This window comes from Streptomyces sp. DSM 106670, assembly GCF_055792845.1.
On record NZ_CM147704.1, the window covers coordinates 2,217,757 to 2,274,207 of the forward strand.

Annotated in this window: 50 protein-coding genes and 3 tRNA genes (2 of these 53 cut by a window edge); 23 read left to right on the forward strand and 30 right to left on the reverse strand. The window is 71.8% G+C overall.

The annotated features are described in order from the left end of the window. The 3 genes in view from efeB to ACSMXR_RS09785 are tightly spaced (at most 45 nt apart) and all read left to right on the forward strand, a layout consistent with a single transcriptional unit that may run on beyond the window. A protein-coding gene (efeB, locus tag ACSMXR_RS09775; RefSeq protein ID WP_381855759.1) for an iron uptake transporter deferrochelatase/peroxidase subunit crosses the window boundary here: on the forward strand, positions 1-3 show its final stretch. Its footprint begins 1,257 nt before the window's first position; the window shows 3 of its 1,260 coding nt (coding positions 1,258-1,260); its start codon lies beyond the left edge, outside the window; the stop codon is at positions 1-3. A 45-nt stretch (positions 4-48) separates the two neighbouring features. Next, positions 49-888, forward strand: a complete 840-nt coding sequence (gene efeU / locus ACSMXR_RS09780; RefSeq protein ID WP_376188466.1) for an iron uptake transporter permease EfeU — start codon at positions 49-51, stop codon at positions 886-888. Next, the gene (locus ACSMXR_RS09785; protein WP_473171647.1) at positions 888-1,493 is read left to right on the forward strand and encodes a hypothetical protein; all 606 of its coding nucleotides are present in this window, start codon (positions 888-890) and stop codon (positions 1,491-1,493) included. Before efeU ends, ACSMXR_RS09785 begins: the two co-directional genes overlap by 1 nt. A 53-nt stretch (positions 1,494-1,546) precedes the next feature. Here ACSMXR_RS09785 and ACSMXR_RS09790 read toward each other — a convergent pair whose 3' ends face one another. From ACSMXR_RS09790 to ACSMXR_RS09820, 7 genes are all read right to left on the reverse strand, one after another. Further along, positions 1,547-2,596: an ABC transporter ATP-binding protein gene (locus ACSMXR_RS09790; protein ID WP_473171648.1), complete on the reverse strand. Its 1,050-nt coding sequence runs from the start codon at positions 2,594-2,596 to the stop codon at positions 1,547-1,549. After that, entirely contained in the window at positions 2,593-4,083 is a 1,491-nt protein-coding gene (locus ACSMXR_RS09795) for an ABC transporter permease (RefSeq protein WP_473171649.1), read from the reverse strand. The genes ACSMXR_RS09790 and ACSMXR_RS09795 overlap by 4 nt, the downstream gene beginning before the upstream one ends. 143 nt (positions 4,084-4,226) lie before the next feature. Continuing rightward, a complete protein-coding gene (locus ACSMXR_RS09800; RefSeq protein WP_473171650.1) occupies positions 4,227-5,279 on the reverse strand; it encodes an iron ABC transporter substrate-binding protein in 1,053 nt (350 codons plus the stop codon). 142 nt (positions 5,280-5,421) lie between these two features. Then, entirely contained in the window at positions 5,422-6,930 is a 1,509-nt protein-coding gene (locus tag ACSMXR_RS09805) for an ABC transporter ATP-binding protein (protein ID WP_473171651.1), read from the reverse strand. Continuing rightward, positions 6,927-7,772: an ABC transporter permease gene (locus ACSMXR_RS09810; RefSeq protein WP_473171652.1), complete on the reverse strand. Its 846-nt coding sequence runs from the start codon at positions 7,770-7,772 to the stop codon at positions 6,927-6,929. The genes ACSMXR_RS09805 and ACSMXR_RS09810 overlap by 4 nt, the downstream gene beginning before the upstream one ends. After that, on the reverse strand, positions 7,769-8,659 hold the full coding sequence (locus ACSMXR_RS09815) for an ABC transporter permease (protein WP_381797570.1): 891 nt from the start codon (positions 8,657-8,659) through the stop codon (positions 7,769-7,771). Before ACSMXR_RS09815 ends, ACSMXR_RS09810 begins: the two co-directional genes overlap by 4 nt. A 44-nt stretch (positions 8,660-8,703) precedes the next feature. Beyond that, the gene (locus tag ACSMXR_RS09820) at positions 8,704-10,263 is read right to left on the reverse strand and encodes an ABC transporter substrate-binding protein (protein ID WP_381797543.1); all 1,560 of its coding nucleotides are present in this window, start codon (positions 10,261-10,263) and stop codon (positions 8,704-8,706) included. Positions 10,264-10,642: 379 nt separating this feature from the next. Between ACSMXR_RS09820 and ACSMXR_RS09825 the strand changes: the two genes are divergently transcribed. The 5 genes from ACSMXR_RS09825 to ACSMXR_RS09845 are packed head-to-tail and all read left to right on the forward strand — an operon-like array spanning position 10,643 to position 16,482. Continuing rightward, a complete protein-coding gene (locus ACSMXR_RS09825) occupies positions 10,643-11,629 on the forward strand; it encodes a TauD/TfdA family dioxygenase (protein WP_473171653.1) in 987 nt (328 codons plus the stop codon). A 23-nt stretch (positions 11,630-11,652) separates the two neighbouring features. Then, the gene (locus tag ACSMXR_RS09830; protein WP_381797539.1) at positions 11,653-12,642 is read left to right on the forward strand and encodes an ornithine cyclodeaminase family protein; all 990 of its coding nucleotides are present in this window, start codon (positions 11,653-11,655) and stop codon (positions 12,640-12,642) included. Between the two features lie 32 nt (positions 12,643-12,674). Next, entirely contained in the window at positions 12,675-14,006 is a 1,332-nt protein-coding gene (locus tag ACSMXR_RS09835) for a Y4yA family PLP-dependent enzyme (RefSeq protein WP_473171654.1), read from the forward strand. 47 nt (positions 14,007-14,053) lie between these two features. Continuing rightward, positions 14,054-15,085 (forward strand): cysteine synthase family protein, encoded by a 1,032-nt coding sequence (locus tag ACSMXR_RS09840; protein WP_381797535.1) that lies wholly within the window; start codon positions 14,054-14,056, stop codon positions 15,083-15,085. A 2-nt stretch (positions 15,086-15,087) separates the two neighbouring features. Next, the gene (locus tag ACSMXR_RS09845; RefSeq protein ID WP_473171655.1) at positions 15,088-16,482 is read left to right on the forward strand and encodes an MATE family efflux transporter; all 1,395 of its coding nucleotides are present in this window, start codon (positions 15,088-15,090) and stop codon (positions 16,480-16,482) included. 15 nt (positions 16,483-16,497) lie between these two features. On the opposite strand, the gene ACSMXR_RS09850 is transcribed toward ACSMXR_RS09845, so the two are convergent. The 5 genes from ACSMXR_RS09850 to ACSMXR_RS09870 form a co-directional block, all read right to left on the reverse strand. Continuing rightward, a complete protein-coding gene (locus ACSMXR_RS09850) occupies positions 16,498-17,499 on the reverse strand; it encodes a M56 family metallopeptidase (RefSeq protein WP_381797530.1) in 1,002 nt (333 codons plus the stop codon). Further along, positions 17,496-17,879, reverse strand: a complete 384-nt coding sequence (locus tag ACSMXR_RS09855; RefSeq protein ID WP_376188452.1) for a BlaI/MecI/CopY family transcriptional regulator — start codon at positions 17,877-17,879, stop codon at positions 17,496-17,498. Before ACSMXR_RS09855 ends, ACSMXR_RS09850 begins: the two co-directional genes overlap by 4 nt. A 126-nt stretch (positions 17,880-18,005) precedes the next feature. After that, positions 18,006-18,079: transfer RNA gene (locus tag ACSMXR_RS09860), tRNA-Ile, on the reverse strand. Positions 18,080-18,314: 235 nt separating this feature from the next. After that, positions 18,315-18,387, reverse strand: a tRNA-Asn gene (locus ACSMXR_RS09865). Positions 18,388-18,392: 5 nt separating this feature from the next. Continuing rightward, positions 18,393-18,465, reverse strand: a tRNA-Asn gene (locus ACSMXR_RS09870). Between the two features lie 182 nt (positions 18,466-18,647). On the opposite strand from ACSMXR_RS09870, the gene ACSMXR_RS09875 reads away from it, so the two are divergent. The 4 genes from ACSMXR_RS09875 (at position 18,648) to ACSMXR_RS09890 (ending at position 24,313) form a co-directional block, all read left to right on the forward strand. Continuing rightward, on the forward strand, positions 18,648-18,956 hold the full coding sequence (locus ACSMXR_RS09875; RefSeq protein ID WP_103510213.1) for a hypothetical protein: 309 nt from the start codon (positions 18,648-18,650) through the stop codon (positions 18,954-18,956). Between the two features lie 67 nt (positions 18,957-19,023). Further along, positions 19,024-20,475 (forward strand): FGGY family carbohydrate kinase, encoded by a 1,452-nt coding sequence (locus tag ACSMXR_RS09880; protein ID WP_381908295.1) that lies wholly within the window; start codon positions 19,024-19,026, stop codon positions 20,473-20,475. 176 nt (positions 20,476-20,651) lie between these two features. Further along, positions 20,652-22,385 (forward strand): ABC transporter ATP-binding protein, encoded by a 1,734-nt coding sequence (locus tag ACSMXR_RS09885; protein ID WP_137233292.1) that lies wholly within the window; start codon positions 20,652-20,654, stop codon positions 22,383-22,385. Continuing rightward, on the forward strand, positions 22,385-24,313 hold the full coding sequence (locus ACSMXR_RS09890; protein ID WP_137233293.1) for an ABC transporter ATP-binding protein: 1,929 nt from the start codon (positions 22,385-22,387) through the stop codon (positions 24,311-24,313). Before ACSMXR_RS09885 ends, ACSMXR_RS09890 begins: the two co-directional genes overlap by 1 nt. A gap of 18 nt (positions 24,314-24,331) precedes the next feature. Here ACSMXR_RS09890 and ACSMXR_RS09895 read toward each other — a convergent pair whose 3' ends face one another. From ACSMXR_RS09895 to ACSMXR_RS09915, 5 genes are all read right to left on the reverse strand, one after another. Further along, positions 24,332-25,423: an RNA polymerase sigma factor gene (locus ACSMXR_RS09895; protein WP_137233294.1), complete on the reverse strand. Its 1,092-nt coding sequence runs from the start codon at positions 25,421-25,423 to the stop codon at positions 24,332-24,334. 205 nt (positions 25,424-25,628) lie between these two features. After that, the gene (gene dnaG, locus ACSMXR_RS09900; RefSeq protein ID WP_137233295.1) at positions 25,629-27,551 is read right to left on the reverse strand and encodes a DNA primase; all 1,923 of its coding nucleotides are present in this window, start codon (positions 27,549-27,551) and stop codon (positions 25,629-25,631) included. Positions 27,552-27,644: 93 nt separating this feature from the next. Further along, the gene (locus ACSMXR_RS09905) at positions 27,645-28,904 is read right to left on the reverse strand and encodes an NAD(P)/FAD-dependent oxidoreductase (RefSeq protein WP_137233296.1); all 1,260 of its coding nucleotides are present in this window, start codon (positions 28,902-28,904) and stop codon (positions 27,645-27,647) included. 138 nt (positions 28,905-29,042) lie between these two features. Next, a complete protein-coding gene (locus ACSMXR_RS09910) occupies positions 29,043-30,401 on the reverse strand; it encodes a deoxyguanosinetriphosphate triphosphohydrolase (RefSeq protein WP_137233297.1) in 1,359 nt (452 codons plus the stop codon). 54 nt (positions 30,402-30,455) lie between these two features. After that, positions 30,456-31,364 (reverse strand): sirohydrochlorin chelatase, encoded by a 909-nt coding sequence (locus ACSMXR_RS09915; protein ID WP_473171656.1) that lies wholly within the window; start codon positions 31,362-31,364, stop codon positions 30,456-30,458. Positions 31,365-31,707: 343 nt separating this feature from the next. Between ACSMXR_RS09915 and ACSMXR_RS09920 the strand changes: the two genes are divergently transcribed. Continuing rightward, positions 31,708-32,436 carry a SanA/YdcF family protein gene (locus ACSMXR_RS09920; protein WP_473172366.1) on the forward strand — a complete coding sequence of 243 codons (729 nt, stop codon included), beginning with the start codon at positions 31,708-31,710 and terminating at the stop codon, positions 32,434-32,436. Here ACSMXR_RS09920 and ACSMXR_RS09925 read toward each other — a convergent pair. The 3 genes from ACSMXR_RS09925 to ACSMXR_RS09935 all read right to left on the reverse strand — a co-directional run bounded on the left by ACSMXR_RS09925 (position 32,433) and on the right by ACSMXR_RS09935 (position 34,002). Further along, positions 32,433-32,936, reverse strand: a complete 504-nt coding sequence (locus ACSMXR_RS09925; RefSeq protein ID WP_381797520.1) for a gamma-glutamylcyclotransferase family protein — start codon at positions 32,934-32,936, stop codon at positions 32,433-32,435. The genes ACSMXR_RS09920 and ACSMXR_RS09925 overlap by 4 nt on opposite strands. Beyond that, positions 32,933-33,274 (reverse strand): divalent-cation tolerance protein CutA, encoded by a 342-nt coding sequence (cutA, locus tag ACSMXR_RS09930; RefSeq protein WP_030078048.1) that lies wholly within the window; start codon positions 33,272-33,274, stop codon positions 32,933-32,935. Before cutA ends, ACSMXR_RS09925 begins: the two co-directional genes overlap by 4 nt. Positions 33,275-33,366: 92 nt before the next feature. Then, positions 33,367-34,002 (reverse strand): NADPH-dependent FMN reductase, encoded by a 636-nt coding sequence (locus ACSMXR_RS09935; RefSeq protein WP_473171657.1) that lies wholly within the window; start codon positions 34,000-34,002, stop codon positions 33,367-33,369. Between the two features lie 137 nt (positions 34,003-34,139). Between ACSMXR_RS09935 and ACSMXR_RS09940 the strand changes: the two genes are divergently transcribed. From ACSMXR_RS09940 to ACSMXR_RS09955, 4 genes are all read left to right on the forward strand, one after another. Next, positions 34,140-34,943 carry an aminotransferase class IV family protein gene (locus ACSMXR_RS09940; RefSeq protein ID WP_376188448.1) on the forward strand — a complete coding sequence of 268 codons (804 nt, stop codon included), beginning with the start codon at positions 34,140-34,142 and terminating at the stop codon, positions 34,941-34,943. Positions 34,944-35,000: 57 nt separating this feature from the next. Next, positions 35,001-35,468 (forward strand): DUF5990 family protein, encoded by a 468-nt coding sequence (locus ACSMXR_RS09945; RefSeq protein ID WP_137233302.1) that lies wholly within the window; start codon positions 35,001-35,003, stop codon positions 35,466-35,468. Between the two features lie 374 nt (positions 35,469-35,842). Next, entirely contained in the window at positions 35,843-36,388 is a 546-nt protein-coding gene (locus ACSMXR_RS09950) for a hypothetical protein (protein WP_137233303.1), read from the forward strand. An 82-nt stretch (positions 36,389-36,470) separates the two neighbouring features. Next, on the forward strand, positions 36,471-37,103 hold the full coding sequence (locus ACSMXR_RS09955; protein WP_030078040.1) for a class F sortase: 633 nt from the start codon (positions 36,471-36,473) through the stop codon (positions 37,101-37,103). A 19-nt stretch (positions 37,104-37,122) separates the two neighbouring features. Here the strand turns inward: ACSMXR_RS09955 and ACSMXR_RS09960 are convergent, their stop codons facing one another. Continuing rightward, positions 37,123-37,914, reverse strand: coding sequence for a TSUP family transporter (locus ACSMXR_RS09960; protein WP_137233304.1), 792 nt, complete (start codon positions 37,912-37,914; stop codon positions 37,123-37,125). 167 nt (positions 37,915-38,081) lie between these two features. On the opposite strand from ACSMXR_RS09960, the gene nirB reads away from it, so the two are divergent. The 3 genes from nirB to ACSMXR_RS09975 all read left to right on the forward strand — a co-directional run bounded on the left by nirB (position 38,082) and on the right by ACSMXR_RS09975 (position 42,383). Further along, the gene (gene nirB, locus ACSMXR_RS09965) at positions 38,082-40,706 is read left to right on the forward strand and encodes a nitrite reductase large subunit NirB (protein WP_473171658.1); all 2,625 of its coding nucleotides are present in this window, start codon (positions 38,082-38,084) and stop codon (positions 40,704-40,706) included. Next, positions 40,706-41,065: a nitrite reductase small subunit NirD gene (nirD, locus tag ACSMXR_RS09970; RefSeq protein WP_137233306.1), complete on the forward strand. Its 360-nt coding sequence runs from the start codon at positions 40,706-40,708 to the stop codon at positions 41,063-41,065. Before nirB ends, nirD begins: the two co-directional genes overlap by 1 nt. A gap of 151 nt (positions 41,066-41,216) precedes the next feature. Then, positions 41,217-42,383 carry an alkaline phosphatase PhoX gene (locus tag ACSMXR_RS09975; RefSeq protein ID WP_364891106.1) on the forward strand — a complete coding sequence of 389 codons (1,167 nt, stop codon included), beginning with the start codon at positions 41,217-41,219 and terminating at the stop codon, positions 42,381-42,383. Positions 42,384-42,449: 66 nt separating this feature from the next. Here ACSMXR_RS09975 and ACSMXR_RS09980 read toward each other — a convergent pair whose 3' ends face one another. The 8 genes from ACSMXR_RS09980 to ACSMXR_RS10015 all read right to left on the reverse strand — a co-directional run bounded on the left by ACSMXR_RS09980 (position 42,450) and on the right by ACSMXR_RS10015 (position 52,605). Further along, positions 42,450-42,860, reverse strand: a complete 411-nt coding sequence (locus ACSMXR_RS09980) for a VOC family protein (protein WP_137233308.1) — start codon at positions 42,858-42,860, stop codon at positions 42,450-42,452. A 133-nt stretch (positions 42,861-42,993) separates the two neighbouring features. Continuing rightward, the gene (locus ACSMXR_RS09985) at positions 42,994-44,031 is read right to left on the reverse strand and encodes an ArsR/SmtB family transcription factor (protein ID WP_473171659.1); all 1,038 of its coding nucleotides are present in this window, start codon (positions 44,029-44,031) and stop codon (positions 42,994-42,996) included. Positions 44,032-44,688: 657 nt separating this feature from the next. Then, a complete protein-coding gene (ppdK, locus tag ACSMXR_RS09990) occupies positions 44,689-47,400 on the reverse strand; it encodes a pyruvate, phosphate dikinase (protein ID WP_218527604.1) in 2,712 nt (903 codons plus the stop codon). A 340-nt stretch (positions 47,401-47,740) separates the two neighbouring features. Further along, entirely contained in the window at positions 47,741-48,433 is a 693-nt protein-coding gene (locus tag ACSMXR_RS09995) for an HAD family hydrolase (RefSeq protein ID WP_473171660.1), read from the reverse strand. Next, on the reverse strand, positions 48,430-49,605 hold the full coding sequence (locus ACSMXR_RS10000) for an ABC transporter ATP-binding protein (RefSeq protein ID WP_364891112.1): 1,176 nt from the start codon (positions 49,603-49,605) through the stop codon (positions 48,430-48,432). The genes ACSMXR_RS09995 and ACSMXR_RS10000 overlap by 4 nt, the downstream gene beginning before the upstream one ends. A gap of 5 nt (positions 49,606-49,610) precedes the next feature. Next, the gene (locus ACSMXR_RS10005; RefSeq protein WP_218527602.1) at positions 49,611-50,525 is read right to left on the reverse strand and encodes an ABC transporter permease; all 915 of its coding nucleotides are present in this window, start codon (positions 50,523-50,525) and stop codon (positions 49,611-49,613) included. Continuing rightward, positions 50,513-51,427, reverse strand: coding sequence for an ABC transporter permease (locus ACSMXR_RS10010; protein WP_030622108.1), 915 nt, complete (start codon positions 51,425-51,427; stop codon positions 50,513-50,515). The genes ACSMXR_RS10005 and ACSMXR_RS10010 overlap by 13 nt, the downstream gene beginning before the upstream one ends. After that, on the reverse strand, positions 51,427-52,605 hold the full coding sequence (locus ACSMXR_RS10015) for an ABC transporter substrate-binding protein (protein ID WP_137233313.1): 1,179 nt from the start codon (positions 52,603-52,605) through the stop codon (positions 51,427-51,429). The genes ACSMXR_RS10010 and ACSMXR_RS10015 overlap by 1 nt, the downstream gene beginning before the upstream one ends. A gap of 267 nt (positions 52,606-52,872) precedes the next feature. Between ACSMXR_RS10015 and ACSMXR_RS10020 the strand changes: the two genes are divergently transcribed. Next, the gene (locus ACSMXR_RS10020; protein WP_218527601.1) at positions 52,873-53,628 is read left to right on the forward strand and encodes a GntR family transcriptional regulator; all 756 of its coding nucleotides are present in this window, start codon (positions 52,873-52,875) and stop codon (positions 53,626-53,628) included. 14 nt (positions 53,629-53,642) lie between these two features. Here ACSMXR_RS10020 and dusB read toward each other — a convergent pair whose 3' ends face one another. After that, positions 53,643-54,791, reverse strand: a complete 1,149-nt coding sequence (dusB, locus tag ACSMXR_RS10025) for a tRNA dihydrouridine synthase DusB (protein WP_030622103.1) — start codon at positions 54,789-54,791, stop codon at positions 53,643-53,645. 207 nt (positions 54,792-54,998) lie between these two features. Here dusB and ACSMXR_RS10030 point away from each other — a divergent pair, with 207 nt between their 5' ends. Then, the gene (locus tag ACSMXR_RS10030; protein WP_473171661.1) at positions 54,999-55,631 is read left to right on the forward strand and encodes a hypothetical protein; all 633 of its coding nucleotides are present in this window, start codon (positions 54,999-55,001) and stop codon (positions 55,629-55,631) included. Continuing rightward, positions 55,621-56,451: the 5' portion of an aromatic prenyltransferase gene (locus tag ACSMXR_RS10035; RefSeq protein ID WP_473171662.1), read on the forward strand. It continues 150 nt past the right edge of the window; only the first 831 of its 981 coding nucleotides appear in the window; its start codon is at positions 55,621-55,623; its stop codon lies beyond the right edge, outside the window. The genes ACSMXR_RS10030 and ACSMXR_RS10035 overlap by 11 nt, the downstream gene beginning before the upstream one ends.

Consider the following 56,451-nt stretch of genomic DNA (forward strand, 5'->3'; position numbering starts at 1 on the left):
TGATGCGCACCATCGCGCCCCACTGTTCAACCGGAGAAAGGAACCGGCGTGTTCGGCAACTACCTGATCGGGCTGCGTGAGGGCCTGGAGGCGAGCCTGGTCGTCTGCATCCTCATCGCCTATCTCGTCAAGACCGGCAACAAGAGCCGACTGGCGCCCGTGTGGACCGGCGTAGCCATCGCCGTCGCCCTCTCGCTCGCCTTCGGCGCGCTGTTGCAGTTCGGATCCTCCACCCTGACCTTCCAGGCGCAGGAGATCCTCGGCGGCGTCCTGTCCATCCTCTCGGTGGGCCTGGTCACATGGATGGTCTTCTGGATGCGACGCACCGCCCGCCACCTCACGAGCGAGCTCCAGGGAAAGCTCGACGCCGCACTCGCGCTCGGCACCGGCGCGCTGGTCGTCACGGCGTTCTTCGCCGTCGGCCGCGAGGGGCTGGAAACCTCGCTGTTCATCTGGACCGCCGTGCAGGCCAGCGGCGACGGAGTCCGCCCGCTGGCCGGGGCGCTCCTCGGGCTGGCCACCTCGGTGGTGCTGGGCTGGCTGTTCTACCAAGGCACCTTGCGCATCAACCTCGCGAAGTTCTTCCGCTGGACCGGCGCCATGCTCGTCCTGGTCGCCGCCGGCGTCCTGGCCTACGGCGTCCATGACCTTCAGGAGGGCGACGTCCTGCCCGGCCTGCGCAACCTCGCCTTCGACATCAGCGGCACGGTCCCGCCCGACTCCTGGTACGGGACCCTGCTGAAGGGCGTCTTCAACTTCCAGCCCGACCCGACGGTTCTCCAGGTCGTCGTCTGGCTGCTCTACCTCGTCCCGGTGCTGGCGCTCTTCCTCGCCCCCGAACGCGGCCGCCAGGTCACTCGTCCCCGGCGAACCGCCCCGGAAGGGTGATGATGGATCAGGGCAGGAGGCCGAGCGCCGAATCGGTCAGGGCCGCTCTGCCACAGGCCGAGCAGGTACTGGAGTGGCTGGCCGCCCGGGACCGGGTCGAGGGGACCCTCCAGGAATCTCTGGGCGCGCTGCCGAGCGAACGGGAGACGCGTCTCGCCCGGATGGGCGACGTCCTCCAGGCGACCGCGCAGGGACTCGCGCCGGAGGCCGCCGCGATCTGGGCCGGAGTGCCTGAACACATGCTCCGGCACTGGCTGGTGAACGATGCGGACTTCGCCGCGGCCGTCCTGGCGGCTACCGCTCTCGCCGCCGCGAACGGACTGGGTCCCGGCGAGCCGAGGACTCCCGCGATGATCCGTGTCGTGGTCCTGGCCCTCGCCAGGGGTGAGTCGTTCGAGGCAGCGTCAGAAGTCGTAGGGCTCAGCCCCTACAAGCTCCGCAAGTTGTGGCACGCATCGCCCGGCCTGGTCGCTCTGGTGGACGCGGCGCGGCGCGTACGTCCGAGGAAGCCGCGGGCGTACGCGCCTTCGCCCCACCGGCCCAGCGGTGCGGGGCGCAAGCCCTCTTCCGGTAAGTACCGTCTCGTGCAGCGCGACGACGGGTAAGGGTGTCCTGCCGGGTACGGGGGACGTTGTTCACCGTGCTCTCGCGAGGATGTTCACGCGTCGTCCGCGTGCCATGTCGCCCGGCCGGAGACCATGACAGCGACCACGTCACCCGGCCTCTCCGTGGCCAGGCCGAGGGCGCGTGCCGACACCGTCTCCTCCATGCCGGGCACGGATATTCCGATCGTGCTGTGGTGCCCGTGGAACTCGACGGACCGAACGGTCGCCGTGCTGCCTCCGGAGTCTCCGACCGGCTGTGACAGGGCGACTTGCTCCGGTCTGATGATGGCGAACCCCCTTCCGCTCACGGCCGGTGCGTGGAGCGGAACGTTCCCCAGGACCGTCGCCGCGGTAGTCCCCCGCGCCGTGCCGGGGAGCAGGACGGCGTCACCGACGAAGGAGGCCGTCCAGAGGTCCGTGGGCCTGCGGTAGACGTCCTGCGGTGTTCCGCACTGCACGATGTGCCCGTCGCGCATGACGGCGACCAGATCGGCGCCGGAGAGTGCTTCTTCCTGGTCGTGCGTGACCAGGACCCCCGTAGCGCCGGCGGCGGCGAGAGCGGCGCGTACGTCAGCGCGGATCCCGGCTCGCAGCGAACTGTCCAGCGCGTTGAACGGCTCGTCGAGCAGGACGACCGCAGGGCGCGGGGCGAGTGCCCGCGCCAGAGCGATGCGCTGTTGCTGACCACCGGAGAGCTCGTGCGGCATCCGGTCCCCGTAGCCCGCCAGACCTACCAGCTCCAGCAGTTCCTCGACCCGCTTGCGCCGCGATGCCGAGGGGCCGCGAGACAGCCCGAAGGCGACGTTGCGGGCGGTGGTCAGATGCGGGAAGAGGGCGCCTTCCTGAGGAACGATGCCGACGCGCCGCTTTTCGGGTGGCACGTGAAGGCCGGCGCCGGTCACGGCCCGGGAGCGGATGTACACGCTGCCGGAGTCGGGACGCAGGAATCCCGCCACCATGCGCAGCATCGTGGTCTTCCCGCAGCCTGAGGGCCCCAGCACGGCGGCCAGGCAGCCTCCGGGCACGGTGAGGTCGAGTCCGTCGAGCACCGGCCGGTTCGAGTCGTACGAGGAGGTCAGCCCCTCGATGCGCAGGTCGGTCATGTGCGGTGCCTTCCGAGCAGGTAGGAGGGGACGGCGGCGATGGCGATCAGCACGGCGGCATACGGCGCGGCGGCGGCGTAGGAGGCGGTTGACCTCTCGGTCCACAGCCGCGTGGCGAGGGTGTCCATGCCGGTGGGACGGAGCAGCAGGGTCGCGGGCAGTTCCTTCATACCGACGACGAACGTGAGAGCGGCGCCCGCGGCGATTCCCGGCGCGGCCAAGGGAACCGTGACGCGGCGCAGTACGGCGAGCGGGCCATGCCCCAGGGACCGGGCCACATCTTCCAGGACGGGCGGGGCCTGAAGCACCGCCGCCCGCGTGCTCGCCACCGCGACGGGGAGGAAGAGGACGGTGTACGCCGCGACCAGCAGGGGCAGTTCCTGGTAGAGCGGGTACGCGTACCGTACGGCGATGAAGACCATGGCGAGGGCGACCGTGATGCCGGGGACGGCGTGGCCCGCGTAGGCGGCCTGTTCGAGGAGACGGGCACTGCGCGTGCGATGGCGCGCCGCGAGTACCCCGACCGGCAGGGCCAGTGCGACGGTCGCCGCAGCGCCGAGGGTGGCGACCAGGACGGTGTTGCCGGTCGTGTCCAGGAGCAGACCGGGTTCCCAGGTCCGTGAGTTGCCCACCGTCAGCCAGTACACCAGGGTGCCGACCGGGAAGCCGACGCCGCCGGCGGCGACCGCCGCGGACCACACGAGTGCGGGCCGGCGCCATGGTCCGAGGCTGACGCGGTGGGCGGGACGAGGTGCTCCGCTTCCGGTGCTGAAGTGCACCCCCCGGCCTCGGGTCCGCGCTTCGGCGGCCACCAGAAGGATGGTGATCGCCACGAGCACGACGCCGAGGGCGGCTGCCGGTGTCCGGTCGAAACTTGCCTTGTACGACGTGTGGACAGCACGGGTGAACGTCTCGTAGCGCATGATCGAGACCGCGCCGAAGTCGGAGAGCACGTACAGCGCGACGAGCAGGGACCCACCTGCGGCGGCAGGCCGCAGCTGGGGCAGCGTGACCCGCCGGAACACGGTGAGAGGGCCGTGGCCCAGCGAGCGCGCCACCTCTTCCTGTGCCGGGTCCGTCCGGCGCAGCGCCGCTGTGACCGGGAGATACACATAGGGGTAGCTCACCAGCGTGAGAACGAGGGCGGCGCCGGTGAACCCGGCCAGCTCGTCACGTGCCGAGATCCAGGCGAAACCGGCCACGTAGCTCGGTACCGCCAACGGCAGGGTCGCCAGTACGGACCACCACCGCGCGCCGGGGAGGGCGGTGCGGCTCGTCAGCCACGCGAGCGAGACGCCGATGACGAGGCTCGCGATCACAACCGCCGTGGCCAACCCGACACTTCGCAGGAGCAGTTCCGCGACACGGTCACCCGAGATGACGTCCCAGGCGAAGGCCGGGCCGCGCTCCAGTGCCCGTACGGCGAGGTAGCCGAGTGGCAGAAGAGCGACGACCGCGGCGACGGAGGCGGCGGCCAGGAGCAGCATCGGAGGCCGCCGCCTCCGGGCACTGCGCCGGCGTGCCCGGAGGCTCCGGGTGGACGGCTCGGCGGCGCCGTCCACCCGGGAACCGAAGGGGGTGAACAGAACCCGGCGCCTGGACGCCCGGGAGCCGGGTGCTTTCATCCGGGTCAGACCATCCCGGCTTCCTGGAGCATCTCCAGGGTCACGTCGAGGGATTCGAGCTTGCTGAGGTCGACTTCCGGAGTGCCGATCGAGTCGAGCGTCGGCAGCTCGTCCTTGCTGGACACGCCGGCGGCGAGGGGGTACTCGTGCGTCTCGTCGGCGAAGTAGGTCTGCGCCTGTTCGGACAGCAGGAACTCCACGGCCTTCCGGGCCGTCGCGTCGGCGCCGGTGTTCTTGAGGATGCCGACCCCGGCGACGTTCACCAGGGCACCCGGGTCGCCCTTGGCGGGGAAGCTGAGCCTGGCCTTGAGCTTGTCCTCGCCCACCTCGGCGGCCTTCTCGTACCAGTAGTAGTGGTTGATGAGACCGAGTTCCGCCTTGCCGGTGTCCACGGCGTCGAGCACAGCGCCGTTCTTCTCGAACACCTGGGGCTCGTTGGCCTTGAAGTCCTTGAGCCATGCGCGGGTGGCGTCGTCGCCCCGCATGACCCTCATGCCCGTGACGAACGCCTGGAACGAGGCGTTCGTGGGGGCGTAGCCGACCTTGCCCTTCCACGTCGGCTTCGTCAGGTCGTTGACGGACGTCGGGGCGTTCTTGACCTTGTCGCTGTTGTACGCGATCACCCGGGCGCGGCCCGAGACTCCGACCCACGTCCCGTCCTCCGCCCGAAACGTCTCGTCCACCGCGTCGAGGGACTTCTGCGGCAGCTCGGCCAGGCGGCCGTTCTTGCCGAGCGCGCCCAGAGCGCCGGCGTCCTGGGAGAAGAACAGGTCGGCCTTGGTCCTGTTCCCTTCTTCGAGGAGCTGGGCGGCGAGTTCGGCGCTGTCGCCGTACCGGACCTCGACCTCGGCCCCGGTGGCCTTCTCCAGGTCCTTGAGCAGCGGGGCGATGAGGTCTTCGCTCCGTCCTGAGTAGACGACGAGGGACGAGCTCTCCGCCGCGGGGTCCTGGGAGGCGTCAGCGGCCTTTCCGTCCGCATCACCACCGCAGGCGGCGAGGAACGGGAGCGAGAGAACCGTGACGGCCAGAGCGCCGACACCAGATCTGGACGAAGACATGGCAGAAGCCTTTCTCGTGGAGGAGTGATTCTTTGAGGGGGCACCGCCGCGTCGGAGCGACGGAGGCCGGCCGAAGCGCTGAGCAAGCGCGTGGTACGCGCTGCGGAGCCGTCGGCCGGAGGAGCCGAGGTCCGACGGGGCGTCAGGCGGACAGCAGTCGGGCCGTGGGGCCACTGCCGGTGATGCGGCCTGCGTCGAGGAGGTGGACGGTGTCGGTGTAGCGGGCGACCAGGTGGTGTTCGTGGGAGACCACGACCAGGGTCATGCGCTGTTCCGTGCGCAGGCGGGTGAGGAGGTCCATGATGCCGACGGCGGTGTCCGCGTCGAGGGCGGAGGTGACCTCGTCGCAGAGCAGGACGTCGGGGGCGGCGGCGAGGGCGCGGGCGATGGAGACGCGTTGGCGCTGGCCGCCGGAGAGTTCGCCGGGGTAGCGGTCGGCGTAGTCGGCGGGCAGCTCGACGAGGGCGAGGAGTTCGGCGACGCGGGCCGGGCGGAGGCTTCTGTGCGCGTCCGGACCGAGGCGCAGGGGCCTGGCCAGTTGGCGGCCGACGGTGTGCCGGGGGTTGAGGGTCGCCAACGGATTCTGCGGTACGAGCTGGATCCGGCGCCGCTGTTCCCGCGTACGGCGCTGGACACGTGCGGCCAGCGGGCGGCCGTCGAGAGTGAGGTGCCCGCTGTGGTGGGGGTGGAGTCCGGCCAGGACGCGCAGCAGGGTGGTCTTGCCCGAGCCGGAGGGGCCGATGACGGCGGCCGCTGATCCGGGTGGTGCGGTGAACGCGACGTCGGTGAGGACGGGGCTCGGCCGGCGGTGGTGGCCGAAGTGGGCGTCGATGGACGCGGCGGCGAGCCCGTCGCCCGCGGGGGCGTCGTGCGGGTCGGCCATGGTGCCGGGCAGTTCGGCGGCCGTTCCCGACGGGGGCGCGGGCGCGGGCACGGTGCTCGGCGTGAGTCGGATGAGGTGTTCGGCGCAGGCATCGGCGAGGCCGGGGTCGTGGGTGGCGATGACGACGGCGAGGTTCCGGCTGATGGCGAGGTGGCGCAGCAGGTGCGCGATCTCGTCACGTAGCGCTCGGTCGAGTCCGGCCGTGGGCTCGTCGAGGAGGAGTATCCGGGGGTTGCGGGCGAGGGCGCGGGCGAGCGCGACGCGTCGTTGCTGGCCACCCGAGAGCGCGGAGGGCCGGCGGTCGGCCGTCCCGGTGCCGACGGGCAGGCGGCATTCCGCCAGCAGTTCGAGAACCTTCTCCTCGCCCGGGTCGACGGCGAGTTCGGCGACCAGGCGGCGCGCGGTCATACGGGGGTTGAGGGCGGAGCCGGGGTCCTGGCCGACGTAGGCGACCGTGGTACGGCGCAGCGCGCGCAGTTCTCCGTCCGGCAGTTGGTGCGGTACGCGGCCGAGGACGTCGAGGGCCCCGGTGACGACGGCGCCCGGGGGAAGGTGGCCGATGAGGGTTCGCAGCAGGGTGGTCTTGCCGGAGCCGGAGGCGCCCATGAGGGCGGTGACCCGCCCGGCGTGTATCTGCGCGGTGGTCTCGGGCAGCAGGACCTGCCCTTGGGGCAGCCGTACCTGGAGGCGTGCCGCGGTGATCAGCGGCGAGGAGGGCGCGGGTGCCGATGAGGGGGCGCTCGCGGGGAGCGGGGCGAGGTCGTTCATGAGCGGGTCACCTCCTTCGCGGTGGGTTCGGGGGCCAGGGAGAGGGCGGCCAGGTTGGCCGTGATGGCCAGCAGGGCGATGGCGAGGCTGGGGGCGATGACGGCCCAGGGGTTGAGGAGGATGCCGGAGGCGTTCTCACGGACCATCAGTGACCAGTCCGAGGCGGGCGGCTGAGGTCCGATCTGCAGGAAGCCGGCCATGGAGATGACGTAGAAGGCTTCCACGAACCGCAGGCCGAAGAGGGTCAGGAGGGTGCCGCGGAGGTTGGGCAGAATCTCTCGCAGCGCGATGTAGGAGGTCGACTCCCCGCGGGTCAGGGCGGCTTCGACGTATCCGGCCGTGGCGAGCGGGGACGCGGCGGCGGCCACGACCCGGACCGCGTACGGGGTGCCGAGGACGACGGCAGCGGTGATCACCGCCCAGCGTCCGCCGCCGGGCCACGCGAGCGCGATGAGCATGATGCCCAGCAGTGGCGGCAGGAGGATCGCGACGTCCGCGCTGCGTTCGACCGCGCGGCCGAGTGTCGGGCGCAGCACGGCGGTGATGCCGATCAGTGTGGCGGTGAGCGTGATGACGACGGCGACGAGGAGGGCGCCGGCGATCAGATGGGTGCCGCCGTGCAGGACGCGGCTCAGGACGTCGCGGCCCAACTGGTCCCCGCCCAGCACGGCGCCGTCGCCCGGTGCGGCGAACGGTGCGGTGACCGGGGTGTCGAGGGTGTGCGGAGCGATCAGTGGTCCGGAGAGGGCGACCAGCAGCGGCAGTACGGCCACCGTTGCGAGCGCGACGGTCCTGGCCCGGCGGGAGTCCCGGCGCGCGGCCACGGACAGGGCGGCGGTCATCCGCGGACTCCCAGGGTGGCGTGGCGGACAAGGTCGGCGGCCAGCAGCACGAGGCTGACGACGGCGCCGGCGCAGATGACGACTCCGGCGATCAGAGGGGTGTCGCGTGCGGCGACGGCTCCGGCCAGGACGGTGCCGATACCCGGGTAGTTGAACAGGGTCTCCACGACGACGGCCCCGCCGAAGAGCAGACCGGTGGAGGTCGCGATACCGGTGGCGATGGCCGGAACCGCTCCGGGCAGCTGGTGGTTCATCAGGATCCTGTGCAGCGGCAGACCGTCCAGGTGCGCCGCCTCGACGTGCGGGGCGGTCGCCTGGTCGGCCAGCGCGCCCCGTACGACACGGGTGTTCCAGCCGGTCTGCGGGATGACCAGGGCGAGAACCGGCATGATCAGCATGGTCCAGCTCGCCGGCCTGCCGTCGCCGCCGGTGACCGTGACCGCGGGCAGCCATCCCGTCCACAGGGACAGGAGCAGCAGAAGCACCGCCGACACCACGAACTCCGGGACCGCGAACGCGGCGGTCGTGGCGTGGGTGATCGTCCGGTCGGTCGGGCGGCCGGGGCGGGCGGCGGCCCAGCAGCCCAGCAGCAGCGACAGCACCACGGTGATCACGAACGCGCTCACCGCGAGGACGAGCGTGTTGGGCAGCGGGTCGGCCAGCAGCTCGGTGACCTTCTGCCCGCGGGCGGAGTTGCCGAGATCGCCGGTGGGCAGCGCGGTCATCCAGTCGGTGAACCGTTCCCACACCGGCCGGTCCAGGCCCAGCAGGTGACGGCGCTCCGCGAGGTCCGCCGCGCTCTCCCCGCGTTCGGCCGAGGCGGCGGCCGCATCGCCCGGCAGCAGCTCGACGGCCGAGAACACCAGCGCGAGCAGCACGACCAGCATCAGGACCCGCCGCCCGAGGATGCCCGCGATCCGCGCGGTGACGGTCAACTCAGCCACACGCCTTCGAGCTGTACGCGTCCGTACCCGGCGAGTTCGGGCAGGTTCCGCACCTTCTCGGCGGCCAGATCGATGCCGTCGGCCATGCCCCACAGCAGGTAGCCGGAGCGGTCGTGCTCGATCTGCTGGAGGTCCGTGAGCGCCGCCGTTCGCTGCTTCGGGTCGGCGGTGCCGATGACCTTGCGGTAGGCGGCGTCGAAGCCGGCGTCGCTCCAGCCGGCCTCGTTCTGGCCCGCTTCGCTGACCATGGTCTTGGACGCGAAGAAGACCACCGAGTCGTTCGTCCCCCAGTACGTGAGGTAGAAGTCGCCGGTCTTCCAGGTCTTCTCGTAGAACGCGCCGGATTCCTGCTTGACGACCTTGATCTTGATGCCGGCTTCACGGGCCTGGTTGGCGAAGAGCGTGGCGGAGTCGGCGAGTCCGGAGATGTCCTCGGTGGTGACCAGCTCGTACGTCCTGGAGAGGTCGAAGCCCGCGTCCTTCAGCAGCCGCTCGGCCCTGGCCAGATCGCGCTCGCGCTGCGGAATGGTCCTGGCGTAGTCGGGGTCGCCGGTGCCCAGGATGTCGTTGGCGACGGTGCCGTAACCGGACAGGACCTGCTTGACCATCGCCTCGCGGTCCACGACCAGGCGCATCGCCTCCCGTACCCGCTCGTCCGCGAACGGGCTGCCTTTCGCGGTGCGCATGACGATCGGCATGGCCATGTCGTCGGGGCGGCGCAGCACCTGCAGGTCCTTGCGGGACTCGGCGGTACGGGCCGCGACAGCACCGGCGTTGGACGCCAGGTCGATCTGGCCGGCCAGCAGTGCGTTCGTCATCGCCTGCGTGGTCTCGAACATGGTGACCTCGATCGCGTCGAGGTGCACCTTCGGGCCGTACCACTCGTCGTTGCGCACCAAGCGTGCGTTGCCGCCCCGGAACCAGTCCAGCTTGAACGGGCCGGTGCCGGGCGCCTTGGCGATCTCCGCGTCCTTGGTGCCCTTCTTCATCACGAAGGACGCGAACCTCGTCATGAGAGGGAACTCGGCGTTGGGGTAGTCGGAGACGACCACGACGGTGTCCGTGCCCTCGGCGCTGATGTTCTTCGCCTGGATGCCGGGCAGGCGCGCGGCCCCGGAGGGGGTGCCGCGCAGCCGCTTCAGCGACCACACGACATCGTCGGCGGTCACCGGGGTGCCGTCGTGGAACACCGCGCCCTCGGCAAGCGTGAACTTCCACGTCTTGAGGTCCGCCGACGGCTCCCACGACGCGGCCAGGCGCGGGGCGGTGTTGGTTTTCGCGCCGGGGACGGTGAGCGTGTCGAAGACCAGCGCGAGGACGAGGTAGTCGCTCTCGTTGCCCTGCGTCCCGTGCGGGTCGCGCGTGATCGCACTCGCACGCCCCAGCGCACCCACCCTCAAGGTGCCGCCGGTACGGGGCTTCCCGTCTGCCCCACCAGAGGCCGCCGTGCCTTCGGAGTTCTCGCCGCCGCCGCTGCAGGCCGCGAGAATTCCCGCCGCTCCGAGGCCGGTGCCGGCCCACAGCAGCTGTCGTCTGGTGACGCCCACGTCTGGTTCCTCGTCTCAGGTTCGCGCTCGGTCGTTCTTAGGGTCACCTAACCGAACTCAGCCATCCTCCGCAAGCCGCTCAGCCCGGCCCCGACCACCGCCGAGCCGGACTGAAATCAGCTCAACTTGGCTGCTCATAAGCAGTTTTGACGGATCGTCAATTCAGTGCGGAGTGGCCGAAAATTCGTCTACGTTGATGTAGTCAATCATGCCGGTTAGGGTTGCCTCACCAGTTCGGCGTTGTTACGTTCCCGGTGTCCGGCGGTGCTCCGAGCCGCGTAGCGCCCCGACCATTTCGCGTACTTTTTCCCTTTTTCGAGCCGGTGCGGCGCTGCCGCATGCCCGCGCTTCGACTCGCCCTGCCCCGGAAGGTGCCACCGTGCCCACCTGCCCTGCCCCGGTACGCCCTCTCGACCCCGCAGCCGCAGCGGAACTGACCATCGCGGCGGCCGAGCTGCTCGCCGAGCACGGCTCCGCCACCTCGCCCGACCTGCTCGCCGCCCTCCCCGACGCGTGCGCCCGCCTCGGCTCCACGGTGCGGCAGGCCCTGCGCCCCGTGGACACCGCCGACGGCCTCTTCGTCCTGCGCGGCCTCCACCTCGACGACACCGAACTGGGTTCCACGCCCGGCCACTGGTCGACGGCCGGCGACGCCGGCGCGGTGTGGGACGTGGTCCTGCTTCTCGTCTCCACCCTGATGGGCACCCCGATCGCCTGGGACGGGCAGCAGGACGGCCGCTTCGTGCACAACATCGTTCCCTCGCCCGGACACGAGAACGAGCAGACCGGAGCCTCCAGCGGTGTGCTGCTCACGCCGCACACCGAGGACGCCTTCCATCCGGGACGCGCGCACCTGCTCCTGCTGTGCTGCATGCGCAACCACGACAACATCGCGACCACCGCGGCCAGCATCCGCCGCACGGCCCTTGCACGGGCCGACGCGGAACAGCTCCGGCGCCCGGTCGTGCCGATCCTGCCGGACGACGCGTACGAGGAGGCCCGGCAGTTCGCCGGCCGCCCCGCGCCGGTACCGACCCTGTTCGACACTCCCGAGGGCCCGACCATGCGCTTCGACCCGGCCTACACACCTCTGGACGAAGCCGACGACGCATGGCGTGGTGCGTACCGACGTCTGGAGGAGGAACTCGCCCGGGTCTCCGTCGCGGTGAGCCTGGCGCCGGGCGACGTCCTGGTGGTGGACAACGACATCGTCGTCCACGGCCGGGTCCCGTTCACCGCCCGCTACGACGGAACCGACCGCTGGCTCAAGCGCGCCTCCGTGCGCGTCACCGGACGGCCGACCCGCCCGGCCGCCGAGGCCGACGAGCACGGGTACGGCCAGGCGGCCCTCCTCGCCTTCCCCTGACAGGACGGGAAAGAGATCACACCGTGGACACCGACCACAAGAGCCTGCGCATCCTCACCCGCCGCGACGTCGACGCCATCGACATCACCCTCACCGACATCCTCGACGTCGTCGCGCAGGCCATCAGACCGCTCGCGGACGGGACATCGGCCAACCCGGCCAAGCTGTCCGTCAGTCCGCCCGACAGCAGCTCCGTCTCGTACGCGATGCTCGGCCGGGACGGGAACCGCCAGGTCGTCGCGGTCCGTGCCTCCTACCGGCACGACCCGCACCAGGACCGCGCCAGGCTGCGGCACTACACCACCCTGACCCTGTACGACGACGCTGCCGGACTGCCGCTGGCGCTGATGGACTGCGGCCGGATCGGCTCGCTGCGCACCCCGGCCGTCTCCGCCCTCATGGCCCGGGCCTGCGCCGCCCCGAACGCCCGTACCGCCTTGCTGATCGGTACCGGCACCACCGCCCGCATGGCGCTGCCCCTTCTGGTGACCGCGCTGCCGGACCTGGAGCGGCTGATGCTGTTCGGCACCCACCCCGACGGCATCGCGGCCGTGTGCGAGCAGTTCGCCGCCCACTTCCCCGACCGCGAGGTGGACGTCGTCACCGACGTACGGGCAGCGGCCGAGGACGCCGACATCCTGATCGGCACCGCCGGCCCCGCGACCCCGGCGGCCGTCGAGTCCGGCTGGCTCGGCCCCGGGGCCCTGTCCGTCCTGGTCGGCCACGGGCTCGCACCGTCCACCCTGCACCGGGCCGACCGGGTCGTCGCCACCAGCGCCGAACAGATGGCACACACCGGCGGCGACCTCGTCCACCCCGACGGGACGCTGCGGCCCGTCGATGTCGAACTCGCCGACATCCTCTCCGGCCGCACGGCGGGACGTACCCGTCCCACCGAGCGGATCTTCGCCTACAACAGCGGCCTCGTCGTCACCGACATCGCCCTCGGCCACCGCTTCGCTCAACTCGCCCTCGAACAGAACCTCGGAACGGAGATACCGCTGTGGAAGTAGCCTCGGCCTCCACCTGGCCGACACTGCCCGCCGTGCCCAGCCCGGCCACGCTGCCGGTCGTCGCCGGCGGACTCGCGGCCGAACTCGCCTACGCCTTCGGCGGACCCTTCCACTTCCTGCTGCCCGACGCCTTCACCGCCAACCTCGCCGCCATGCAGGACGCCCTCAGCAGGTCGGGCGTGGACGGCTTCGTCTACTACGCGAAGAAGGCCAACAAGGCCGCCGTCTTCGTGGAACGCTCCGCGGCCGGCGGCGCGGGCGTCGATGTCGCCTCCGCCGCGGAACTGCGTGAAGCCCTCGGCCACGGCGTACGCGGCGAACATCTCATGGTGACCGGCCCGGCCAAGGACCCCGTCCTGCTGCGCCTGGCCGTCGCCCACCGTGCCACCATCGCCGTGGACGCCCTCGACGAACTCGACCGATTGATCTCGCTGGCGCCGACCGGCGGCGTACGTCCGGCCCGGGTGCTGCTGCGCGCCCTGCCCGCCACTCAGCGGCACTCCCGGTTCGGCATGAGCGAGAGCGAACTGGCCACGGCTCTCAAGAGGTGTCTGGAGGCGGGGGACGCGGTCCGGATGGAAGGCTTCAGCTTCCACCTGTCCGGCTACGCCCTCCAGCCCCGGGCCAACCTCACCGCCCGCCTGATCGACCTCTGCGTCGACGCACGGCGCCAGGGTCTGGAGGCGGGCCGGATCTCCATCGGCGGCGGACTGCCCATCAGCTACACCGACGCGGGCAGTTGGCGCGACTTCCTCGCCACCCAGAACCCCGCCCACTACCACGGCGGCAAGACGTTCCGGACCGACGACTTCTACCCCTACCACTCGCCGGTGGCCGGAGCCGACGCCTTGTCCGCACTGCTGGCGACCCGCCCGGTGAACACCGACTCCACCCTGGCGGACCAGCTCAAGGACGCCGGCATCGACCTGCTCATCGAACCCGGCCGCGCGCTGCTCGACCAGGCCGGCGCCACCGTCTTCACCATCCAGGGCGTCAAGCACCGCGACGGCTACCGGATCCTGACCGTCGACGGCACCAGCCTGAGCCTGTCCGAACAGTGGTTCAACAGCGAATACCTCCCCGACCCCCAGCTGATCCCCCGCGACCCGGCCGCCACGACCGGTGTGTTCCCCGCCAGCGTGGGCGCGGCCACCTGCCTGGAGTCGGACATGCTCACCTGGCGCAAGATCGCCTTCCCCCAGCCGCCGCGCGCCGGGGACCTGCTGCTGTACCCGAACACGGCCGGATACCAGATGGACTCCAACGAGTCCCCGTTCCACGACCTGCCGCTGCCGCCGAAGGTCGTCATCGACCAAACCGACCGGATCCGGCCGCGCTGGCGCCTCGACCGCCACTTCGCCTGACCACCGAAACCCCGCGCACCGCCCGCCACGTCCCCAGGAGCCCTCTGATGCCCGGAGCCCTTCAGCGCCCCGCCGTCGTCTCCCGCATATCCGACCTGATCGGCTACACCCCCCTGCTGGAGCTCGCCACCACCGGGACCGGCAGCCGCCTGCTGCTCAAGCTGGAGATGTTCAACCCCACCGGCACCGCGAAGATCCGCATGGCCCGCGCCATGATCGACGCCGCCGAAGCCGCCGGGGATCTCCGCGCCGGAGGCCGCATCATCGAATCCACCTCCGGCAACACGGGCCTCGGCCTGTCCGTCATCGCCGCCGAGCGCGACTACACCTTCACCGCGGTCGTCGACCACCACGCCGCCGCCGACAAACTGCGTGCCATGAAGGCGCTGGGCGCCGAACTCGTCTACGTCGACGCCGACAGCGACGGCGAAGAACTCCACACGGCCGCCCGTGAGGAACTCGCCGAGAACATGGCCCGCGGGCAGGACAACACCGTCTTCACCGAACAGCACAACAACCCCGCCAACGGCGTCGGTTACTTCCCCGTCGCCCACGAACTCGCCGAAGCGCTCGACGGAGACATCGATGTCCTCATCGGTGCCGTCGGCACCGGCGGCGGCCTGTGCGGCACCGTACGGGAACTGGCCGGGCTCACCTCCGGCTTCACCGTCATCGGCGTCGAGCCCAAGGGCTCCATCGCGTTCGGCGGCCCCGCTCACGACTACTACCAGTCCGGTACCGGCACCCCCGAGGGCGCCGAGATCGGCGCCCTGGTCGACTTCGACCTCATCGACGAAGGCGTCAAGGTCGGCGACGTCGAAGCCTTCGCCACCTGCCGCGCGCTGGCCCGTGCCGGGGTGCTCATCGGCGGCTCCGCGGGCGGCGTCGTCCACGAGGCGCTGAACCGTCTGCCGTCACTGCCGCCGGGCAGCACTATGGTCGCCCTGATCAACGACGGAGGCGAGAAGTACATGGACACCGTCTTCAACGACGACTGGATGCTCGGCCACGGCCTTCTCAGCCCCGAGACCGAACGCGAAGTGGACGAACTCCTCACCAAGCTCCGCGGGAACCGGTGACCATGCTGCCCACCCTCCTCCGCGACAGCCGCGCACTCGGTGTCCTGGCCGTCCCGCTCATCCTCACCCAGCTCGCCCAGGTCGCCCTGACGACCACCGACACGGTGATGATGGGCATGCTGGGCACCACCGAACTCGCGGCCGGCGGCCTCGCCATCGTGATCTTCAACCAGATCCGCACCATGGGCGTCGGCCTGTGCACCGCCGTCGGCAACCGGATCGCGGCAGCCGCCGCCCGAGCCGAACAGGCGGGCGGCGCGGCCGCCGCAAAGGAGGATGCCCACGGCGAGGTCCGTGCCATCGTCCGCGCCAGCCTCGCTGTCGCCACCTTCGCCGGCATCGCCGGTGCCGTCCTCATGGTCCTCATCGGCCACGCGCTGTCCTGGCTCGGCCAGGACCCGTCCGTCGTCGGCCTCACCCGGACCATGCTCTACGCCCTGGCGCCCGGACTCCTGCCCTGCTTGTGGTTCCAGGCCATCCGTCAGTTCACCGTCGGCATGCGCCGGCCCCAGGCCCTCCTGCGCATCACCATCGTCTCCATCGCCGTGAACGCCGGACTCAACTGGATCCTCATCCACGGCGCCTTCGGCCTGCCCCGGCTCGGCCTCACCGGTGTCGGGCTCGCCACGTCCACCGTCCACCTGTTGTCCTTCGCCGCCCTGTACCTCGCTGCGAAGAGGGACAAAGAGCTCGCGCCGTTCCTCACCCTCGACATCACCCGGGCGGACGCCGCGACCGTCGGACGACTCCTCGGCCTGGGCATGCCGATCGCCGCCACCTACGGGTCCGAAGCGGGATTCTTCTCGGTCACCGCACTGATGGCGGGCTCCTTCGGCCCCGACGCACTCGCCGCGCACACCGCCGTCAATCAGCTGGTGTACATCGTCTTCCAGGTGGCCATCGGTCTGTCCCACGCCGCGTCCATCAACGTCAGCCGCGAACTCGCCCTCGGCAACCACGACGGCGCCCGGCGCATCAAGAACACCGCTCTGGCCTGCGCCGCAGCCGTCATGATCGTCGTGGGCGCCGTGTATCTCACCCTGCCCGGCCTCGTCCTGGCCCCGTTCCTCGAAACGGGCTCCGAGCAGGCGCTCGGCATCGCCACGCACCTGCTGATCGTCACCGCGTTCCTGCAGTTCTTCGACTGCACCCAGAACATCGGTGTCGGCCTCCTGCGCGGCCTCGACGACACCAGGAGCGGTTTCCGCATCACCCTGGTCGGCTACTGGGCCATCGGACTGCCCGCCGCCCTGCTTCTCGCCTACGCCCTGGGACTCGACACCCTCGGGATCTGGCTCGGCCTGCTCATCGGTCTCGCCGCCACCGCCCTGCTGCTCCTGCGCCGCTACGACACCGCACTCGCCGCGCGGTCCCGCCCCGCCTCCACCACGGTCTGACCGACGGGGCGGCCGTTACGGTGCGCCGGAACCGACCAACGCGTCGAGCGCGCCCCACAGGCTCGAACAACCTCCCGGCGCACCGACCAGTTGCCTCGCCGCGTACTCCACGTACTCATGGAGCCCGTACGCCAGCGCGAGAGCTGCCACCGCTGCCACGACGACCGTCGCCGCCAGGGCCGTGGCACCCGTCCGCCGGACGCCACCGCGCGGAGCGACCGGCTCGGGCAGAAGCAACGCCTCGACGCGCCGCGGCACCGGCCCACTGGTCGCCGACAGCAGTGGATACCCGGTGACACGACCGTGGGACGTCCCGGCCAGTGCCGCCCGGGCGATGGCCGCAGCCGCCACCCGCCGGTCGCCCACGACCGCGGCCGCGTCCTCGTCCGCCCACCGTTCCAAGTGGAAGACCAACGCCTCCCGCAGGCTCCGAAGCGCGGGGTGAACGACAGCGGCAAGATCCACCAGCGCCGACAGCAGGTGATGGCGCCCGGCCAGGTGCGCCCGCTCGTGGGCCAGCAGCACCTCGCGCTCGCCCCCCTTCAGCGACCGCACCATGCCGGACGTCACCACGACCCGACCGCCGCGTCCCCGGTAGCGGGGAAGGGCGAAAGCGTCCACGTCGTTCCCGGGGACCACCAGTACGTCCCCGTCGCCCGTGCCCTCGTCCGCCGACAGCCAGGCCCGCTTGAGCAGCGAACGATGCTGAAGCCAACGCCGTACCAGCAACACCGACTGCACCAGCAACAGCGCTCCGGCCGCACCGGCGAACGGCACCGCCGCAGGCCATGCCTCCAGCACCCGCGTCAGGGACAGCTGCTCCAACGAGGCGAGAAACGGCACGTGGAACAGGCCGACCAGCGCCGAGATCGTCCCACCGGCCAGCAGGACCGCCGCACCCGTCAGCACCCAACAGGCCGGGCGGGGCGGCAGTACGGCGGCAAGGCGTCGTGCGACGGCCGCCCCGCCCCACGGGAACGCGAGGGTCAGAACGACCAGGACGAGCACGTACGTCACTCAGCGCCGTCCTCGGCCTCACGGAGAAGGCTCCGCAGTGTCTCCTCGTCGCTCTCGGACAGGGACGACACGAAGCGCTTCAGCACCAGATCCCGCCGGGGGTCGCTCTCCAGCTCACGCCGCATCCGGCCCGCGACCAGCCCGGCCGCGTCCTCCACCGGCTCGTAGGCGAAACCGCGGGTCGCCGGAATCCGGCGCAGCGTCCCCTTCTCGTGGAGACGGCCCAGGATGGTGGCCATCGTCGTTCTGGCCAGCCCCTTGTCGAGCGCGGCGTTCACCTGCTGCGCGGTCATCGGCGTACCGGCCTCCCACAGCACCGCCAGCACTTCGGCGACGAGCTCACCGTGCTGACGTCTCTCGTCCCGGCGCTCTTTCGACACTGTCTCTCCCGTCCCGCATGCCCCTGGCGGCCCGGCGGATCACGAGTGCGGCGAGCGCCGCGCGGGGAACCGCCCCCGGAAAACACGTCTCCCCAGGCAAGAACGATTCTGCCTGGGGACGCTCGGTGGGGCGGGTGGGACTCGAACCCACGGCCGACGGATTATGAGTCCGCTGCTCTAACCGGCTGAGCTACCGCCCCGTTTCGGCGTGGCGCGTACAAGTGTGCGCACCGTCTGCCGCAGCATAGCCGGTCATACGATCTCTCGCTCCGGTTGACCGGCTTCACCTGATCTTGAGGACGTCGCTGCGTGCTGCCCGGTTGCGGGCGAGATCGAGGAGACCCGAAAGAGTCGTCCTCCGGGTCCGCCCGGGGCCCCGGAAGGGGATCCGGCCCACACGCGAAAGAGGACCCCGAGGGGTCCTCTTCCGTTCCGCTCCCCCGACTGGACTCGAACCAGTAACCCTCCGGTTAACAGCCGAATGCTCTGCCAATTGAGCTACAGGGGATCGCGCTCCCCCGACTGGACTCGAACCAGTAACCTGCCGGTTAACAGCCGGCTGCTCTGCCAATTGAGCTACAGGGGATTGCTGCGTTGCTTCGAAATCGTACCTGCCTGGCGGCTGCCGGGCGGCGCGCGTTCGCTGCGACACATACATTAGCGCAAGCAGGGGGGTGCTCCGCCAATCGGTATCGCCCGGGGTGATCTCGGGTGCTCGCGGGTAGGCGGGCTGCACACGTCGCACCAAGCGTAGGAAGGGTGGCAGCCATGCGGTACCGGCTCACGTTCATCGCCGGAGTGGCCCTCGGTTACGTGCTCGGCACGCGAGCCGGGCGCGAGCGTTACGAGCAGTTGAAGAAGTCGGCCCGGCAGTTCGCGGAGAACCCCGCCGTGCGCAACGCCGCCGAGAGTGCCGCGCACAGCGGCCGGGACATCGCGGGCAAGGCGTACCACTCGGTCAGCGACAAGGTCGGGGACAAGGTGCCCGCCTCCGTCGCCGAGCGGGTGCGGTCGCTGCGGGAGCGCAGCAGCCACAACGGCGGCGCCGAGGACGACTGGGGGACCACGAACACCTGAGCGACGGGGGCCCGGCGGCCGAAGGCGTCGGTTACGGGAACGTCGCGTGGTGCGGCAGAATCTCCGTATGGGCATAGTCGCGGGGTTGGACAGTTCTTCCGCCTTCACTCACATCGTCGTCTGCGACACGGAGTCGGGCGCCGTGCTCCGGGAGGGGTACGCCGCCCACCCGGTCGAGGCGAAGGCCACCGAGGTCGATCCGCAGGCCTGGCTGCTCTCGCTCGGTGAGGCGGCCTCCGGCGGGCTGCTCGAAGGTGTGCAGGCCATCGGGGTCTCCGCGCAGCAGCACGGGCTCGTGCCGCTGGACCAGCAGGGCAACCTCGTGCGTCCCGCGCTGCTCGGCAACGACCGGCGGGCGCAGGTCGCCGCCGCCGATCTCGTCGACGCACTGGGCGGGCGGCAGGCCTGGGCGGAGGCCGTCGGGGCCGTGCCGAGCGCCGCGCAGCCGGTGGCGAAGCTGCGCTGGCTGGCGCGGACCGAGCCGGAGAACGCCCAGCGGGTGGCCGCCGTGCTCCAGCCGCACGACTGGCTCGTGTGGCAGTTGCTGGGCCGGCCCGCCCGGCGGACCACGGACCGGGGCGCGGCCTCGGGCACCGGGTACTGGTCGGCGGGCTCCGCCTCCTACCGCCCCGATCTGGTGGAGATCGCCCTCGGGCACTCCGCCGCGCTGCCCGAGGTGCTCGGGCCCGCCGACTCCGCCGGGATGACCCCGGAAGGGCTGCTGATCTCCGCGGGCACCGGCGAGACCATGGCCGCGGCCTTCGGGCTCGGGGTCGCGGTGGGCGACGCGGTGGTGTCGCTGGGGGCCTCCGGGTCCGTGATGGCGGTGCATCACGAGGCGCTCGCCGATCAGAGCGGCATGATCACCTCGTTCGCCGACGCCACCGGGATGCATCTGCCGGTGGTGCACCTCTCCAATGCCGTGCGTGCGCTGCGGGGCACCGCCGAGATGCTGGGCGTGGACGGTCTTGAGGAGCTGTCCGCGCTCGCCATGAAGTCGACGCCCGGCGCTTCGGGGCTCGTACTGCTGCCCTACCTGGAAGGTGAGCGCACCCCGCAGCTCCCGCACACCGCGGGCACCCTGAGCGGGCTGCGGCGCGAGTCGATGAAGCCGGAGCATCTGGCGCGGGCCTCGTTCGAGGGAATGCTGTGTTCGCTCGCCGACGCCCTGGACGTGCTGCGCGGGCGGGGTGTGGAGGTGCGGCGGGTGTTCCTGCTGGGCGCCGCCGCCGAACTGCCCGCCGTGCAGGCGCTGGCGCCGGCGGTGTTCGGCACCCAGGTCGTGGTGCCGCAGCCCGCCCAGTACGCGGCGCTCGGCGCGGCCCGGCAGGCGGCCTGGGCGCTCGGGGTCTCGCAGGGCGCTCTCGACCCGCGCACTCCCCCGGCCTGGCAGGGTGCGGCGGCCCAGGTGCTGGAGCCCGGCGACGAGCTGGCGGTCGGCGGCGCGGTGCGTCAGCAGTACGCGGCGACCCGGGACCAGATCCACCCCGGGGCCTTCCGGGGCGTCCACCCGGAGTGAGCGCGGGCGTCGGCGTGCGTCCGTGACACCCGAGCGCGCCGCCGCGCCCCCGGAGCGCGCGGGTTTCCCGCGCGCGCCAGGTTTGACCCGGGCTTGGGGAAAAGGGTTCGCTCTCGGAGTACGGCGTACGCGAAACTGGGTCGGCCTCTGCCTTCCGCCGATTCCGAGAGACCCGCGTGCTCATAAAACTCCTGCGGGCCCATCTGGGCCCGTACAAGAAACCCATCGTGCTGCTGGTCTGTCTCCAGCTGCTCCAGACCTGCGCCACCCTGTATCTGCCCAGCCTGAACGCCGACATCATCGACAACGGTGTCGTCACGGGTGACACCGGCTACATCCTGGAATTCGGCGGTCTCATGATCGCCGTCAGTGTTCTGCAGGTCCTCTGCAATGTGGGGGCCGTCTATTACGGGGCGCGTACCGCCGCCGCTCTCGGGCGTGATGTGCGGGCCGCCGTCTTCGACCGGGTGCAGTCCTTCTCCGCCCGTGAGCTGGGCCGCTTCGGGGCGCCCTCGCTGATCACCCGGACCACCAACGACGTCCAGCAGGTCCAGATGGTGGTGCTGCTGGCGTTCACGCTGATGGTGTCGGCCCCGATCATGTGCGTCGGCGGCATCGTCATGGCGCTCGGCCTGGATGTGCCGCTCTCCTCCGTGCTGCTGGCGGTCGTGCCGGTGCTCGGGGTCTCGGTCGGCCTCATCGTGCGGAAGATGGGGCCGCTGTTCCGCACCATGCAGGAGCGGCTGGACGGCGTGAACCGCGTGCTGCGCGAGCAGATCACCGGCAACCGGGTCATCCGCGCCTTCGTCCGGGACGGGTACGAGGAGAAGCGGTTCCGGGGGGCGAACACCGAGCTGACCGATGTGTCGGTGGCGACCGGGCGGCTGATGGCGCTGATGTTCCCGACCGTGATGACGGTGGTCAACCTGTCGTCGGTCGCGGTGGTGTGGTTCGGCGCGCACCGGATCGACAGCGGCGGGATGCAGATCGGTGCGCTGACCGCGTTCCTCGCCTATTTGATGCAGATCGTGATGGCCGTGATGATGGCCACCTTCATGTTCATGATGGTGCCGCGCGCCGAGGTGTGCGCCGAGCGCATCGAGGAGGTCCTCGGGACCGAGTCGAGCGTCGTGCCGCCCGTCGCGCCCGTCACCGAGCTGCGGCGGCACGGTCATCTGGAGGTGCGGGGCGCGGAGTTCCGCTACCCGGGTGCGGAGGAGCCGGTGCTGCGGGCGGTCGATCTGGTGGCGCGGCCCGGGGAGACGACGGCGGTCATCGGGTCGACGGGCAGCGGGAAGTCCACGCTGCTCGGGCTCGTACCCCGGCTGTTCGATGTGACGGACGGCGAGGTGCTGGTCGACGGCGAGGACGTGCGGACGCTGGATCCGGTGCTGCTGTCCAAGACGGTGTCGCTGGTGCCGCAGAAGCCGTATCTCTTCTCGGGGACGGTCGCGACGAACCTGCGGTACGGGAATCCGGACGCCACCGACGAGGAGCTGTGGCACGCGTTGGAGGTGGCGCAGGCGAAGGAGTTCGTGGAGGCGCTGGAGCACGGGCTGGACGCGCCGATCGCGCAGGGCGGCACCAATGTGTCGGGCGGTCAGCGGCAGCGGCTGGCGATCGCCCGGACGCTGGTGCAGCGCCCGGAGATCTATCTGTTCGACGACTCGTTCTCCGCGCTGGACTACGCGACCGACGCGGCGCTGCGGGCGGCGCTGGGCCGGGAGACGGCCGGGGCGACCGTGGTGATCGTGGCGCAGCGGGTGTCCACCATCCGTGACGCGGACCGGATCCTGGTGCTGGACGAGGGCCGGCTCGTGGGGTCCGGGACCCATCACGAGCTGATGGACGGCAATGAAACATACCGGGAGATCGTGCTCTCCCAGCTGACGGAAGCGGAGGCCGCGTAATGGCCGGTCCGGGCGGACGGATGATGGCCGGGGGCGCGCCCACCGACCGGTCGATGGATTTCAAGGGGTCGAGCAAGCGGCTGCTGAAGCGGTTCGGCCGGGAGAAGACCTCGCTCTGGCTGATGCTGGGCGCGGTGGCGGTGAGCGTCGGTCTCTCGGTGGCCGGGCCGAAGATCCTCGGCAGGGCGACCGACCTGATCTTCGCCGGTGTCGTCGGGCGCGAGATGCCCGAGGGCTCGACGAAGGCGCAGGCCATCGAGGGGCTGCGCGAGGAGGGCCGGGGCTCGATGGCCGACATGCTCTCGGGGGTGGGCTTCACCCCGGGCGAGGGCATCGACTTCGCGGCGGTGGGGAACGTCCTGCTGCTGGCCCTGGCGGTCTATGTCGGGGCCGGGCTGCTGATGCTGGTGGCGACGCGGCTGTCGATCCGGGTGATCAACCGGATCGTGTTCCAGCTGCGTGAGGACCTCCAGACGAAGCTGGCGCGGCTGCCGCTGTCGTACTTCGACCGGGCCAAGCGCGGTGAGGTGCTGAGCCGGGCGACGAACGACATCGACAACATCTCGCAGACGCTCCAGCAGACGATGGGCCAGCTCATCAACTCGCTGCTGACCATCGTCGGCGTGCTGGTCGTGATGTTCTGGATCTCGCCGCTGCTGGCGCTGGTCGCGCTGGTGACGGTCCCGCTGTCGGTGGTCGTGGCGACGCAGGTCGGCAAGCGGTCGCAGCCGCAGTTCGTGCAGCAGTGGCGGGTCACGGGCACGCTCAACGCCCATGTCGAGGAGATGTACACCGGGCACAACCTGGTGAAGGTCTTCGGCCGGCAGCAGGAGTCCGCGCGGGACTTCGCCGAGCAGAACGAGGCGCTGTACGAGGCGGGCTTCAAGGCCCAGTTCGCCAGCGGGCTCATGCAGCCGCTGATGTTCTTCATCTCCAACCTCAACTATGTGCTGGTCGCGGTGGTCGGCGGGCTCCGGGTCGCCTCGGGCGCGCTGTCGATCGGTGACGTCCAGGCGTTCATCCAGTACTCGCGGCAGTTCTCGATGCCGCTGACGCAGGTCGCCTCGATGGCCAACCTCATCCAGTCCGGCATCGCGTCCGCGGAGCGGGTCTTCGAACTGCTGGACGCCGAGGAGCAGGAGGCGGACCCGGAGCACGGTGAGCGCCCGGAGCGGCCGGCCGGCCGGGTCTCGCTGGAGAAGGTGTCCTTCCGCTACGAGCCGGAGAAGCCGCTGATCGAGGATCTGTCGCTGAGCGTGGAGCCGGGGCAGACCGTCGCGATCGTCGGTCCGACCGGGGCGGGCAAGACGACGCTGGTCAATCTGCTGATGCGGTTCTACGAGGTGACCGGCGGGCGGATCGCGCTCGACGGGGTCGATGTGGCGAAGATGTCCCGGGACGATCTGCGGTCCTCGATCGGCATGGTGCTCCAGGACACCTGGCTGTTCGGCGGGACGATCGCGGAGAACATCGCGTACGGCGCTTCGCGCGAGGTCACCCGGGAGGAGATCGAGGAGGCGGCCCGGGCGGCGCATGCCGACCGGTTCATCCGGACGCTGCCCGACGGGTACGACTCGGTGATCGACGACGAGGGCTCCGGGGTCAGCGCGGGCGAGAAGCAGCTGATCACCATCGCGCGGGCGTTCCTGTCCGACCCGGTGATCCTGGTGCTCGACGAGGCGACCAGTTCGGTGGACACCCGGACCGAGGTGCTGATCCAGAAGGCGATGGCGCGCCTCGCCCACGGGCGTACGTCGTTCGTGATCGCGCACCGGCTCTCCACGATCCGGGACGCGGACGTGATCCTGGTGATGGAGAGCGGATCGATCGTCGAACAGGGCACGCACGAGGAGCTGTTGGCGGCCGGTGGCGCCTACGCGCGGCTGTACGCCGCCCAGTTCGCGGAGGCGCTGGCCGAGGTGGACTGAGCGTTCCGGCCGGGTGGATCAGTCGAGGTAGCCGCGGAGTTGGTCGGCGAAGGCGTGGTCCCGCAGCCTGCTGAGGGTCTTGGACTCGATCTGGCGGATGCGTTCGCGTGTCACGCCGAAGATCCGGCCGATCTCCTCCAGGGTGCGGGGCCGCCCGTCCTCCAGGCCGTACCGCAGTTGTACGACCTTGCGTTCGCGTTCGCCGAGGGTGGAGAGCACCGCCTCCAGGTGTTCGCGCAGCAGCAGGAAGGCGGCGGATTCGACGGGTGAGGCGGCGTCGCCGTCCTCGATGAGGTCGCCGAAGGAGACGTCGTCCTCCTCGCCCACGGGGGCGTGCAGCGAGACGGGCTCCTGGGCCAGGCGGAGAACTTCGGTGACTCGCTCGGGCGTCAGGTCCAGCTCGACCGCGATGTCCTCGGCGGTCGGCTCGACGCCGCGTTCCTGGAGGAGCCGGCGCTGGACCCGGACCACGCGGTTGATCAGCTCCACGACATGGACCGGGACGCGGATGGTGCGGGCCTGGTCGGCGAGGGCGCGGGACATGGCCTGGCGGATCCACCAGGTGGCGTACGTGGAGAACTTGTAGCCCCGGGCGTAGTCGAACTTCTCCACCGCCCGGATCAGCCCGAGGTTCCCCTCCTGGACCAGGTCGAGCATGGTCAGCCCGCGGCCCACATAGCGCTTGGCGACGGAGACGACGAGGCGGAGGTTGGCCTCGATCAGGCGGCGTTTGGCCGTGCGGCCCATCACCACCAGGCGGTCCAGGTCCCCGGCGAGGCGGGAGTCGAGGTCGGGGGTGCCCGCGAGGCGTTCCTCGGCGAAGAGCCCGGCCTCGACGCGGCGGGCGAGCTCGACCTCCTCGGCGGCGGTGAGCAGCGGGATGCGGCCGATCTCGCGCAGATACTGCCGGAACAGATCGGAGGTGGGGCCGCCGGAGTCCGCCCGGTTCCGCGGCTCCGGCGGTTCGGGGAGATGCGTCGCTTCCACCATGACTGCCTCGGGTGCGGGTCCGGGCGGGCCGGCTGTGGTCTCCGGGTGGTGCAGGGCCCTGTGCTGCGCCGGGATGGCCGCGATGGGCTCGGTCGTGGTCGTCACGGTCCGGGTCTGCACGGGGGCGACCTCCAGGTGATCGCTGCCGGATGACGGGGGTGGAGGTCTGCCCGGCCCCGGGTGTTCCCCGCGAACCGGCGTGCTCCGATGACTCAGACATTCCCCAGTGTGGGGTACGACACACGACTGTCACGAGGGGCGTGCGAGGACTTTCTGATTCCGGTCCGTCACCGGGCGGTTACCCGCCCGGCCGGGCGGACACGTCCTAGAGCGCGGCGGCGCCGTGGGCGCGCAGGGACTGGGCGTACTGCTGGAGCACCCAGACCTCGTTCTGCGCGGCGGCCAGCTCGTGCGGAGCCACGTTGCTGCCGAGGCGGGTGAGGCTGCCCTGTACGTCGTTGATGCGGCGGTCCACGGCGCGCAGCCGGACCTGGACGAGCTGGACACCCGCGTAGGTCTCGTCGATCGTTCTGCTCATGAAGACCTCGACGGCGAGCTCGGTGACGAGGCTGCGGACGGTGTTGTCGGGGGCCGCGTCCATGACGGCGACCAGATATTCGCGGTTGTCGGCGAGGCCCTGCTCGGCGCCGCCCGCCTCCTCGATGCAGCGGCGCACGGCGGCGTAGGGCGGGGCGGTGAACTCGTCCACGCCGTAGGCGTCGAAGGCCGGCGAGACCAGGGCGGGCTTCTGGAGGGCCAGCTTGAGCAGCTCCCGCTCGGTGCGGTGGGCGGGGCTGCGGAGGTTGAGCGCGGGGCCGGAGAAGCCGGGGGCGGGGGCGGCCTGCTGCGGGGCGCCGCCCCGGGGGGACCGGGGTCCGCCGCGGGAGCCCTGGGGTCCGCCGCCGTCGCCACCCTTGTCGCGGGCCCAGCGGGCGAGCTGGGCGACGCGGCGGACGACGAACTCCTGGTCGAGGATGCCGACGAACCCGGCGAGCTGGACGGCGACCTCGCGCTGCACGCTGCTCGTCTTGATCTTGGCGACGACGGCGGCGGCCTCGTCGAGCGCCGCGCCGCGCCCGGCCGGGGTCTCCAGGTCGTACCGGCCGACGATCTGGCGCAGCGCGAACTCGAAGAGCGGGGTGCGCGGCTCGACCAGGTCGCGCACCGCGTCGTCGCCCTTGGCGAGCCGCAGATCGCAGGGGTCCATGCCCTCCGGGGCGATGGCGATGTAGGTCTCGGCGGCGAACTTCTGGTCGTCCTCGAAGGCGCGCAGGGCCGCCTTCTGGCCGGCCGAGTCGCCGTCGAAGGTGAAGATCACGCGGGCGCTGCCGTTGTCCATGAGGAGGCGGCGCAGGATCTTGATGTGGTCGTTGCCGAAGGCGGTGCCGCAGGTGGCGATGGCGGTGGTGACCCCGGCGAGGTGGCAGGCCATGACGTCGGTGTAGCCCTCGACGACGACGGCGCGGCTGGCCTTGGCGATGTCCTTCTTGGCCAGGTCGATGCCGTAGAGCACCTGGGACTTCTTGTAGACGGGGGTCTCGGGGGTGTTCAGGTACTTCGGGCCGTTGTCGTCGTCGCGGAGCTTGCGGGCGCCGAAGCCGACGATGTCGCCCGCGGTGTCGCTGATCGGCCACATCAGCCGGCCGCGGAAGCGGTCGATGGGGCCGCGGCGGCCGTCCTGGGAGAGCCCGGAGGTGATCAGCTCCTTGTCGCTGAAGCCCTTGCCGCGCAGATAGCGGGTGAGGTGGTCCCAGCCGGCCGGGCTGTAGCCGACGCGGAAGTGGGCGGCGGCGTCCTGGTCGAAGCCGCGCTCGGCGAGGAACTTCCGGCCGATCTCGGCCTCGGGGCTCTCCAGCGCGCGGACGTAGAACTCGGCGGCCGCCTGGTGGGCCTCGATCAGCCGGATGCGTTCGCCGCGCTGGTGGGAGGGGTTGTAGCCGCCCTCCTCGTACCGCAGGGTGATGCCCGCCTTGGCGGCGAGGCGCTCGACCGTCTCCGAGAAGGAGAGATGGTCGATCTTCATCACGAAGGCGATCGTGTCGCCGCCCTCCTGGCAGCCGAAGCAGTGGAACAGGCCCTTGCCGGGGCTGACCTGGAAGGAGGGGGACTTCTCGTCGTGGAAGGGGCAGAGGCCCTTGAGGTTTCCGCCGCCCGCGTTGCGCAGCTGGAGGTACTCGGACACGACGGAGTCGATCGGGACCGCGTCCCGTACCGCCTTCACGTCGTCGTCGTTGATCCTGCCAGCCACGCGTGAAGTCTACGGGTGGCCTCGGACAACCTGGGCCCCGGCGGGCGGTCGGCCGGGGTGCGGGCCGTGCCGCCCGCGCCCCGGCCGTACGCCTCAGAGCAGGGAGTCCAGCGGGACCGACGGGTCGGCGAGGGCCTCCGGGTCGTGCTGCCGGCGGGCCCGGATCAGCTCCTGGACCGTCTCGGTGACATCCCACACGTTGACGTTCATCCCGGCGAGGACGCGGCGGTCCTTCAGCCAGAACGCGATGAACTCCCGCTTTCCGGCGTCGCCCCGGATGATCACCTCGTCGTAGGAGCCGGGCGGGGCCCAGCCGGAGTATTCGAGGCCCAGGTCGTACTGGTCGGAGAAGAAGTACGGGACGCGGTCGTACGTCACGTCCTGGCCGAGCATGGCGCGGGCGGCGGCGGGTCCGCCGTTCAGGGCGTTGGCCCAGTGCTCGACGCGCAGCCGGGTGCCGAGCAGCGGGTGGACGGCGGCGGCGACGTCCCCGGCGGCGTAGATGTGCGGGTCGGAGGTGCGCAGGGAGGCGTCCACGGCGATGCCGCCGCCGTGCGCCCGCTCGGCCATCTCCAGTCCGGCGGCCTCGGCGAGGGCGGAGCGCGGGGCGGCGCCGATCGCGGCGAGGACGTCGTGGGCGAGGTGCTCCTCGCCGTCGTCGGTGCGGACGGCGAAGACCATGCCGTCCTGGCCGGTGATCTCGGTGAGGCGGGCGCCGAAGTGGAAGCGGACGCCGTGCGCGCTGTGCAGCTCGGTGAAGATCTGGCCCAGCTCGGGGCCGATGACCTGGTGCAGCGGGGTGGGCTCGGCCTCGACGACGGTGACCTCGGCGCCGTAGCCCCGGGCGGCGGCGGCGACCTCCAGGCCGATCCAGCCGGCTCCGGCGATGACCAGGTGGCCGTTGTCGCGGCCGAGGGCGGCGAGCACGTTGCGCAGCCGGTCGGCGTGGGCGAGGCGGCGCAGGTGGTGGACGCCGGCCAGGTCGGTGCCGGGGATGTCCAGGCGGCGGGGTTCGGAGCCGGTGGCCAGCAGCAGCTTGTCGTAGTGGATGACGGTGTTGTCGCCGAGCTGCACGGTCCTGGCGTACCGGTCGAGCGCGGTGACCGGCTGGCCGAGGTGCAGCTCGATGTCGGCGCCCGCGTACCAGGGGCGTTCGTGGGTGAAGACGCTGTCGCGTTCGGCCTTGCCGTCCAGGTAGCCCTTGGAGAGCGGCGGTCGTTCGTAGGGGTGGTCGCGCTCGTCGCCGATGAGGATCACCCGGCCGGTGAACCCTTCGGCGCGCAGTGTTTCGGCCGCCTTCGCCCCTGCGAGTCCTGCTCCGACGATGACGAACGTCTGATGTGCGTCGACCACTTGATGCCTCCTCAGTGCTGTGCTGCGCGGCGCCCCCACAACTGCGAGCGTCCCGCACGCAGCGTGATGACGAAAGAGGGTGTGCCCCGGACAGGTCACACCCCGTGGTCAGATGTCCGGCCCCTTCCAGTCTGCCGGTCAGCCGCGACGGGCGGTGAGCGCGGCGTGCAGGGATCGTGCCGAGGCGTCGGTGAGGGCGGCGATCTGGTCGACGAGGACGCGCTTGCGGGCGTGGTCGTCGGGCGCCTGGTCGAACAGGGCGCGGAAGTGCGGTTCCAGGCCTTCGGGGGCGCGGGCGGTGAGGGCGGCGGCCAGCTCGGCGATGACGATGCGCTGGTCGGCGCGGAGGGTCTCCTGCTCGGCGCGCTGCATCACGTACCGGTCGGCGACCGCCTTGAGCACGGCGCACTCGTGGCGCACGGCGCGCGGGACGACCAGCTCGGCGCCGTACCGGCCGAGGCGGCCGGGGCCGTACACCGCGCGGGTGGCGGTCTCGGCCTCCGTGCAGAAGCGGCCGATGAGCTGGCTGGTGGCGTCCTTCAGGCGGGCCTGGGCCACGGCGGAGCCGTCGTAGCCGTGCGGCCACCAGTCCTGGTCGATCAGCCGGTCCAGGGCCTCGGACAGCTCCTGCGGGTCGGTGCCGGCCGGGACGTACCGGCCGATGGCGACGGCCCAGATCTCCTCGCGCTCGGGCTCGGCGTAGAGGCAGTTGGGGTCGATGTGCCCGGCGTGCAGCCCGTCCTCGAAGTCGTGGACGCTGTACGCCACGTCGTCGGACCAGTCCATCACCTGGGCCTCGAAGCAGGTGCGGTCCTCGGGTGCGCCCTTGCGGGCCCAGGCGAAGACCGGCAGGTCGTCGGCGTACACCCCGAACTTGGCCGAGTGCGGGTCGGTGGGGTGCGCGCCGCGCGGCCAGGGGTACTTGGTGGCGGCGTCCAGGGCGGCCCGGGTGAGGTTGAGGCCGACGCTGACCAGGTCGCCGGTGCGCGGGTCGCGGACGAAGCGCTTGGGCTCCAGGCGGGTCAGCAGGCGCAGCGACTGGGCGTTGCCCTCGAAGCCGCCGCAGTCGGAGGCGAAGTCGTTGAGCGCCTGTTCGCCGTTGTGGCCGAACGGGGGGTGGCCCATGTCGTGGGAGAGGCAGGCCGTCTCCACGAGGTCCGGGTCGCAGCCGAGGACCGCGCCCAGCTCACGGCCGACCTGGGCGCACTCCAGGGAGTGGGTGAGGCGGGTGCGGGGGCTGGCGTCCCAGACGAGCGAGCGGGTGCCGGGCGTGACCACCTGGGTCTTTCCGGCGAGCCGGCGCAGGGCAGCGGAGTGCAGGACCCGGGCGCGGTCGCGCTGGAAGGCGGTGCGGCCGGGCCGCTTGTCCTCCTCGGTGTCGAAGCGCTCGGTGTCGGCGGAGCCGTAGGGACTCGACCCCGTGGTCCGGTGTGCGCTCTGCGTGCCTTGTGTGCCGTGTGCCGGTTCTGCCCCGGGTGCGCCCTGTGTGCCGTCCATGGGTCCGACATTAGCGACCGGGACGGACAACCGGACGCGAGCGGGCCCGGGATGTCAGGCGGAAGCGAGCAGGCTCACCGCGTCGGCCCGGACGTCTCCCGGGGTCCGCACCGCCTGGTCGTAGCGGTGCAGCAGGAGGCGGGCCATCGCCGGGTGGGCGCCGAGCGGGGCGGCGGCCCGGTGCGGTGCGGCCTCGGCGCAGGCGCTCGCGAAGCGGCCGGGGGCGGTGAAGTACGAGGCGACGAAGGCCCGGTGGCGTCCTCGGGCGGCCAGCGCGCGCAGGGCGGCGGGGACGGTGGGCGTGGTGGCGGAGGCGTACGCGGGGACGACGGGCACACCGAGGCGTTCGGCCAGCAGGCGGGCGGTGCGCCGGGTGTCCCGGGCGGAGTCGGGGTCGCGGGAGCCGGCGGCGGCGAGGACCACGGCGGCGGCCCGCCCGCCCCGGTCGGCACCGTCCCAGCCGGCCTCGACGAGCCGCCCGTACAGCGCCTCGACGAGCAGGGGGTGCGGGCCGAGGGGCGCGGCGATCCTGGTCCGTACGGCGGGGGCGGCGGCCGCCCTGGCGGGCAGGTCGCGCTTGACGTGGTGGCCGCGTCCCAGGAGCAGCGGTACGAGGACGGCGTCGGCCCCGCGCAGGCCGTCCAGGGTGTCCGGGAGCAGCGGCCGGTTCAGCTCGATGTGGCCGAGCCGGACGTCGAGGCCGGGGCGCAGCTCGCGCACCCGGTCCAGGAGGGCCAGCACGGTGCGCAGGGCCTCCGGGTCGCGGCTGCCGTGCGCCACGGCGACCAGGGACGGGAGGGGGTGGTCGGGCTGCCGGGTGCGGTGCATGGGCCTGCGGGTTCCGTTCCGGGAGACGAGGCTGAGCTGGGCGCCGAGCCGGTCGGTGATACGGGTGAGGAGCTGGGCGGTGCTGTCGATCGGCGGGGGTGGCTGCTGAGGCTGTTCCGGGGCCGGCTCCGTCATGGATTGATGGTGCCGGGCGGAGGTTGCCGGGCCGTTGCGCGAGGGTCACGGGGGTTTTCCGCCGCCTCACGGCGGGGGCGGGAGCGGTGTGCGTACGCCGGTGGCGGATGCCACAACCGGGGCGGCGGGCGAACCTTCGTGGCATTCCGGGCGTCAGATGGGGTGGGGGCGCGGGGCGCACACGGATACGGATACGGGTGCGGTGGACGACGGACAGGCGGGGCGAGGGGTGGGGGTTCTGGTGCGCGGGAAGGCCGGGAAAGCCGGAAGGACCGGGGAAGCCGGGGAGATCGACGAGACCGGTGGGAGACGGAAGGGGCCCGGGCGGCTCAGGTGGTCCGGGCTGCTCGGGCGGCTCGGACGGCGGCTGAAGGGGGTCCGGTGGCCGGCCCGGCCCGCTCTGCGGCTGCCGCGCACCCGGCGGGGCCGGCGGTGGCTGGTGCAGGGGCTGATGGCCGCCTGTGTGCTGGCGCTGGTGCCCGCGACCTGGGTGCGTCTGGAGGCCGGCGACCGGGTGGGCACGACGGCCGAGGCCCCGGCCCGGGAGGTGGCCGTGGTGTTCGGCGCCGGGCTGTGGAAGGGCCGGCCGACCCCGTACCTCGCGCACCGACTGGACGCGGCGGCCGAGCTGTACCGCGCCGGGAAGGTGAAGGTCGTCCTGGTCACCGGGGACAACAGCCGGGTGGAGTACGACGAGCCGGACGCGATGCGCACGTATCTCACCGGGCGCGGGGTGCCCGACGAGCGGATCGTGAGCGACTACGCCGGATTCGACTCCTGGGACTCCTGCGTCCGGGCCAAGAAGATCTTCGGCGTCGACCGGGCGGTGCTGGTGAGCCAGGGCTTCCACATCCACCGGGCGGTCACGCTGTGCCGGTCCGCCGGGATCGACGCGTACGGCGTCGGGGTCGACGAGCCACGGGATTCCGTCTGGTACTACGGCGGCGTCCGGGAGCTGGCGGCCTCGGGCAAGGCGGCCCTGGACGCCCTGTTCCGGCCCGACCCGCGCTTCCTGGGGCCGACGGAGCCGGGCGTGACGGAGGCACTGGCAGACACCCCGGACACCCCCTAGGAACCTCCCGGCGTACGGCCGGTGGTCCACCGGCCCCCGGGGATGAGGACGCCGCCCGTCCGCAGCGAGCGGGTGACGGCGGCCGCGGCGAGATAGACCCAGGCCCGCACGGACTCGCCCGCTCCGTCGCCGGGGCCCGGCGCGCCCGCCTCGCCCGGCAGCTCGACCTCGCGGACGACCCGTTCGTACAGGTTGCGCGGGTGGCCCGGGCCGAGGAACTCCTCCAGGTGGTCCAGCAGCCCGAGCAGCTCCCCGTACACCCCGGGCGCGGCGACGAGGAGGGTGCCGTGGACGCGGCCGTGGCCCTCGATCGCGTACGGGTAGCCGGGGCCGTCGTAGAGGAGGGCCCGGGGCAGTACGGCCGGCCGCTCCCCCGCCGTACGGCCCCGGAGGAACAGGTCGTGGTTGGGTTCGCCCGGCAGCAGCGTCCCGTACACGAAGAAGGGCAGCTCGGCGGCGACGGGTCCGCCGGGGGCGGTCGTGGTCACGGCCGTCGTCACAGGGCCGCCGGGGGCGCCGTCTCCGCCGTCACCCAGCCGAGATAGCGGGCGCTGCCCCGGACCACCGGCAGGGCGATGATCTCCGGGGTGTCGTAGTCGTGCTCCTGCTGAAGGTGCTCCTCCAGTTCGCCGTAGCGCTCCGCCGTGGTCTTGAAGAACACCTGCCACTCCTCGGTCGTCTCGATGGCGTTCTGCCACCGGTAGACGGAGGTGACGGGGGCGGAGATCTGCGCGCAGGCCGCCAGCCTGGCCTCCACCGCCGACCGGGCCAGGGCCTGGGCCTTGTCCTCACTGTCGGTCGTGGTCAGTACGGTCAGCCATGCCGGCGGCGCTGTCATCGTCGGTCTCCTCCGAATACGGAATACGGAATACGGACTACGGCGGGCTTCCCGCCCATGGGCCTTCGATGTGATTGTCGGCCCCCATGCCGTCAGGCGCCGTACGGACGGAGATTCCGGGCGTCGCGGAGCGCCGTGCCCCACCACACCAGCTGGTCCAGCAGCGTCTTGGCCGCCACGTCGGCGGGCTCCGGGTCCAGGTGGCGCCCCTCGTCGTCGAAGAGGACACCGGCGTTGTGGAAGGACACGGTGTCGCGGACGGTGACGGTGTGCAGCTCGGCGAAGACCTGCCGGAGGTGTTCGACGGCCCGCAGCCCGCCGGAGATGCCGCCGTAGCTGACGAAGGCGACGGGCTTGGCCTGCCATTCGGCGCTGTGCCAGTCGATGAGGGTCTTCAGCGGCGCGGGGAACGAGTGGTTGTACTCGGGGGTGACGACGACGAAGGCGTCGGCCGCCGCGAGCCGTTCGGAGACCGCGGCGAGCCGTGCCGCCTCCTCCGGGCCGGGGCTGAAGGTGATGGCGGTGGGGAGGTCCGCCTCGGCGACGTCGATCAGTTCGGTCTCGACGCCGGGGTGTCCGGCCGCGCGGGCCAGGAACCAGTCGGCGACGACGGGGCCGAAGCGGCCGTCGCGGTTGCTGCCGAGGATGACGGCCACCTTGAGCGGGGCGGGCTCGGCGGGCGAGGCGGTGGATGACGCGGAAGACGTGGATGCGGCTGTGGTGTCCATGGCGTCGATGCTTCAGCCTCGACCGCGGTTGAGGTCAAGCCCGCCCGGCCGGGTCCGCTCGTCCGAGCACGGGCGGACGAGCACGGGCGGACGAGCCCGCCCCGCCCCGGCCCGTACGGCACGCCTACCGTGGCCGCATGACGACGCACCCGCCCACGCCCCACATCGAGTTCGACGGCCGCCCGGCCACCGAGGAGACCCTGCGGATCCCCGCGCTGTACGGCTACGGCCACTTCACCGCCCTCCAGGTGCGGGACGGGAAGGCGCGCGGGCTCGCACCGCACCTCGCCCGGCTGGACGCCGCGAACCGGGAACTGTTCGCACTGCCGCTGGACGGCGACCGGGTGCGGGAGCTGATCCGGCACGCCCTGGACGGCGCGGGGCGGCGGGACGCCTCGGTGCGGGTGAACGGCTATCTGCCGCCCGGCGCGACGCGCACGACCCTGATGGTGACGGTCCGGGAGCCCGCCGTGCCGCCGTCCGGGGCGCGGAGCCTGATGTCGGTGCCGTACGCGCGCACGGCCCCGCACATCAAGCGGCCGGGCGAGTTCGGGCAGACGTACTACGGGATGCTGGCCGGGCGGGCGGGGTTCGACGAGGCGCTGCTGACCGCGCCGGGCGGGGTGGTGACCGAGGGGGCGGTCACCAACATCGGCTTCTGGGACGGAACCTCGGTGGTGTGGCCCGGCGCCCCGGCGCTCACCGGCATCACGATGACCCTGCTGGAGCAGGAGCTGGCCCGGGCCGGACGGCCGTCGGTGCGCCGCCCGGTGACGCTGGAGGGCCCGGACGGGGTGGGCCGCTACCGCTCCGCCTTCGTCTGCAACTCGCAGGGCATCGCGCCGGTGCGGCGGATCGACGACGTCGGCTTCACGGTCGACGAGGAGCTGATGAAGGACCTGGGCGCGGTGTACGACAGCGCTCCGGAGGACGTCGTCTGAGCCGTCCGCCCGGAAGGGGCGGGGCCGGCGGGCCCGGCCGTGCCGGACCATGGGGGCATGCGGATCCATATCGAGGCCTCAGCCCTTCCCGGTCGCAGCTGCGGCCCGGACAGCGACTTCCCCGGGTACGAGAACATCCACGTCGGCGTCCAGCGCAAGGACCGGCCGGGCGAGCTGCTCGGCCTGCACCCCGGGGACGCCCCCTCCGCCTCGTGGGTGCTCGACTGCACGGCCACCGCGACGGCGGACGGGATCGAGGTGTCGGGGCCGTACGTCCAGAACCGGCTGGGCGGGCGGTTCGTCTATCTGTCCTGGGGCACGGTGGACGAGGCCGGGGTCTTCACCATGTTCCGGCGCGCCAAACTGATGTTCAGCGACATCGATCCGGAGATCCTCGAAGCCGCCGCGCGCTCCGGGCGTCTCACCGGCCGGCTCGGACTCACCGATGCTAAGGGGCAGCCGCTGTGCGCCCGGGTGCGTCCGCCGCGGATCGTCTGGAGCGCCACCGCCGCCGACACGGTGTGAGCGGGGCGGGCCGGAGGCGGATCCGACACCGCCCCCACCGGTCCCGGGGGGGAGGGCCGGTGAGGGCGGGTGCCGTGGGGGGCGGGGATCCGTCCCGTGGGGGGTGTCTTGCGTGTGCCCGGGGTCCGCGAGGTCATTCATGTGACCTGCGTCACACTCGCCATGGACCTCTCACCCGATCGGCACCCGGCCCGGCAGCACGGACCGAACGGCCCAGTCGCACCGCCGCGACCTGCGGTGATCCATTCCGGCAAGGGTGCCGCGCCGGTCCGTACGGGTGAAAGCTGACCTGGCGTCAGAAGGCGTGGCGGGCCCGGTCCCCGTTGGCTCGGGTCAGGACACACCCGCTCGCGCCGTCTGCCCGGAGGATCCCCATGCGCAGTCCTGCCCGCCTCGTGACCGGCACCGTCGGTGCCGCGTTCACCGTCATCGCGTTCGGTCTCACCGCCGCCGCTCCGTCCGCGTACGCGGGTGACTTCGGCCGTCTGGAGATCACCCCGTCAACGGCGGCCCCCGGCGCCACCGTCACCGTGAACACCACCGCCTGCGGCAAGAAGGGCTCCGGCATCGGCGACGCGAACTCCCTGGACGCCGGGGACTTCGAGGTGCGCCCCGGCACCCACAAGGAGGTCGTGGTCGGCCAGTTCACCGTGCCGCACGACACCCGGCCGGGCACCTACGAGATCATCGTCTCCTGCGACAACGGCAAGGACGCGGTCGGCGACCTCAAGGTGATCGGCGGCGGCAATCACGAGAAGCCCATCCACGACCGCCCGTCCGGCCATGTGCGGACCGGGGTCGGCGGCAGCGTCGAACCGAACTCCACGCAGGTCGCCCTCGGCGTCGGCGTGATCGGTCTGGCGGCCGTCGGCGGGCTGTGGCTGCTGCGCCGCCGCTCCGAGGGCGCCGAAGGAAGCTGAACCACCGCTTCCCCTCTGACCGGGCGGGGCGCGTCCCCGAGCGCGCCCCGCCCGCCCCGGACCACCGACCGAGGACGACGCCGTGTCCCCCAACGCGCAGAAGGCCAAGGGCTGGCTGGTGGGCATCGCCGTGCTGTGCGGCATCTGGCTCATCCAGAACGGGCCCGGCGGCCAGCTGATCCCGCCGCAGCCCTCCAGCGCCCAGGCCTTCGCCGCCGGGCCCCAGCTCCAGCCCGGCTCTCCGGTCGCCGAGCCGCTGGACCGCTCCGAGCCGGTCCGCATCCGCATCCCGAGCATCGAGGTGGACGCGCCGATGACCCGGCTGGGGCTGGCCGCCGACGGCAGCCTCGACGTACCGCCGGACGAGGACCGCAACCTCGCGGGCTGGTACGCGGACGGCGTGCCGCCCGGCGCCCGGGGCACCGCGATCGTCGCGGGGCACGTGGACAACGCGGACGGGCCGTCCGTCTTCTACGCCCTGGGGGCCCTGACCAAGGGGACCACTGTCGAGGTGGTCCGCAAGGACGGGCGCACGGCCGTGTTCTCGATCGACGCCATCGAGGTCTACGACAACGACGACTTCCCCGACCAGCGCGTCTACGGCGACTCGCCGCACGCCTCGCTGCGGCTGATCACCTGCGGCGGCGGCTTCTCCAAGGAGACCGGCTACCAGGGCAACGTGGTGGCGTACGCGCACCTCACGAACGTGCGCTGACCACCTCGCCCGAAAAGCGCTACGCGTTCCACTGGTCGAAGCCCAGCTTCGCCACCAGCGAGAACACCACCGTCAGCAGCACCGCCCGGACGAAGCCGCTCCCCCGGCTCAGCGCCATCCTCGCCCCGATCATCCCGCCCGCCAGGTTGAAGACCGCCATCACGGCCGCGAGCTGCCACAGCACCGTGCCCTGGTACGCGAACATCGCCAGCGCCCCCGCGTTGGTGCACACGTTGACGATCTTCGCGGTGGCCGACGCGGTCACCAGGTCCAGATGGAGCACGGCGGTCAGCGCCAGCACCAGGAAGGTGCCGGTGCCCGGCCCGAACAGCCCGTCGTAGAAGCCGATACCGCCGCCGACCAGTACGATCGCGGTGATGATCCGGGCCCGGGTGACCGGCCGGTCCGTGCCGTCGCCCGCCGCCGCCGTGCCGAAGGACGGGCGCAGCATCACGAAGGCCGCGACCCCCAGCAGCACGACCATGATCACCGGGCGGAGCAGCTCGCTGCTGATCCCGGCGGCGAAGAACGCCCCGGTCATCGACCCGGCGAGGGCCATCAGCCCGACCCGCACCGCAAGCCCCACCCGTACCGGCGCCTTGCGCAGGAAGGTGACGGCCGCGCCCGAGGTGCCCACGATCGCGACGGCCTTGTTGGTGCCGAGGACATGGGCGGCCGGGACGTGCGGCAGGCCGAGCAGCAGCGCGGGCAGGAGCAGCAGTCCGCCGCCGCCCACCACCGCGTCGATCCAGCCCGCGGCGGCCGCGGCGAGGCAGAGAAGGATCAGCGTCGTCAGGGTTATGTCAGGCACGAACCGACATTAGACGCCTGACGCCCCCGCCTCCTCACCCGGTCCCTCACAGGGCCCCCGCCCGGCCGCTGAGCGCAAGGTTCCGCCCGGGAAACAGGCGGGATGCGGCCGGGTAACACCGCCCGCCCAGGCTCGGGGCATGAGGACAACCGACGGAGGCCACTGAGATGCCGGAGCCCACCTTCGAGCCGCGTACCACCGCCGCCGCCTCGAACAGCACCCCGAACGCCCCGGCGCACGGCGCCGTTCCGACGATCGTGGTCGTCGGGCACGGCATGGTCGGCCAGCGGTTCCTGGAGGCCCTCGCCGACCGCGGGCTGACCCCGGCGGCCGGCGGCGCCCGGGTGGTCGTGCTCTGCGAGGAGCCCCGGCCGGCCTACGACCGGGTGCGGCTCTCCTCGTACTTCGACGGGCGCAGCCCCGAGGAACTCTCGCTGGTGGAGCCGGACTTCATGGACCGGCACGGCATCGAGCTGTACGTCGGCGACCCGGCGGCGGCCGTGGACCGGGCGGGGCGGACGGTGACCGCGCGGTCCGGGGCGGTGTTCCCGTACGACACGCTGGTGCTGGCGACGGGCTCGTACCCCTTCGTGCCGCCGGTGCCGGGGAAGGACGCCCGGGGCTGTTTCGTGTACCGGACGATCGAGGACCTGCTCGCGATCGAGGAGTACGCGAAGGGCGCGGCGACCGGTGCGGTGGTGGGCGGCGGGCTGCTCGGTCTGGAGGCGGCCGGGGCGCTGAAGGGGCTCGGGCTGGCCACGCATGTGGTGGAGTTCGCGCCCCGGCTGATGCCGGTCCAGGTGGACGAGGGCGGCGGCGCGGCGCTGCTGCGCACCATCGAGGACATGGGGCTCGCCGTGCACACAGGGGTCGGTACGCAGGAGGTGCTGGCGGGAGCGGACGGCGCGGTGACCGGGATGGCCCTCTCCGACGGCTCCTCGCTCGACGTCGATCTCGTCGTCTTCTCGGCGGGCGTACGGCCCCGCGACCAGCTGGCCCGGGAGTGCGGTCTGGCGGTCGGGGAGCGCGGCGGGATCGTGGTGGACGAGGAGTGCCGGACCTCCGACCCGGCGGTGTTCGCGATCGGCGAGTGCGCGCTGGCCGCCGACGGCCGGGTGTACGGGCTGGTCGCGCCGGGCTACGAGATGGCCCTGGCGGCGGCCGAGGTGATCGCGGGCGGGCGGTCCGCGTTCACCGGGGCGGACCTGTCGACGAAGCTGAAGCTGCTCGGGGTGGACGTGGCCTCGTTCGGCGACGCGCACGGGAGCGCCGAGGGATCGCTCGACGTCGTGTACTCCGACGCCCGGGCGGGGGTCTACAAGAAGCTGGTGATGGGCCCGGACGGGACGCTGCTGGGCGGGGTGCTGGTCGGGGACGCGGAACAGTACGGCACGCTGCGGCCGATGACGGGCACGGTGCTGCCGGTCGCCCCCGAGCAGCTGGTGCTGCCGGCCGGGGCGGGCGGCCCGGTGGCGCTCGGCCCCTCCGCGCTGCCGGACGAGGCGGTGATCTGCTCCTGCCACAACGTGACCAAGGGCGCGGTCTGCGAGCACACCACACTGCCCGAGGTGAAGAAGTGCACCAAGGCCGGTACGGGCTGCGGCAGTTGCCTGAAGGTGATCGGGCAGCTGATGCCGCCGCCCGAGGAGGCGGGACTGTGCGGCTGCTTCCCGTACAGCCGCAGCGAGCTGTACGAGATCGTCCGCACCCTGGAGGTCACCTCGTTCGTGGAGTTGCTCGACTCGCACGGCCGCGAGGAGGCGCGGGGCGGCGACGGCTGCGAGGTCTGCAAGCCGACGGTCGGCTCGGTCATCGCCTCGCTGGCGCCCACGGTCGGCGCGAGCGGCTATGTGCTGGACGGCGAGCAGGCGGCGCTCCAGGACACCAACGACCATTTCCTCGCGAACCTCCAGCGCAACGGGTCGTACTCGATCGTGCCGCGTATCCCGGGCGGCGAGATCACCCCGGAGAAGCTCATCGTCATCGGCGAGGTGGCCCGCGACTTCGGCCTCTACACGAAGATCACCGGCGGCCAGCGCATCGACCTCTTCGGCGCCCGGGTCGACCAGCTGCCGCTGATCTGGACCCGTCTGGTGGACGCGGGCTTCGAGTCCGGGCACGCGTACGGGAAGTCGCTGCGCACGGTGAAGTCCTGCGTGGGGCGGACCTGGTGCCGCTACGGCGTGCAGGACTCGGTGAGGATGGCGATCGACCTGGAGCTGCGCTACCGGGGCCTGCGCTCCCCGCACAAGCTGAAGTCGGCGGTCTCCGGCTGTGCCCGCGAGTGCGCGGAGGCCCGGGGCAAGGACTTCGGGATCATCGCCACCGCCCAGGGCTGGAATCTGTACGTCGGCGGCAACGGCGGAGCCACCCCGCGCCACGCCGATCTGCTGGCCCAGGATCTGTCGGACGCCGAACTGGTGCGGCTGATCGACCGGTTCCTGATGTTCTACATCCGTACCGCCGACCGTCTGGAGCGCACCTCCGCCTGGCTGGAGCGGATCGACGGCGGCCTGGACCACGTCCGGGACGTGGTCGTCCACGACTCGCTGGGGCTCTGCGAGGAGCTGGAGCGGCTGATGGCCGACCATGTCGCGGGCTATCGCGACGAGTGGGCGGAGACCATCGGCGACCCGGAGCGGCTGCGCCGTTTCGTCACCTTCGTCAACGCGCCCGACGCCCCCGACCCCTCGGTGAGGTTCGTTCCGGAAAGGGATCAGATCAAGCCAGATCTGGAGCTGCTCGCCGGTCCGGTGCTCGCCGTCCGCACCCTCGAAGGGACCGCATCCTGATGACCACGGCGACGATCACGACAGCGCGGGGCGCCGGTTCCGTCCGGCTGGCCCACGGAGAGGACTGGCTGACGGTCTGCGAGCGGGAGCTGCTGATCCCCGGGCGGGGGGTGGCGGTGCTGCTGCCGGACGGGGACCAGGCGGCCGTCTTCATGGACCGGGCCGGCCAGGTGTACGCGATCGGCAACCGGGACCCGTTCACCGGGGCGTACGTCCTGTCGCGCGGGCTGCTCGGCTCGGCGGGCGGGCGGCCGTTCGTGGCCTCGCCGCTGCTGAAGCAGCGTTTCGACCTGGCGACGGGCGCGTGCCTGGACGACGAGGAGGCGGCGGTGCCGGTGTTCGCCGTACGGGCGGACTGACACCCCCCGAGGGCGGCGGACGGCCTGCGCAGGCCATCCGCCGCCCGTTCATCTGCCCTTGACGCTCCGTCAACTCCGTACTCCTACAGTCCTCACGCGCGACCCGCCGGTCCGTCCGGAGCGGCGGGCCACACTCATGCGTGGAGTGATCGTGGAACGTCGGACCTTCTTGCGCACCGCGGTGATCGGCAGCTCGGCGGCGGCCTTCGGCGGCACGCTGTGGCGGGGCGCCGCCTTCGCCGACCCGGCCCAGCCGGCCCCCGGCCCGTACGGCGCCCTCCAGGCGGCCAACAGCGACGGCATCCAGCTGCCGGGCGGCTTCACCAGCCGCGTGATCGCCCGGTCCGGGCAGACCGTGCCCGGCACCTCCTACCGCTGGCACAGCGCGCCCGACGGCGGCGCGACGTACGCCGACGGCTCGGGCTGGATCTACGTCTCCAACGCCGAGGTGTCCCCGAGCAGCGGGGGCGGGGCGAGCGCGGTCAAGTTCAACTCCTCGGGGACGGTGACCTCCGCGTACCGGATCCTGGGCGACACCAACAACAACTGCGCGGGCGGCGCCACCCCGTGGAAGACCTGGCTGTCCTGCGAGGAGGTCACCCGGGGGTACGTCTACGAGACCGACCCGTGGGGGGTGAACGCGGCGGTGCGGCGGCCGGCGATGGGCCGCTTCAAACACGAGGCCGCCGCAGCCGACCCGGACCACGGCTACGTCTATCTCACCGAGGACGAGAGCGACGGCCGCTTCTACCGCTTCCGACCCACGACCTGGGGGAATCTGTCCAGCGGGACGCTCCAGGTGCTGGTGGCGGGCACGGCCACCTCCGGTCCGGTGAGCTGGGCGAACGTTCCGGACCCGGCCGCCTCCTCCACCCAGACCCGGCACCAGGTGTCCGGGGCGAAGGTGTTCAACGGCGGTGAGGGCTGCTTCTACGCGGCGGGCACCTGCTGGTTCACCACCAAGGGCGACAACCGGGTGTGGGCGTACGACGCGAACACCTCGTCGATCTCGCTCGCCTACGACGACTCGCTGGTGACGGGCGGCTCCGCCCCGCTGACCGGCGTGGACAACGTCACCCGGTCCGGATCCGGCGACCTCTACATCGCGGAGGACGGCGGGAACATGGAGATCTGCCTGATCACGCCGGACGACACGGTGGCCCCGTTCCTGCGGATCACCGGGCAGTCCGGTTCGGAGATCACCGGGCCCGCGTTCTCGCCGGACGGCACCCGGCTCTACTTCTCCTCGCAGCGCGGGACGAGCGGAAGCTCCTCCGGCGGCATCACGTACGAGGTGAAGGGGCCGTTCCGCGGCTGACGCGGACGCCCGCGTGCGCCGGGGCTCCCCCGTGCCCCCGGCGCACGCGGTCGCGGGTCGGGCCGCTCAGGCCTGGCCCTCGACGGCGGCCGGGTCCATCCACATGACCTCCCAGATGTGGTGGTCGGGGTCCTGGAACGAGCGGCCGTACATGAAGCCCATGTCCTGCGTCTCGCCCGCCGGGAACCCGCCGGAGGCCAGCGCCGCGTCGGCGAGCTCGTCGACCTTCTCGCGACTGTCGGCGCTGAGCGCGAGGATGACCTCGGTCGCCCGCGAGGCGTCGACGACGTCCTTCTTGGTGAAGTCCTTGAAGCGCTCCTCCGTCATCAGCATGGCGAAGATCGTGTCGCTGATGACCAGACACGCGGTCTTGTCGTCGGAGAACTGCGGGTTGGTCGTGAAGCCGAGCTTGCCGAAGAAGCCCACGGTGGTCTCCAGGTCCTTCACCGGCAGGTTCACGAAGATCATCTGAGCCATGGTCGTTTCCTCTTCCTCTGTCCCGTGGCGCCCGCGGTGGTCCGTCCGGCGCTTTCGATGGTTAGACGGCGGGGCCGCGCGGAACTCATCGCCGATCGGCGGACGGATTTTCCCGACGGGCCCGGAGCGCCGCTCAGGGCAGGGCGAGCGGGGCGCCGCCGCGCAGCAGGGAGCCGCCGAGCGGGGTCAGCGTGTGCAGGACCGAGCTGCCGTGGCGCAGGGTCAGGACCAGGCCCGCCTCGCGCAGCACGGAGGCGTGCTGGCTCGCGGAGGCCAGCGACACCCCGGCGCGGCGGGCGAGTTCGCTGGTGGTGCAGCCGCTGCCGATGGAGGAGAGGACGGCCGAGCGGGTGTGTCCGACGAGCCGGCCGAGCCAGGGGCCCGGCTCGGCGAAGACCGGGGCGCCCGGGTTGGTGACCGGGTAGACGAGGACCGGCGGGAGCGAGGGGTCGCGGTAGACGACCGGGGTGCCCCGGCAGAAGAAGGACGGCTGGAGCAGCAGTCCGCGGCCGTCCAGATGCAGATCGCGGTCGACCGGGTAGTCCGCCTCCAGCACGGGTGAGCGCCACCGGATCATCGGCGGCAGGGTGCCCAGGAGCCCGTCGGCGCCGCCGTCCAGGAGGGCCCGGCCGCGCACGGCGCGGTCGGCCTCGACGCTGGCCCTGATGTGCGGCCAGTAGGGCTCGACGGCCGCGTGGTGGTAGCTGCGGAGGGCGCCTATGAGCCGGGAGAGCGGCTCGGCACGGCCCTCCATGAGCGCGGCGGGCAGCGCCGCGCTCGTTCTTCCGCCACCGGCGGCCCGCTGACCGACCGACCGGTCTGCCCGCTGCCGTACACGTCCGGCGGCCAGCAGCTCCAGCTCCGCGTGGACGCGGTCGGCGGGGGTGTCGCGCAGGGCCTCCATTCCGGCGTCGAGCCCGAAAGGCTCGGCGCCCTCCTGAGAGGGCGTCAGGAAATCCGGGAAATAGCCGCGGGGCGGAACGACCGCCGCCAGCAGCTGTGCTTCACCATTCAACCGCGCCCGGGATTCCGTACGCCATTTCCCGAACACCGTCGAAGCACGCCGGTCCCTGAGCCGGTGAAAACTGAGAATGGTTTCCCACAGTGCGTCCGGCCTCGTGGCCATCCGCACCCGCGAAAGGTCCAGCCTGGACACATGGATACGCAGCACTACTCCCCCACCTGTTGCATTCTGTTGCATCCGCAATTGCCCCCACCGAAGGGTATGCGGGCCGTCACAGGAGGTCACCACGGGGTTTCGGCCAGAAGTGAAAGGTGTCGCCCCGTTCCGCTTCACCGATGAGGCTGTACGACGTCGGGTACGCATCCGGTGCCCACCGGATGAGCACGTGAAGGCCGTGGGGGGCTTTGTGTGTTCGGCGGCGGTGGGCGACGGTGCGGCTCCGTACCCGACGGGGGTAAGCCGGGTGCGGTCCATGGGTGGGGATCCATGGACCGCACCCCGGTCCCCCGGCCGTCACCCGAATTTCTTTGCGCATTAAACGAAGCAATGTGCTCTGCGCCACATTCCTCGCGCCCCATTCGGTGCGCACTCCTGACGGCTTCCCCGTACCGCCGGTCATTTCCGCGCACGCCACTCCCGTACCGCCGGTCACTTCCCGGCACACCCGGCCCCTTACCGCCGGTCATTTTCCGGTCGGCGCATGGGCCGCCACACCTCAGGACAAGGCGAAGCGGCGGCACCCCCGCACAGGGTGCCGCCGCTTCTCGGTGGGCCTTCGCGGCCTTGGTCGGTGGGCAGGGCTGTTCGTGCAGCCCTGCCCAGGAGATCCGGGGTGTTCGTGCACCCCGGACCGGTGAGTCCGGGTCAGCGGCTGTCACTGCCCCGGGACTCGGCTGCGGCCCGGCCTGCCTCAAGGCGGGCGACCGGGATACGGAAGGGCGAGCAGGACACGTAGTCCAGGCCCACCTCGTGGAAGAAGTGCACCGACTCGGGGTCGCCGCCGTGCTCGCCGCAGACGCCGAGCTTGAGGTCCGGGCGGGTGGCCCGGCCGGCCTCGACGGCGCTGCGGACCAGCGCGCCGACGCCGTCCTTGTCGATGGTCTCGAACGGGGAGACCCCGAAGATGCCCTTCTCCAGGTACGCGGTGAAGAACGAGGCCTCCACGTCGTCGCGGGAGAAGCCCCACACCGTCTGGGTCAGGTCGTTCGTGCCGAAGGAGAAGAACTGCGCGGCCTCGGCGATCTGGCCCGCCGTCAGCGCGGCGCGCGGCAGCTCGATCATGGTGCCGATGGTCAGCTTGAGGTCGGTGCCGGTGGCCTTCTGGACCTCGGCGATGACCCGGTCGGCCTCCTCGCGGACGATCTCCAGCTCCTGGACCGTGCCGACGAGCGGAATCATGATCTCGGCGCGCGGGTCGCCCTTGGCGTTCTTGCGGTGGGCGGCGGCCTCGGCGATCGCCCGTACCTGCATGGCGAACAGACCCGGGATGACCAGGCCGAGGCGCACCCCGCGCAGGCCCAGCATCGGGTTCTGCTCGTGCAGCTTGTGCACCGCCTGGAGGAGACGCAGGTCGTTCTCGTTGGCGTCCTTGCGGGACTCGGCGAGCGCGACGCGCACCGACAGCTCGGTGATGTCGGGCAGGAACTCGTGCAGCGGCGGGTCGAGCAGCCGCACGGTGACGGGCAGTCCGTCCATCGACTCGAACAGCTCGATGAAGTCGGCCTTCTGGAGCGGGAGCAGGGCGGCGAGCGCGGTCTCGCGCTCGTCGTCGGTGTCCGCGAGGATCAGCTTCTCGACCATCTCGCGGCGCTCGCCGAGGAACATGTGCTCGGTGCGGCACAGGCCGATGCCCTGGGCGCCGAAGCGACGGGCGCGCAGCGCGTCCTCGGCGTTGTCGGCGTTGGCCCGCACGCGCAGCCGGCGCACCCGGTCCGCGTACGCCATGATCCGGTGCACGGCGGCGACCAGCTCGTCGGCGTCGTCGGCCCCGGCGTGCATCCGGCCCTCGAAGTACTCGACGACCGGGGACGGTACGACGGGTACCTCGCCGAGGTAGACCTTGCCGGTGGAGCCGTCGATGGAGACGAGGTCGCCCTCCTCGATCACCGTGCCGCCGACCGTCATCCGGCGGCGCTTGGTGTCGACCTCCAGGTCCTCGGCGCCGCAGACACAGGTCTTGCCCATGCCGCGCGCCACGACCGCCGCATGCGAGGTCTTGCCGCCGCGCGAGGTCAGGATGCCCTCGGCGGCGATCATGCCTTCGAGGTCGTCGGGGTTGGTCTCGCGGCGGATCAGGATGACCTTCTCGCCGGAGCGGGACCACTTGATCGCGGTGTACGAGTCGAAGACGGCCTTGCCGACGGCGGCGCCGGGCGAGGCGGCGATGCCCCGGCCGAGCAGTTCGGTCTTCGCCTCGTCGTCGAAGCGCGGGAACATCAGCTGGGCGAGCTGGGCGCCGTTGACCCGCTGGAGGGCCTCGGCCTCGTCGATCAGGCCCTGGTCGACGAGCTGGGTGGCGATGCGGAAGGCGGCGCCCGCGGTGCGCTTGCCGACCCGGGTCTGGAGCATCCAGAGCTGGCCGCGCTCGATGGTGAACTCGATGTCGCAGAGATCCTTGTAGTGGTTCTCCAGGGTCTCCATGATCTGCATGAGCTGGTCGTACGACTTCTTGTCGATCGACTCCAGGTCGGCGAGCGGCACCGTGTTGCGGATACCGGCGACGACGTCCTCGCCCTGCGCGTTCTGGAGGTAGTCGCCGTAGACGCCCTGGTGGCCGCTGGCCGGGTCGCGGGTGAAGGCGACGCCCGTACCGGAGTCGGGGCCCAGGTTGCCGAAGACCATCGAGCAGACGTTGACGGCCGTGCCGAGGTCGCCGGGGATGCGCTCCTGGCGGCGGTAGAGCTTGGCGCGGTCGGTGTTCCACGAGTCGAAGACCGCGTTTATGGCGAGGTCCATCTGCTCGCGCGCGTCCTGCGGGAACTCGCGTCCGGCCTGGGTCTCGACGATCTTCTTGAACTGCTTGACGAGCTTCTTGAGGTCGGCCGCGGCGAGGTCGGTGTCGACCGTGATCTTCTTGGCGTGCTTGGCCGCCTCCAGGGCCTCCTCGAAGAGGTCGCCGTCGACGCCCAGGACGGTCTTGCCGAACATCTGGATGAGGCGGCGGTAGGAGTCCCAGGCGAAGCGCTCGTCGCCGGACTGGGTGGCGAGACCGGCCACCGAGGCGTCGGAGAGACCGATGTTCAGGACCGTGTCCATCATGCCGGGCATGGAGAACTTGGCGCCGGAGCGGACGGAGACCAGCAGCGGGTCGTCGGCCTGGCCGAGCCGCTTGCCCATGCGCTCTTCCAGCGCCGTGAGGTGCGCACTCACCTCGTCGCGCAGCGCGGTCGGCGCGTCGCCGCTCTCCAGGTAGACCTTGCAGGCCTCGGTGGTGATCGTGAAGCCCGGAGGGACGGGCAACCCGAGGTTGGTCATCTCGGCGAGGTTGGCGCCCTTGCCGCCCAGAAGATCCTTCAGATCCTTGTTGCCCTCGGTGAAGTCGTAGACGAACTTCTGGGGATCTTTGTTTTCCGACACGGGTCTCGACTCCTCGAGGACGCGGTGGCTGCCCTGACGGCGAGGAACATACCCAGATCGAAGGTGTATGGGTACGTCCACTTGGTCGTCATGCGGCCGCAACCACCCGTCCGCCAGCAGATCGAAAGGGTCGCCCGGCCGGAGCATCTGATCTCCTGCCTTCACCTCCTGAAGGCGGCATGGCCGAAACTTGACCATACCCGCTCAGGTGAGCGTCCTGCTCACCAAGTGAGTCCACTTCTCGAAGCCAGCAACGTGGCACTGAGTGCCACGCCTTCCAGAAGTGCAGCCATGTTGATTTCGCTCATCTGAGCGCAGCCCCGATCAAGGGTGGCGCGAATCACGCCGGTTTCGGACCCAGAATTTCAGGATCCGGACGCCTCAGGCAGTCACTGAGCACCCCGAGGTCGACCTCTTCCAGGCTACGGGCGAAGGTCCGCCCCCGCGCGGGCTCCACCGGCAGCAGCGAGGGCACCACCAGCACCGCGCACCCGGCGGCGTGAGCAGAGGCCGTGCCGTCCGGGGAGTCCTCGACGGCGACACAGTCCGAGGCCGGGACGCCGAACCGGGTCGCCGCCGCCCGGTACGGGTCCGGATGCGGCTTGGTCCGTACGGTGTCGTCGGCCGACAGCGTGAAGGCGAAGGGCGCCCCCGCCAGCGACCCCGCCACCACCGCGTCCACCACACTCCGGGGCGAGGCGCTGACCAGGGCGAACGGCACCCGGGACCGCTCCAGGGCGGTGAGCAGCGCGGCGGCCCCGGGGCGCAGTGGGGCGCCCGCGTCGACCTTGCGGAAGAAGGACGCGGTCAGCTCGGCGGCCACGCCGTCCAGCGCGCCGGCCGCCCGGCCCGTGACCTCGATCAGATGAGCGGCGGTGTCCGCGACGGCCCGGCCGACGACCTCCGGGGCGTCCGCGTCGGTCAGCCGGTGGCCGAGTCCGGCGGCGACCTCGTCGGCCGTCTCCCACCACAGCACCTCGGTGTCGACGAGGGTGCCGTCCATGTCGAAGAGCACGGCGGCGGGCGCGCTCATGCCGACGCCTTCCCGGTGCGCTCACCGGTTACGGGGACGGCGGGGGTGGCGGGGACCACGAGCACCGGACGCGGTACGGGCGTGACCCGGGCCCGTACGCCGGGCAGCAGATCGGCGGCGTCGCGGGAGGGCAGGTCGGCCTTGAGCGCGGCCCCGTCCGGGAGGTCGAGCAGGACCCGGGTGACCGAGCCGAGGAACGACGCGGAGACGACGGTGGCCGTGCCCTCGGGGTCGGCCTCGGCGCGGATGCCCTCGGGCCGGATCAGCACGTCGACAGGCCCGCCGCCCGCCGGGGCCTCGCCGTCGACCGGCAGGGTGGCGCCCGCGACCTCGACCGATCCGGTCCCGGTCAGCCGGCCCGGCAGCCGGTTCATGGTGCCGACGAACTCGGCGACGAACGCGGTGGCGGGGCGTTCGTACAGCTCGGCCGGGGGCGCGCACTGTTCCAGGCGGCCCGCGTTGAGGACGGCGACCCGGTCGGCCATGGAGAGGGCCTCCTCCTGGTCGTGGGTGACGAAGATGGTGGTGATGCCCAGCGACAGCTGGAGGCGGCGGATCTCCTCGCGGAGCGAGAGCCGCACCTTGGCATCGAGTGCCGAGAGCGGTTCGTCCAGCAGCAGCACCCGGGGCCGCAGGGCGAGCGCCCGGGCCAGGGCGACGCGCTGCTGCTGGCCGCCGGACATCTGGTGCGGGAAGCGGCCGCCGTGGTCGGGCAGCCCGACCAGGTCGAGGAGTTCGGCGGCGGTGGCGTGCCGCTCGGCGGCGGACACCTTCCGTACGCGCAGGCCGAAGGCCACGTTGTCGCGGGCGTTCAGATGCGGGAAGAGGCTGTAGGACTGGAAGACCATCCCGGCGTCGCGCCGGTTGGCGGGGATGCGGGTGATGTCCTCGCCGTCGACCAGGACCTCGCCGGAGTCCGGCTGCTCGAAGCCGGCGAGCACCCGCAGCGCGGTGGTCTTGCCGCAGCCGGAGGGGCCGAGGAGGGCGAGCAGTTCGCCGGGTTCGGCGGTGAGGTCGAGTCCGTCGAGGGCCACGGTCGGGCCGAACGCCCGGCGCAGCGAGCGGAACTCCACCCGGGCTCCGGTGGCGGCGCGCCCGTCGGCGGCCGAGGCGGCCCGCGCCGGATCGGGGCGTCGGGCGGCGGCGGTGGACGGGGCGGGCAGGGCTGACATGGGTGCTACTCCTTGCCGGGTACGGAGGTGGGGGCGGCGGCGGGAACGGCGGCGGACGAGCCGGTTCCGGCGCGGGAGAGGACGAGCAGCAGGGCCCAGGTGATCAGCAGGCTGAGCAGGGACACCGCTACGGACATCCGGGCCTCGGCGCCGGAGACGGAGACGATCCACACCGCGAAGGGCCGGAAGCCCAGCAGTGAGGCGACGGTGTACTCGCCGAGCACCAGGGCCAGGGTGAGGAAGGAGGCGCCGGCGAGCGAGGACCGCAGATTGGGCAGGATGACGCGGAGGATCACGTACAGCCGCCCGGCCCCGCAGTTCCGGGCCGCCTCCACCAGCGTGGGCACGTCGACCGCGCGCAGTCCGGCGTCCAGCGAGCGGTGCACGAACGGCAGCGCCAGCACGGTGTAGGCGAGGACCAGCACCACCGGGAACGACTCGTTCTGCACGGCGAGGAAGGTCTGGTAGAGCGGGGTGCGGGAGAAGTGGTCGGGCCCCCAGCGCAGCACCGTGGCGATCCCGGTGACCAGCGCGATCGGCGGCACCACCAGCGGCAGCATGCAGACGATCTCGACGACGGCGCGCAGCCGGGGCGGCCCGAGCCGGACCGCGACGAGGGCGGGCACGACCAGCAGCAGGGCCAGCGCGATCGTGGCGGCGGCGAGGGAGAGCGAGAGGAACAGGCTCTCGGTGAAGCCGTCGGCCGACAGGATCCCGCTGTACGCGGCGAAGGTGACGCCCTGGTTCGGCACCTGGACGGTGAAGACGAACGAGGAGACCAGCGGGGTGAGGAAGTACAGCCCGGCGACGGTGAGGACCGCGCCGCGCCAGTAGCGCGGGCGGCGCCGGGCCGTCTTCGCCGGGGCGGCGACGGGAGCCGTGGACACCGGGTCCGTGGAGAGGGGGGTCAGCGCAGCCATCGGGAACTCCGTCGCTGGAGGGGCAGGTAGACCGCCATCACCAGTCCGGCGATCACGATCATGTCGAGGCTCAGCGCCAGGGCGACGTTCTCCTGGCCGACCAGGACGTTGCCCGAGAGCGCGTCGGCGATCTTCAGGGTGACCAGCGGGACGGAGCCGCCGACCAGGGCGGCGGCCGTGGCGTGCGCGGCGAAGGCGCTGCCGAAGAGCAGGACGAAGCCGCCGAGCAGCGAGGGCGCGAGGACCGGCAGTCCGACATGGCGCCAGAACTGCCAGGTGGAGGCCCCGGTGCTGAGCGCGGCCTCCCGCCACTGCGGGCGCAGCCCGTCCAGGGCGGGGACGACGACGAGCACCATGAGCGGGACGAGGAAGTAGAGGTAGATGACGGTGAGCCCGGTGAAGGAGTAGAGGTTCCAGCCGAGGGCGTCCAGGTGCCCGATCTCGGTGACGACCCCGGAGATGCCGAGGGTCGCGACGAAGGCGAAGGCGAGCGGGATCCCGCCGAAGTTGGCGAGCACCCCGGAGGCGGTGAGCACCGCGCCGCGCAGGGCGCCGCGCCGGGAGGTGACGACGGCCTGGGCGATCAGCACCCCGAGCACGGTGGCGAGCGCGGCGGTCAGCGCGGAGAGCTGGACGCTGCCGGTGAGCGAGGTGAGGTAGGGCCCCTGGAGCGAGCGCGCGAGATGGTCACCGGTGAACTCGGTGGTCCCGGCGACCGGGTCGGTTCGGGTGAGCGCCCCGTACAGCAGGGCCCCGGCGGGCAGTCCGAAGCAGAGCCCGGCGAAGACGAGCAGCGGGAGCGCGCCGAGCCAGGCGCGGGACGGGCGGCGGCGGGCACGGCCACCGCCCTGCGCGGTGGCCGCCCCGGGTCCCGGGGCGGCGGACGGGTGCGGGACGGTCATCAGGAGACGGCCTTGTCCCAGTTCTCGGCGAGGGTGGCGTTGGCCTTGTCGAGCTCGTCCGAGCTGGGGAAGGCCGGGGTGCCCTCGACCTCGGGCAGCTTGGCGACGAAGGTCTTGTCGGCGGTGCCGTCCTCGGTCATGGCGGGCAGCAGCACCGGGCGGGCGTAGCCCTTGAGCCAGAGGTTCTGGCCCTCGGCGCTGTAGAGGTATTCCATCCACAGGCGGGCGGCGGCCGGGTGCGGGGCCTCCTTGTTGATGGCCTGCGAGTAGAACTGGGCGTAGACGCCGTCGGCCGGCACGGAGACCTTCCAGTCGACGCCCTTGCCCTTGAACTGGTCGGCGTACCCGGCGTTCAGGTAGTCCCAGTCGATGCTGATCGGCGTCTCGCCCTTCTCGACGGTCGCCGGGGTGGACTCGACGGGGATGAAGTTGCCGCTCTTCTTCAGCTTGCCGAAGAAGTCGATGCCGGGCTGGATGTCGCCGAACGAGCCCTTGTTGGCGAGGGAGGCCGCGTAGACGCCGCCGAACGCGGAGCCGGACTTGGTCGGATTGCCGTTGAGGGCGACCTTGCCCTTGTACTCGGGCTTCAGCAGGTCCGCGAAGGTCTCGGGGCAGGTCTTGATGCGGGCGGCGTCGCAGCCGATGGAGACGTACCCGCCGTAGTCGTTGTACCAGCGGCCGTCCGCGTCCTTCTGGCTGTCGGGGATCTTGTCCCAGGCGGTGACCTTGTACGGGGCGAAGAGGTTCTCGGCGGCGCCGCTGCGGGCGAAGGCGATGCCGAGGTCGAGGACGTCGGGGGCGCGCTTCTGGCCCTTGCGGGACTTGACGGCGGCTATCTCGTCGGAGCTGGAGGCGTCCGGGGTCTCGCTCTTGATCTTGACCTTGTACTTCGCCTGGAAGGCCTTGATGACCTCGCCGTAGTTCGCCCAGTCCGGCGGCAGGGCGATCACGTTCAGCTCGCCCTCCTTCTCGGCGGCGGCGACCAGCTTCTCCAGCCCGCCGAAGTCGGCGACCGAGGTGGCCTCGGTGGACTTCACCCCGTTCACCCCGGTCGCGGCCTTCTCCTCGGGAGCGGCGCCGCAGGCGGTGAGGGCGGTGAGGGCGGCGGTGGAGAGGGCGAGAGCGGCAACGGCACGGCCGTTGGCGCGGATACGGGGGCGGGGTCGGGCTCTGCGCACGGTGTGTCTCCCGGGAGCGAAGTGAGGGCGACTTGTTCATACAAGCTGGCATCAGTTCGCCCGGCTCAGGTGTCCGGGGAGTTAACGTCCGATGTCCGGTGCAGCAAGAGAGGAGGAAGAGGAAAGCCCGTCATATCGGGGTTGTGGTAGATAAGGAACCGTGTGCGGCGGTGCCCGGAGCGGACGTTAGAGTGGGATTCCGGACCGTGGCGCAAACACCTTCCTGTGCACAGCACGGATCCACATCAGTCGACCGACGGGGGGCGCGTGGTCCGTTCACGCTACGAGGAGATCGCCGAGTCGCTGCGCCAGGCGATCCGGAGCGGCGTCCATCCGCCGGGCTCCCGGCTGCCGTCCGAGAGCGACCTCGCCGCGCGGTGGGCGGCCTCGCGCGGCACGGTCCGCCAGGCGGTGGCGCTGCTGGCCTCCGAGGGCCTGATCGGCTCCCGGCAGGGCGCCCGCCGGGTGGTCCTGCGCCAGGAGCGCCGGCAGAGTTTCGAGCAGCTCAACAGCTTCGCCCAGTGGGCGCGGGCGATGGGCTGCGAGGTCTCCAGCCGCATCCTGACCCGCACCACCCGCCCCGCGACCGACGAGGAGGCGGCCCGCCTGGACACCGCCCCGGGCAGCGAGGTGCTGTACGTCCTGCGCCTGCGGCACCTGGACGGCGAGCCAGTGATGGTCGAGCGGACGGTGTACGCGGAGTGGGTGGCCCCGACGGTCCGCGCGCTGCCGGAGGACTGCGTCTCGATCATGGACAGCATCGCGGAACGGGCGGACATCGTGGCCCACCACGGCGAGCACCTGATCGACGCGGTCGCGGCGGGCAGCGAGGACGCCCGGCTGCTGCGGATCCGCCGGGCCAGCCCACTGCTGCGGCAGCGCCATCTGACGTGCACGGCGGCGGGCCGGGCCATCGAGTGGACGGACGACCGCTACCGGGCGGGCAGCGTCGTCTTCAACGTGATGAACAGCGCGGCGGCGGCGCCGTTGGAGCGGCGGGCGGGGCCGAGCGTCGCGGGGTGAGCACTCCCCCGGGCTCAGCCGCCGGAGGTGTCCAGCTCCGCGTCGGCGCTGATCCCTGCGCAGTCGTACGGGTCCTTCAGCCAGCCGTCCGGCAGGACGACCCGGTTGTTGCCCGAGGTACGCCCGCGCGGCCCGTCGGCGCCGTCCGGCCAGGGCTGGTCGAGGTCCAGTTCGTGCAGCTGGCCGGCCAGCTCCTCCAGCGAGGAGGTGATCGCCAGCTTCTTGCGCATCTCGGAGCCGACCGCGAAGCCCTTGAGATACCAGGCCACATGCTTGCGGAAGTCGATCACGCCACGGGTCTCGTCGCCGATCCACTCCCCCAGCAGCGTCGCGTGGCGCACCATGACGTCCGCGACCTCGCGCAGGGTGGGCGCGTGCCGTTCCGTACGGCCCTCCATGGCGCTCACCAGGTCGGCGAAGAGCCAGGGCCGCCCGAGGCACCCGCGTCCGACCACCACCCCGTCGCAGCCGGTCTCCCGCATCATCCGCAGGGCGTCGTCGGCGCACCAGATGTCGCCGTTGCCGAGCACGGGGATCTCCGGGACGTGCTCCTTGAGCCGGGCGATGGCGTCCCAGTCGGCGGTGCCGCCGTAGTGCTGGGCGGCGGTGCGGCCGTGCAGGGCGACGGCGGTGACGCCCTCCTCGACGGCGATGCGGCCCGCGTCGAGGAAGGTGATGTGGTCGTCGTCGATGCCCTTGCGCATCTTGATCGTGACGGGGAGATCACCGGCGTTGGAGACGGCCTGGTGGAGGATGGCGCGCAGCAGGGGCCGCTTGTACGGGAGCGCGGAGCCGCCGCCCTTGCGGGTGACCTTGGGGACCGGGCAGCCGAAGTTCAGGTCGATGTGGTCGGCGAGGCCCTCGTCGACGATCATCCGGACCGCCTTGCCGACGGTGACCGGGTCCACTCCGTACAGCTGGATCGAGCGCGGGGTCTCGGCCGCGTCGAAGTGGATGAGCTGCATGGTCTTCTCGTTGCGCTCGACCAGCGCCCGCGTGGTGATCATCTCGCTGACGAACAGCCCCTTGCCCCCGGAGAACTCCCGGCACAGCGTCCGGAACGGGGCGTTGGTGATGCCGGCCATCGGGGCCAGCACGACCGGCGGCTGCACGGTGTGCGGGCCGATACGGAGCTGCGGGAGGGCAGGGGCGAGCGTGGTCATTGCTCCATTGTCGCGTACGCCGGACGGGTGGCGGGCCCGGCCGTGCGGTCGCGGCGGTGTACGGGCTCCGATCAGCACTTCGGGTGAATGACGCCCGCTTCTCCGGACGCCCCGGCCGGAAGGGCGCAGGGTGAGCGGGTCGTCCCGGCCGCCGGGGCGCATCGGAAAGAGGGCGGAGAATGCGGGCCGCGGGAGCAGGGCGCCGACATGCTCGGTGACGAGGACCGGAGCCGTCTGCGCCGGCTGGTCGAGGTGGTCGCGGGTCACGACCTGCGACGGGTGGTGGAGAAGGTGGCCGGCCAGGCCGATCCGGAGGTGCTGGCGTCGCTGGCGTCGCGATGTGTGTTCGACCACGCCGCGACGCTCGTCTTCCCCGATCGCGTCGAGGACGTCGTGGACGTCCTGGGCCGGTGGGGGTTCGAGGTGTCCGGGCCGGTGCCGAGCGTGGTCGTGCGGGAACGGCTGGTACGGCGCCACGGGCTGGACGAGGAGGACAGTGACGTCTCGATCCTCAAGGCGTGGACCACCCGCGCGACGGGCGGTTCCCCGGGCCTCGAAGTGTTCGTCCTTCCCCGGGCGCGGGAGGACGACGCCGTCGCGCGGGCCGAGCGGCGGTCCCGCCACGAGGACCACTTCGCCCTGCGCGTCACCCGCCCCGCCGACGGCGGCCTGGACCGGGTGCGGTCGCTCCTGGTCGACGGGCTGTCGCTGGTCCCGGACGGCGGCGGCCACAACCCCTACGAGGGGGCCGCGACGGGCGGCCGCTCGGTGCTGTACTTCACCGCCCCCGGCGGACGACTGGAACTCACCCACGACGGGAGCCTCTCCGATGGCGCATGACAGGAACGACGACGCACGACGACGCCCACCCGCCGTCGGCTTCTCGCGGACCCGGTTCCTCGCCGGTCTGCGGGCCACGGCGGAGGCCCTCGGCACGCCGTACTCCGAGTCCGTCACCCATGAGGTGCTGGACGCCTACGCCCCGGCGTTCCGCGAGGGGGCCGTGCTGTGGCGGACCACCGACCGCCCCGGAGCGGGGCTCGACTACCGCTTCTACGCACGCCGTCCCATGGACACCGTGGCGATCGCCCGGCGTGCGGGGTTCCTCGCCGAGGACGACCCGCTCGCCGGGCTCGTACGGACGTGGAGCGGCCTGTACGGAGGTGCTCCGGAGCAGTCCTGCGACTTCGACGCGGCCCTCGGGCTCACCAAGACCTGGGTGTACCTGGCAGGAACCCGCCCCGTGGACGACATCCTCGACGCCCCGGGAGTCCCCGCCGTGCTGCGTGATCTCAGGCCCGTCTTCCACGGACTGGGGCTGGACCATGTACGGCACGTCGCGGTGGACTACCGCCGCCGGAGCGTGAACCTGTACTTCCGCGCCCGCGGCCCCGTGGACCCGGAGCAGTGCCGGCGGTTCACCGCACTGGCGGGCGCCGAACCGCCCGGGGAGCGGCTGTTCGGCGAGATGGCCGCCTTCCTCTCCCGCGGCGCCTACACCTTCTCGGTCACCCTCTCGCTCGCGACCGGCGCGGTGGAGCGGGTCGCGTTCTACGCGCTGAAGCTGCCGGCCGGCCAATTCCCCTCGTTCGGAAGCCGGTTGCGTACGTTCTTCGCCACCGCGCCCTCCCACGACCCCGAGGAGATGAACGCGGTCGCC

What these genes read in the sequence shown, in the direction of transcription:
- ACSMXR_RS09785 (WP_473171647.1), top strand. Translation starts at nt 888, where the DNA reads ATGATGGATCAGGGCAGGAGGCCGAGCGCCGAATCGGTCAGGGCCGCT.
- ACSMXR_RS09790 (WP_473171648.1), bottom strand. Translation starts at nt 2,596, where the DNA reads ATGACCGACCTGCGCATCGAGGGGCTGACCTCCTCGTACGACTCGAAC.
- ACSMXR_RS09795 (WP_473171649.1), bottom strand. Translation starts at nt 4,083, where the DNA reads ATGCTGCTCCTGGCCGCCGCCTCCGTCGCCGCGGTCGTCGCTCTTCTG.
- ACSMXR_RS09800 (WP_473171650.1), bottom strand. Translation starts at nt 5,279, where the DNA reads ATGTCTTCGTCCAGATCTGGTGTCGGCGCTCTGGCCGTCACGGTTCTC.
- ACSMXR_RS09805 (WP_473171651.1), bottom strand. Translation starts at nt 6,930, where the DNA reads ATGAACGACCTCGCCCCGCTCCCCGCGAGCGCCCCCTCATCGGCACCC.
- ACSMXR_RS09810 (WP_473171652.1), bottom strand. Translation starts at nt 7,772, where the DNA reads ATGACCGCCGCCCTGTCCGTGGCCGCGCGCCGGGACTCCCGCCGGGCC.
- ACSMXR_RS09815 (WP_381797570.1), bottom strand. Translation starts at nt 8,659, where the DNA reads ATGCTGGTCGTGCTGCTCGCGCTGGTGTTCTCGGCCGTCGAGCTGCTG.
- ACSMXR_RS09840 (WP_381797535.1), top strand. Translation starts at nt 14,054, where the DNA reads ATGCCCGGAGCCCTTCAGCGCCCCGCCGTCGTCTCCCGCATATCCGAC.
- ACSMXR_RS09845 (WP_473171655.1), top strand. Translation starts at nt 15,088, where the DNA reads ATGCTGCCCACCCTCCTCCGCGACAGCCGCGCACTCGGTGTCCTGGCC.
- ACSMXR_RS09875 (WP_103510213.1), top strand. Translation starts at nt 18,648, where the DNA reads ATGCGGTACCGGCTCACGTTCATCGCCGGAGTGGCCCTCGGTTACGTG.
- ACSMXR_RS09880 (WP_381908295.1), top strand. Translation starts at nt 19,024, where the DNA reads ATGGGCATAGTCGCGGGGTTGGACAGTTCTTCCGCCTTCACTCACATC.
- ACSMXR_RS09890 (WP_137233293.1), top strand. Translation starts at nt 22,385, where the DNA reads ATGGCCGGTCCGGGCGGACGGATGATGGCCGGGGGCGCGCCCACCGAC.
- ACSMXR_RS09910 (WP_137233297.1), bottom strand. Translation starts at nt 30,401, where the DNA reads ATGGACGGCACACAGGGCGCACCCGGGGCAGAACCGGCACACGGCACA.
- ACSMXR_RS09915 (WP_473171656.1), bottom strand. Translation starts at nt 31,364, where the DNA reads ATGACGGAGCCGGCCCCGGAACAGCCTCAGCAGCCACCCCCGCCGATC.
- cutA (WP_030078048.1), bottom strand. Translation starts at nt 33,274, where the DNA reads ATGACAGCGCCGCCGGCATGGCTGACCGTACTGACCACGACCGACAGT.
- ACSMXR_RS09935 (WP_473171657.1), bottom strand. Translation starts at nt 34,002, where the DNA reads ATGGACACCACAGCCGCATCCACGTCTTCCGCGTCATCCACCGCCTCG.
- ACSMXR_RS09940 (WP_376188448.1), top strand. Translation starts at nt 34,140, where the DNA reads ATGACGACGCACCCGCCCACGCCCCACATCGAGTTCGACGGCCGCCCG.
- ACSMXR_RS09945 (WP_137233302.1), top strand. Translation starts at nt 35,001, where the DNA reads ATGCGGATCCATATCGAGGCCTCAGCCCTTCCCGGTCGCAGCTGCGGC.
- ACSMXR_RS09950 (WP_137233303.1), top strand. Translation starts at nt 35,843, where the DNA reads ATGCGCAGTCCTGCCCGCCTCGTGACCGGCACCGTCGGTGCCGCGTTC.
- nirB (WP_473171658.1), top strand. Translation starts at nt 38,082, where the DNA reads ATGCCGGAGCCCACCTTCGAGCCGCGTACCACCGCCGCCGCCTCGAAC.
- nirD (WP_137233306.1), top strand. Translation starts at nt 40,706, where the DNA reads ATGACCACGGCGACGATCACGACAGCGCGGGGCGCCGGTTCCGTCCGG.
- ACSMXR_RS09980 (WP_137233308.1), bottom strand. Translation starts at nt 42,860, where the DNA reads ATGGCTCAGATGATCTTCGTGAACCTGCCGGTGAAGGACCTGGAGACC.
- ACSMXR_RS09995 (WP_473171660.1), bottom strand. Translation starts at nt 48,433, where the DNA reads ATGAGCGCGCCCGCCGCCGTGCTCTTCGACATGGACGGCACCCTCGTC.
- ACSMXR_RS10000 (WP_364891112.1), bottom strand. Translation starts at nt 49,605, where the DNA reads ATGTCAGCCCTGCCCGCCCCGTCCACCGCCGCCGCCCGACGCCCCGAT.
- ACSMXR_RS10005 (WP_218527602.1), bottom strand. Translation starts at nt 50,525, where the DNA reads ATGGCTGCGCTGACCCCCCTCTCCACGGACCCGGTGTCCACGGCTCCC.
- ACSMXR_RS10010 (WP_030622108.1), bottom strand. Translation starts at nt 51,427, where the DNA reads ATGACCGTCCCGCACCCGTCCGCCGCCCCGGGACCCGGGGCGGCCACC.
- dusB (WP_030622103.1), bottom strand. Translation starts at nt 54,791, where the DNA reads ATGACCACGCTCGCCCCTGCCCTCCCGCAGCTCCGTATCGGCCCGCAC.
- ACSMXR_RS10030 (WP_473171661.1), top strand. Translation starts at nt 54,999, where the DNA reads ATGCTCGGTGACGAGGACCGGAGCCGTCTGCGCCGGCTGGTCGAGGTG.